Source organism: Aeromonas finlandensis, from assembly GCF_000764645.1.
Taxonomy (GTDB): Bacteria; Pseudomonadota; Gammaproteobacteria; order Enterobacterales; family Aeromonadaceae; genus Aeromonas; species Aeromonas finlandensis.
The window spans coordinates 1-43,723 of record NZ_JRGK01000270.1 but is presented as its reverse complement, the minus strand read 5'-3'; the positions used below and the strand labels follow the sequence as shown (position 1 = coordinate 43,723).

General features: G+C 59.6%; 40 protein-coding genes. 25 read left to right on the top strand and 15 right to left on the bottom strand.

The window, feature by feature from the left end:
• Positions 1–292 precede the first annotated feature (292 nt).
• From gluQRS to thpR, 4 genes are all read right to left on the bottom strand, one after another.
• Positions 293–1,201, bottom strand: a complete 909-nt coding sequence (gene gluQRS, locus LD28_RS0115435; protein ID WP_033137831.1) for a tRNA glutamyl-Q(34) synthetase GluQRS — start codon at positions 1,199–1,201, stop codon at positions 293–295.
• A gap of 111 nt (positions 1,202–1,312) precedes the next feature.
• Positions 1,313–1,762, bottom strand: coding sequence for an RNA polymerase-binding protein DksA (gene dksA / locus LD28_RS0115430; protein ID WP_033137830.1), 450 nt, complete (start codon positions 1,760–1,762; stop codon positions 1,313–1,315).
• 119 nt (positions 1,763–1,881) lie between these two features.
• The gene (gene sfsA / locus LD28_RS0115425; protein WP_033137829.1) at positions 1,882–2,625 is read right to left on the bottom strand and encodes a DNA/RNA nuclease SfsA; all 744 of its coding nucleotides are present in this window, start codon (positions 2,623–2,625) and stop codon (positions 1,882–1,884) included.
• Positions 2,622–3,164, bottom strand: a complete 543-nt coding sequence (gene thpR, locus LD28_RS0115420; RefSeq protein WP_033137828.1) for an RNA 2',3'-cyclic phosphodiesterase — start codon at positions 3,162–3,164, stop codon at positions 2,622–2,624. Before thpR ends, sfsA begins: the two co-directional genes overlap by 4 nt.
• A gap of 178 nt (positions 3,165–3,342) precedes the next feature.
• On the opposite strand from thpR, the gene hrpB reads away from it, so the two are divergent.
• From hrpB to gloA2, 3 genes are all read left to right on the top strand, one after another.
• Positions 3,343–5,790 (top strand): ATP-dependent helicase HrpB, encoded by a 2,448-nt coding sequence (hrpB, locus tag LD28_RS0115415; RefSeq protein ID WP_033137827.1) that lies wholly within the window; start codon positions 3,343–3,345, stop codon positions 5,788–5,790.
• 73 nt (positions 5,791–5,863) lie between these two features.
• Positions 5,864–8,182 carry a penicillin-binding protein 1B gene (mrcB, locus tag LD28_RS0115410; RefSeq protein ID WP_033137826.1) on the top strand — a complete coding sequence of 773 codons (2,319 nt, stop codon included), beginning with the start codon at positions 5,864–5,866 and terminating at the stop codon, positions 8,180–8,182.
• Positions 8,183–8,240: 58 nt separating this feature from the next.
• Entirely contained in the window at positions 8,241–8,642 is a 402-nt protein-coding gene (gene gloA2, locus LD28_RS0115405; protein ID WP_033137825.1) for an SMU1112c/YaeR family gloxylase I-like metalloprotein, read from the top strand.
• Positions 8,643–8,719: 77 nt separating this feature from the next.
• Here gloA2 and LD28_RS0115400 read toward each other — a convergent pair whose 3' ends face one another.
• Positions 8,720–9,040, bottom strand: a complete 321-nt coding sequence (locus LD28_RS0115400; protein WP_005335659.1) for an SMR family transporter — start codon at positions 9,038–9,040, stop codon at positions 8,720–8,722.
• Positions 9,037–9,423 carry an SMR family transporter gene (locus LD28_RS0115395; RefSeq protein WP_033137824.1) on the bottom strand — a complete coding sequence of 129 codons (387 nt, stop codon included), beginning with the start codon at positions 9,421–9,423 and terminating at the stop codon, positions 9,037–9,039. Before LD28_RS0115395 ends, LD28_RS0115400 begins: the two co-directional genes overlap by 4 nt.
• Before the next feature lie 159 nt (positions 9,424–9,582).
• On the opposite strand from LD28_RS0115395, the gene LD28_RS0115390 reads away from it, so the two are divergent.
• The 3 genes from LD28_RS0115390 (at position 9,583) to ppa (ending at position 12,890) form a co-directional block, all read left to right on the top strand.
• A complete protein-coding gene (locus LD28_RS0115390) occupies positions 9,583–10,464 on the top strand; it encodes a LysR family transcriptional regulator (RefSeq protein ID WP_033137823.1) in 882 nt (293 codons plus the stop codon).
• 109 nt (positions 10,465–10,573) lie between these two features.
• Entirely contained in the window at positions 10,574–12,154 is a 1,581-nt protein-coding gene (locus tag LD28_RS0115385) for a DUF3369 domain-containing protein (RefSeq protein ID WP_033137822.1), read from the top strand.
• 205 nt (positions 12,155–12,359) lie between these two features.
• Positions 12,360–12,890 (top strand): inorganic diphosphatase, encoded by a 531-nt coding sequence (gene ppa, locus LD28_RS0115380; protein ID WP_033137821.1) that lies wholly within the window; start codon positions 12,360–12,362, stop codon positions 12,888–12,890.
• Between the two features lie 27 nt (positions 12,891–12,917).
• Here the strand turns inward: ppa and LD28_RS0115375 are convergent, their stop codons facing one another.
• Complete coding sequence (locus tag LD28_RS0115375; RefSeq protein ID WP_033137820.1) at positions 12,918–13,268, bottom strand: hypothetical protein; 351 nt, start codon at positions 13,266–13,268, stop codon at positions 12,918–12,920.
• A gap of 139 nt (positions 13,269–13,407) precedes the next feature.
• Here LD28_RS0115375 and LD28_RS0115370 point away from each other — a divergent pair, with 139 nt between their 5' ends.
• The 8 genes from LD28_RS0115370 to LD28_RS0115335 all read left to right on the top strand — a co-directional run bounded on the left by LD28_RS0115370 (position 13,408) and on the right by LD28_RS0115335 (position 19,418).
• Entirely contained in the window at positions 13,408–14,286 is an 879-nt protein-coding gene (locus LD28_RS0115370; RefSeq protein WP_033137819.1) for a hypothetical protein, read from the top strand.
• A gap of 220 nt (positions 14,287–14,506) precedes the next feature.
• Positions 14,507–15,049, top strand: a complete 543-nt coding sequence (locus LD28_RS0115365) for a YtfJ family protein (RefSeq protein ID WP_033137818.1) — start codon at positions 14,507–14,509, stop codon at positions 15,047–15,049.
• Positions 15,050–15,093: 44 nt separating this feature from the next.
• Positions 15,094–15,393, top strand: coding sequence for a DUF2607 family protein (locus LD28_RS0115360; RefSeq protein WP_033137817.1), 300 nt, complete (start codon positions 15,094–15,096; stop codon positions 15,391–15,393).
• Positions 15,394–15,424: 31 nt separating this feature from the next.
• Complete coding sequence (locus LD28_RS0115355) at positions 15,425–16,009, top strand: DUF2796 domain-containing protein (RefSeq protein ID WP_033137816.1); 585 nt, start codon at positions 15,425–15,427, stop codon at positions 16,007–16,009.
• 4 nt (positions 16,010–16,013) lie between these two features.
• Positions 16,014–16,703, top strand: coding sequence for an ABC transporter ATP-binding protein (locus LD28_RS0115350; RefSeq protein ID WP_033137815.1), 690 nt, complete (start codon positions 16,014–16,016; stop codon positions 16,701–16,703).
• Positions 16,697–17,944 (top strand): ABC transporter permease, encoded by a 1,248-nt coding sequence (locus LD28_RS0115345; protein WP_033137814.1) that lies wholly within the window; start codon positions 16,697–16,699, stop codon positions 17,942–17,944. Before LD28_RS0115350 ends, LD28_RS0115345 begins: the two co-directional genes overlap by 7 nt.
• Before the next feature lie 31 nt (positions 17,945–17,975).
• On the top strand, positions 17,976–18,452 hold the full coding sequence (locus LD28_RS0115340; protein ID WP_033137813.1) for a DUF3299 domain-containing protein: 477 nt from the start codon (positions 17,976–17,978) through the stop codon (positions 18,450–18,452).
• Between the two features lie 105 nt (positions 18,453–18,557).
• Positions 18,558–19,418: a TIGR03899 family protein gene (locus LD28_RS0115335; protein WP_033137812.1), complete on the top strand. Its 861-nt coding sequence runs from the start codon at positions 18,558–18,560 to the stop codon at positions 19,416–19,418.
• Here LD28_RS0115335 and LD28_RS23460 read toward each other — a convergent pair.
• The gene (locus LD28_RS23460; RefSeq protein WP_033137811.1) at positions 19,396–19,602 is read right to left on the bottom strand and encodes a hypothetical protein; all 207 of its coding nucleotides are present in this window, start codon (positions 19,600–19,602) and stop codon (positions 19,396–19,398) included. The genes LD28_RS0115335 and LD28_RS23460 overlap by 23 nt on opposite strands.
• Positions 19,603–19,669: 67 nt before the next feature.
• Here LD28_RS23460 and LD28_RS0115325 point away from each other — a divergent pair, with 67 nt between their 5' ends.
• From LD28_RS0115325 to LD28_RS22550, 4 genes are all read left to right on the top strand, one after another.
• Positions 19,670–21,307: a methyl-accepting chemotaxis protein gene (locus LD28_RS0115325; RefSeq protein ID WP_033137810.1), complete on the top strand. Its 1,638-nt coding sequence runs from the start codon at positions 19,670–19,672 to the stop codon at positions 21,305–21,307.
• A gap of 408 nt (positions 21,308–21,715) precedes the next feature.
• The gene (locus LD28_RS23140; protein ID WP_156120260.1) at positions 21,716–22,075 is read left to right on the top strand and encodes a hypothetical protein; all 360 of its coding nucleotides are present in this window, start codon (positions 21,716–21,718) and stop codon (positions 22,073–22,075) included.
• Between the two features lie 265 nt (positions 22,076–22,340).
• On the top strand, positions 22,341–22,718 hold the full coding sequence (locus LD28_RS0115320; protein WP_033137809.1) for a hypothetical protein: 378 nt from the start codon (positions 22,341–22,343) through the stop codon (positions 22,716–22,718).
• A gap of 111 nt (positions 22,719–22,829) precedes the next feature.
• Entirely contained in the window at positions 22,830–23,570 is a 741-nt protein-coding gene (locus tag LD28_RS22550; RefSeq protein WP_206538767.1) for a DUF4145 domain-containing protein, read from the top strand.
• Positions 23,571–24,211: 641 nt separating this feature from the next.
• Here LD28_RS22550 and cysC read toward each other — a convergent pair.
• The 4 genes from cysC to cysG all read right to left on the bottom strand — a co-directional run bounded on the left by cysC (position 24,212) and on the right by cysG (position 28,906).
• Positions 24,212–24,802: an adenylyl-sulfate kinase gene (gene cysC, locus LD28_RS0115315; RefSeq protein ID WP_033137808.1), complete on the bottom strand. Its 591-nt coding sequence runs from the start codon at positions 24,800–24,802 to the stop codon at positions 24,212–24,214.
• A gap of 163 nt (positions 24,803–24,965) precedes the next feature.
• Positions 24,966–26,393, bottom strand: coding sequence for a sulfate adenylyltransferase subunit CysN (gene cysN / locus LD28_RS0115310; protein WP_033137807.1), 1,428 nt, complete (start codon positions 26,391–26,393; stop codon positions 24,966–24,968).
• Between the two features lie 12 nt (positions 26,394–26,405).
• Positions 26,406–27,374, bottom strand: a complete 969-nt coding sequence (cysD, locus tag LD28_RS0115305) for a sulfate adenylyltransferase subunit CysD (protein WP_050514344.1) — start codon at positions 27,372–27,374, stop codon at positions 26,406–26,408.
• A 95-nt stretch (positions 27,375–27,469) separates the two neighbouring features.
• Positions 27,470–28,906 carry a siroheme synthase CysG gene (gene cysG / locus LD28_RS0115300; RefSeq protein ID WP_033137806.1) on the bottom strand — a complete coding sequence of 479 codons (1,437 nt, stop codon included), beginning with the start codon at positions 28,904–28,906 and terminating at the stop codon, positions 27,470–27,472.
• Between the two features lie 198 nt (positions 28,907–29,104).
• On the opposite strand from cysG, the gene LD28_RS0115295 reads away from it, so the two are divergent.
• On the top strand, positions 29,105–30,028 hold the full coding sequence (locus LD28_RS0115295; protein WP_033137805.1) for an SPFH domain-containing protein: 924 nt from the start codon (positions 29,105–29,107) through the stop codon (positions 30,026–30,028).
• Positions 30,025–30,480, top strand: a complete 456-nt coding sequence (locus LD28_RS0115290) for an NfeD family protein (protein ID WP_033137804.1) — start codon at positions 30,025–30,027, stop codon at positions 30,478–30,480. Before LD28_RS0115295 ends, LD28_RS0115290 begins: the two co-directional genes overlap by 4 nt.
• Before the next feature lie 69 nt (positions 30,481–30,549).
• On the opposite strand, the gene LD28_RS0115285 is transcribed toward LD28_RS0115290, so the two are convergent.
• Positions 30,550–32,655 (bottom strand): methyl-accepting chemotaxis protein, encoded by a 2,106-nt coding sequence (locus LD28_RS0115285; protein WP_033137803.1) that lies wholly within the window; start codon positions 32,653–32,655, stop codon positions 30,550–30,552.
• Positions 32,656–32,796: 141 nt separating this feature from the next.
• Between LD28_RS0115285 and nadA the strand changes: the two genes are divergently transcribed.
• Positions 32,797–33,870, top strand: coding sequence for a quinolinate synthase NadA (gene nadA / locus LD28_RS0115280; protein ID WP_033137802.1), 1,074 nt, complete (start codon positions 32,797–32,799; stop codon positions 33,868–33,870).
• A 190-nt stretch (positions 33,871–34,060) separates the two neighbouring features.
• Here nadA and LD28_RS0115275 read toward each other — a convergent pair whose 3' ends face one another.
• Complete coding sequence (locus LD28_RS0115275) at positions 34,061–34,927, bottom strand: D-hexose-6-phosphate mutarotase (RefSeq protein WP_033137801.1); 867 nt, start codon at positions 34,925–34,927, stop codon at positions 34,061–34,063.
• A gap of 86 nt (positions 34,928–35,013) precedes the next feature.
• The gene (gap, locus tag LD28_RS0115270; protein WP_033137800.1) at positions 35,014–36,009 is read right to left on the bottom strand and encodes a type I glyceraldehyde-3-phosphate dehydrogenase; all 996 of its coding nucleotides are present in this window, start codon (positions 36,007–36,009) and stop codon (positions 35,014–35,016) included.
• A 347-nt stretch (positions 36,010–36,356) separates the two neighbouring features.
• Here gap and malQ point away from each other — a divergent pair, with 347 nt between their 5' ends.
• From malQ to msrB, 4 genes are all read left to right on the top strand, one after another.
• On the top strand, positions 36,357–38,546 hold the full coding sequence (gene malQ / locus LD28_RS0115265; protein WP_033137799.1) for a 4-alpha-glucanotransferase: 2,190 nt from the start codon (positions 36,357–36,359) through the stop codon (positions 38,544–38,546).
• 82 nt (positions 38,547–38,628) lie between these two features.
• Entirely contained in the window at positions 38,629–40,806 is a 2,178-nt protein-coding gene (gene glgB / locus LD28_RS0115260; protein ID WP_033137798.1) for a 1,4-alpha-glucan branching protein GlgB, read from the top strand.
• Positions 40,806–42,962, top strand: coding sequence for a glycogen debranching protein GlgX (glgX, locus tag LD28_RS0115255; protein WP_033137797.1), 2,157 nt, complete (start codon positions 40,806–40,808; stop codon positions 42,960–42,962). Before glgB ends, glgX begins: the two co-directional genes overlap by 1 nt.
• Before the next feature lie 68 nt (positions 42,963–43,030).
• Positions 43,031–43,417, top strand: coding sequence for a peptide-methionine (R)-S-oxide reductase MsrB (msrB, locus tag LD28_RS0115250; protein WP_033137796.1), 387 nt, complete (start codon positions 43,031–43,033; stop codon positions 43,415–43,417).
• The last annotated feature ends 306 nt before the right edge of the window (positions 43,418–43,723 follow it).

The window sequence follows — 43,723 nt, the reverse complement described above, 5'->3', positions numbered from 1 at the left end:
ATCCCGTTTGAATCGGCGCAGCCGTAAAAAATAGCGGCCATTCACTGACATCAAACCGGCCATTGCCCTTTTAGCGGCTGTCGACACAACGCCAAGAGAGCGATGGCGCTAGCGCCGTCACTATAAATTTAATTTATGGCTTTTCGGGAAATGACCCCATTCCACCTTATACCGAACCAAATCCGCTACGCAGCGTCCGTTGTTGTCTCTTCTTGCTCTCGAAGGCCTTTGCCCGATCCGCTCAAGCCGACTCGCGCTGCGCCTTTCTTTGACTGTCAGTGGGCAGCCAGATTTAGCCGCCTGCCAACGGGATCTTCTCGCTGGCGGGCACCCGATCGAGCCGCCAGTTGGCGATGCCCCACCCGATGATCTCGTCAATCCGGCTCGCCATCAGCTCGGGGGGCGGACACTGGCCGAGGAAGTGCAGCGCCTGCCACAGGGCCGGTCGCACCTCATCGAGGGCCAGTGCCGGCGCATGGTTCTGCTTGGAGAGCTTGTTGCCATCGGCCAGCACTGCCAGCGGCAGATGCACCCAGCCTGGCACCGGCGCCCCCAGGGTCTGGTAGAGGGCAATCTGGCGCACCGTGGGTTCCAGCAGATCGGCACCGCGCACTATCTCGCTGATGCCGCTGTCCATGTCATCCACCACCACCGCCAGGTTGTAGGCGTAGAGCCCGTCGCGGCGGCGGATAATGAAATCCTCCTCGGCCAGCGCTGCAGGGACGGCAATATGGCCCTGCAACCGGTCCTCGAAGTGGTAGACCGGATGGTGCTGACGCAGCCGGGCGGCACACCCCTCTGCCGCCAGTCCGAGGGTGCGGCAGTGACCGCTGTAGAGACCGCCCGCAGCCATGATTTCGCGCCGGGTACAGCGACACCAGTAGAGATCGCCAGCCCGATAGAGCTGGTCGATGATCTCGTCATAACGGCCGTGGCGCGCGCTCTGGTACATCACCTCCCCATCCCACTCCAGACCATATGCCTCAAGGGTCGTGAGGATCAGATCGGCAGCGCCTGCCATCTCCCGCGGCGGATCGATATCTTCAATGCGCACCAACCAGCGCCCCTGCTGCGCCCTGGCCTGCAAAAAGCTGCCGAGGGCGGCAATCAGCGAACCGAAGTGAAGCGGGCCTGAAGGTGAGGGAGCAAAGCGGCCGACATAGGGGCGCGATGGGGATGACAATGGGGAATTCACTGGCATGACTGTTCGGGTAAGCGATTCATTGAGGCTGCATTCTGGGGGCCACTTGCCAAAAGCTCAATAAAAAAGGGAGCATGAAAGCTCCCTTTTTTATCTGTCAGAGGGTCGGTATCAACCGGCCATCTGTTTTTCCTTGATCTCGGCCAGCGTCTTGCAATCGACACAGAGGTCGGCAGTCGGACGGGCTTCCAGACGACGGATACCGATCTCGATACCGCAATGCTCGCAGTAACCGAAATCATCGTCTTCAAGCAGCACCAAGGTCTTTTCGATCTTCTTGATCAGCTTGCGTTCACGGTCGCGGGTACGCAATTCGAGAGCGAACTCTTCTTCTTGCGCGGCACGATCTACGGGATCCGGGAAGTTGGCAGCCTCATCTTTCATATGATCGACGGTACGATCAACTTCCTGCATCAGTTGGTTGCGCCAGGCACCCAGGATCTTGCGAAAATGCGCCTTTTGTTGGTCATTCATGTACTCCTCACCCGGCTTTTCCTGGTAAGGCGCGACACCCGCAATGGCCAGGGGACCCAGAGATTTCCTGTTTTCGCCTGTTGGCATGCCCTGTCTCCTAATTCAGCACGCTACCCGTGCCATCCATAAATTGAGGGCGACATCTATAGCAGAAGGGTAACGGGTAAGCAAACAAGCCGTACCAATAATGTTACCCACTCCAATATTTATGAACTCCCCTCGGGTAACAGGTGACCAGATTCAAACGGGATAAACCCTTGGGCCACCATGCCTTGCACCCCAACATGGGGCCGATAGCATAAAATTTCAACCCCCGCCGCAATTGACTGCTCAATTAGCAGACTATAGTGCGGATCTATGTGGGTTGCAGGGCGCATCCGGCTTATTCCGGAGTGCAACACCATAAATAGCAGCACGGCGCGATGGCCCGCCGCTTTCATCGCCATCAACTCGCGCAAGTGCTTGGCGCCACGGGCGGTGACCGCATCGGGAAAGTAGCCCATACCCGGTTGATCACGCTCATCGAGCAGGGTGACCGATTTTACCTCGATGTAACAATTGCCCTTCTCGTCATCTTCCAGCAGCAGATCGATGCGACTGTTCTCTTCGCCATATTTCACCTCGGTACGCAACCGGCTGTAACCCGCCAGCGGGGCGAGGGCCTCCTGCTCGATCAGCTCCCTTGCGATCTGGTTGGCGCGGGCCGTGTTGACGCAAATAAAGTGGCCCGCCGGGCTCTCGGCAATCTCCCAACTGTTGGGCAGCTTGCGCTTGGGGTTGTCGGAGGTGGAGTACCAGACCCGGGTGCCCGGATCGGCGCAGCCGGTCATGGCACCGGTATTGGCGCAGTGGATGGTGATCAGCTCGCCGTTATCGAGTTGCACATCGGTCAGAAAGCGCTTGTAGCAGGCCACCAGCTGGCCCGATTGCAGGGGGGGATCAAAGATCACGGGTTTGCCCTCCGCGCGTCTTCTTTTACCCGGGCACGCAGCGGCCAGCAGGCGAGCGGCTCGTAGCGCACTCCGTCCGGGGTCGAGATGGATTGATAGAGGCAGAACTCATCGGCCTGCAGCAGAAAATCGGGTGCAGGCAGGGTGGCTGGCGCCTCGCCCGCCTTGCGCGACAGGGTGACGTGGGGACGATAGCCCTGCTCGCCATTGCCAAGGCGCAGCTTCTCGCCGTGACGGCGCAGCGCCCGGGCCAGCACGGTCAGCTCGTTGGGCCACTCCTTCGGGCCGATCCAGGCGGCCTTGGCCCGGCTGAACCAACCAATCTCATCCAGTCTGATGGCGAGCGGCGGACAGTGCTGACGCTCCACGGCGGCGATCAGGCGGCGGGTGGTCAACTCGTCCGCCTCGCCCAGAAAAGCCAGGGTCAGATGAAGGTTGGCTTGCGGCACCGGCTGACCGGGCCAGGGCTGCTGATCGCGCCAGGCGATGAGCTCGGGGGCGAGCTCCTTGACGGGCAGGGCAAAGAAGAGTTTGGCCATGTGGTGATAATGCCTTTTTCACGCTCATTGGATGAGCCCATTCTATGGCAGCCATCCGGCCATGTCTCGCCGCCCTCCCGCCCGAGTGGCCATCTCCTCACATCCACTCACGGTGGCGCGGGTGGCTGTGGCAGAATAGGCGCCGTTTTACCGGTTGCTACAGAAGGTGCTCATCGCTTTGTCCCAGCTCCCCATCGTTTCGGTATTGCCCGAACTCTTTGCCGCCCTCGACAGCCACACCAGCGTGATCCTGCAGGCGCCGCCCGGCGCGGGCAAATCGACCCTGCTGCCACTGGAGCTGGTGCGCCAGAACCGGCTGCCCGGCCGCATCATCATGCTGGAACCAAGGCGGCTGGCGGCGCGCAATATCGCCAGCTTTCTGGCCCGTCAGCTGGGGGAGAAGGTGGGCGAGCGCATCGGCCTGCGGGTACGAGGCGAGAGCCGCACCAGCGCAGCGACCCGGCTCGAGATCGTCACCGAAGGGGTGCTGACCCGAATGTTGCAGCAAGACCCGGAGCTGACCGGTGTCTCGCTGGTCATCTTCGATGAGTTCCACGAACGCAGTCTGCACGCCGATACCGCGCTGGCCTTCGCCATCGAGAGCCAGCAAGGGCTGCGCGATGACCTAAAGCTCTTGGTGATGTCCGCCACCCTGGATGGCATGGCGCTCGAGCGCCTGTTGCCGGATGCCCCGGTAGTTCGCTCCGAGGGGCGCGGTTTTCCCATCGACTACCACTACCGCCCCGCCAATCGCCAGCAGTGGCTGGAGCCGCAGGTCGGCGCCGTGGTGCTGGAGGCGCTGGCCGCCCACCGCGGTAGCCTGCTGGTCTTTCTGCCGGGACAGGGTGAGATCGAGCGGCTGGCGCAATGGTTGGCAGACAAACTGCCGGACGATGTGACCCTCGCCCCCCTCTACGGTCGCCTCGACATGGCGGCCCAGCAGGCAGCCATCGAACCGGCGCCTGCGGGCCGCCGTAAGCTGGTGCTCACCACCAATGTGGCGGAGACCTCCCTCACCATCGAGGGGATCTCGGTGGTGATCGACAGCGGGCTGGAGCGACGGGCCTCGTTCGATCTGAAAAGCGGCGTCACCCGACTGGAGACCCGCCAGATAGCCAAATCCTCCGCCACCCAGCGGGCAGGCCGCGCTGGTCGTCTCGGTCCCGGCGTCTGCTACCGGCTCTGGAGCAGCGAGGTGCAGGAGCGGCTCGCCGAGCAGAGCCCGCCAGATATTCTCACTCAGGAGCTGACCGGCCTGCTGCTGGACGCCGCCCAGTGGGGCGCAAAGGTGGAAGATCTGCCGCTGCTGGACATGCCCCCCGCCGCCGCGGTGGCCAGCGCCCAGCGGCTGCTGGTGACCCTTGGCGCCATGAAGCCAGAAGGTGAGCAACAACTCACTCCCGCTGGCCGTGCTATGGCGGCGTTCGGTACCCACCCTCGCCTCGCCCGCATGCTGCTGCGCGCCCGCGAGCTGGAGTCCGAGAGTCTGACAGGGATTGTCGCCGATGCCGCTTATCTGGTGGCGTTACAGGAAGAAGATCTGCGAGGATCGGAGCGCCTCTCTGTGCTGTTCCACCGCCGTCAAAGTGCCCTGCGTCAGGGGGCTGCCCGCTGGTTTGAGCGGCTTGGCGTGCGCCCTGCCAATGCGCAGGGTCAGTGGCTGGGGCTGCTCTGCGCCCTCGCCTGGCCGGATCGCATCGGCAAGCTGCGCAGCGGCAGTCGCTATCAACTCAGTGGTGGGGTGAGCTGCGATCTGGTAGAAGGTCATCCATGTCAGGGACAAGGGGCCCTGATCGCCATCGAGATGGGACAGAACGATCGCGGCAGCCGCATCTTTATCGCCGAACCGGTCGAGCTGGACGAGCTGGTACGCCTGCTGCCTGAACTGGTGAGCGAACGGCAGTGGTTCGACTGGGATGAGCGGGAAGAGCGGGTACGGGCCGAGCGCCAGCAGGTGATCGGTGAACTGGTGCTGAGCCAGCGACCGCTGACCGAACTCTCTGACGAGCAGAAAGGGCGCTGCCTGCTGCAAGGCATTCGCCGCAAGGGGCTGCATGTGCTGCCGTGGGACGAGAGCAGCGAAGGGTTGCTGGCCCGTCTGCGCTGCGCCCGCGACTGGCTGCCCGATGAGGGGTGGCCCGCCATGGATGACGAGAGCCTGCTGGCCACGCTGGAACAGTGGCTGCTACCAGCGGTGAGCGGCATGACCCGGCTTGAGCAGCTAAAGAAACTCAACCTCGGCGACGTGCTGCGTCAATCCCTGCCCTGGCCACTGCCCAAGCGACTGGACGAGGCGCTGCCGAGCCACTTTGCGGCGCCCACCGGCAGCCGGGTGCGGATCCGCTATCAACCGGGGCAGGCACCGGTGATCCCGGTGCGCATTCAGGAGATGTTCGGGCAAGGTTCGACCCCCTGCGTGGCCGATGGCCGGGTACCGCTGGTGGTGGAGCTGCTCTCACCCGCCCAACGGCCGCTACAGATCACCGCCGATCTGGCCGCCTTCTGGGCGGGATCCTACGAGCAGGTGAAGAAAGAGATGAAGGGGCGCTATCCCCGCCACTACTGGCCGGACAATCCGCTGGAGGCGATGCCGACCAAGGTCACCAAGAAGAAGATGGGCATCTAGGTTCGATTGGCCAAGCCCGATCGGACATTCGCGCACGCGACATAACAAGTAGAAAGGAAAGCAAAGAGGATTTATGGCAACCCAACGACGCAAGAGCCCCCCCAAGAAGGCAGCTCCCAAACGCACCATCTGGCGCAAGCTGTTCTGGCTTGGCTTCAAGCTCTCCCTGGTGGTGGCGGCCTTTATGGTGGTGTTTGGCATCTACCTCGATACCAAGGTGCGCGAGCGCTTCGATGGCGAGAAGTGGCAGTTGCCGGTGATGGTCTACAGCCGCCCGCTGGAGCTCTACCCCAGCCAGCGCCTGTCACGGGACCAGATGCTGCGCGAGCTCAACATGCTGAGCTACAAGCAGGTGCGCCAGCCTCACACGCCGGGTGAATACGCCATCGACGGCAACCGCATCGAGCTTATTCGCCGTCCGTTCGAGTTCTATGACGGCGCCGATGGTGCCCGCGGCCTGCGCCTCACCTTCAACGGCCCGCGCCTGGAGGGGATCCAGTCGCTGGAGAACCAGCGCCAGCTCGGTTACGCCCAGATGGACCCGGTGCTGCTCGATCGCCTCAATACCGAGGATCGGGAAGATCGACTGCTGGTGCGCATCGCCGAGGTACCCGACAGCCTGCTGGTGACCCTGCTCACCACCGAAGATCGCGACTTCTACCAGCATGGCGGCGTCTCGCCGGTGGCCATCATGCGCGCCATGTTCGCCAACCTGATCGCGGGTCGCACCGTGCAGGGGGGCAGTACCCTCACCCAGCAGCTGGCCAAGAACTTCTTCCTGACCCGCGAGCGCAGCCTGTGGCGAAAACTGCAGGAAGCCTACATGGCGGTGCTGATCGACTATCGCTACAGCAAGGACGAGATCCTCGAGTCCTACCTCAACGAGGTCTATCTGGGGCAGAACTTCTCGCAGGGAGTCTATGGTTTCGGCCTCGCCTCCTACTTCTACTTCGGCATTCCGGTCAATGAGCTGGATATCGATCAGGTCGCTCTGCTGGTGGGTCTGGTGAAAGGCCCCTCCTATTACGACCCCTGGCGCTTCCCGGAGCGGGCCAAGACCCGCCGTGATCTGGTGCTGAAGCTGCTGATGGATCACGGCAGCCTGACCCAGGCCGAATACGAGCTGGCCAGCAGCCAGCCCCTCGGCATCATCGCCCGCGGCCAGATGAGCTACGGCCGCACCCCGGCCTTTATGGGGCTGCTAAAACGGGAGATCCAGAGCCGCTTCGGCGCCGATCTGCTCAAGCAGTCTGGTCTGAAGATCTTCACCAGCCTCGACCCCATCGCCCAGCATGCGGCCGAGCGTGCGGTTGAATCGGGCCTCGCCGATATCGAAAAACTGCGCGGCAAGAAGAAGCTGGAGGCGGCCATGGTGGTTTCCGACTGGCATAAAGGGGAAGTGGTGGCGCTGGTGGGTGGCCGCGATCCCCGCTACGCCGGGTTCAACCGGGCGCTGGATGCCCGCCGCCAGATCGGCTCACTGGTGAAACCGGCGGTCTACCTCACCGGCCTCTCCAACGGCCTGACCCTGGCGACTCCGCTGAAAGATCAGCCGATCCGCATTCGCGGCCAGGATGGTCAGGTCTGGACCCCGCAAAACTACGATCGCAAGTTCCGCCAGAGCGTGCCGCTGATGGATGCGCTGGCCAGCTCCCTCAACGTGCCGACCGTCAATCTGGGTCTGCAGGTGGGGCTGGAAAAAGTGGTCGATACCCTGCACAAGCTGGGGGTGCAGCAGGAGATCCAGCCCTACCCGTCGCTGGTATTGGGGGCGGTGGCCCTCTCCCCGATGGAGGTGAACCAGATGTATCTGCCCATCGCCAATCAGGGGCTAACCCAGCCGCTGTCGGCCATTCGCGCCGTGGTCAACGGTGATGGCAGCCTGCTCTATCAGCATGATCAGACCGCCAAGCGGGTCACCGACAGCCAGGCAAGCTGGCTGACCCTGTTCGCCATGACCAAGACGGTGAGTCAGGGCACGGCCCGCGCGCTCAGTGCCAAGTTCCCCGGCGCCACCATGGCGGCCAAGACCGGCACCACCAACGAGCTGCGCGACTCCTGGTTTGCCGGGCTGGACAACAACGAGCTGGTCAGTATCTGGGTCGGTCGCGACGACAACACCCCGGCGGGCTTGACCGGCGCCAGCGGGGCGCTGCAACTCTTTAGCGGCTACATGAGCCAGCGCGGCGTCAACAGTCTGGGATTGAAGATGCCGGAAGGAGTCACCTGGGCCAACTTCTCCCGCGCCAGCGGCACCCGCGTCACCAGCGACTGCCCGGGCAGCCTGCAGGTGCCGGCCAAGGCCTCCACCATGGGCTCCCCGACCGGCTGCGCCAGCAGCGCGACGCCACGCAGTGCGCTGGATGACTGGTTCGGCGGTTTCTTCAACTAGATCAACAACACGGGCAGCGCAGGCTGCCCGTTCACTATGCTGCTGACAAGGAAACACCATGACCTTTCCGCTGTTTGACGCCATCCACCATGTGGCCATCATCGCCAGCGATTACCAACGCTCGCGCCACTTCTACCACGAGGTGCTGGGGCTCCCCATCATCGCCGAGACCCTGCGCGAAGCACGCCAGTCGTGGAAACTGGATCTGGCCCTGCCGGACGGCAGCCAGCTGGAGCTGTTCAGCTTCCCTATCACCCCCAGCCGCCCCTCGACGCCCGAGGCGTGCGGCCTGCGCCATCTCGCCTTTCGGGTCAGCGAGCTTGACCGGGTCATCGCCCACCTGCTGGCCCATCAGGTCGCGGTAGAGCCGGTGCGGGTGGACGAGCTGACCGGCAAGCGCTTCACCTTCTTCGCCGACCCCGACGGTCTGCCGCTGGAGCTCTACGAAGCGCCGCGCTGAGCCTGCGTCGGCCAAACAATCAGCCAAACAAAAAGCCGCCCGGCGAACCGGGCGGCTTTGTTATTTATTCAGCGCTATCAGGCGGTGGTCAGCATGACGACGGCCAGCGCCATCACCATCATGCCAGCCCAGCCGATGGGCTTGAGCCGCTCACCGAAGAAGAGCAAACCGCCCAGCGCCGTACCGACGATGCCGATAGCCCCCCAGGTGGCGTAGGCAACGGCCAGGTCAATCTGGCCGCCACTTACCGCTTCCGAGAGCAGGGTAAAGGCGCCGAGTACCAGCATGATCCCGAGGAAGCCCCACCCCTTGTAACGAAAACCCTTGGAGCGGTTGATGGCCATGTTGGCGCCAATATCGATCAGGGCTGCGCCCAGCACTATGACAAATGGACTCATGCTACGGCCTCCACCTCTACTGACTTGTCTGCGGGCTCATCATGGGTCTCCCCCATGGTCACCATAACAATCCCCACTATCGCGAGAGCCAGGCCAATCAGCTCCTGAACGGTCACATCGTAACCAAGGAACATGACCGACACTATGGTGATCAAGGTGATCCCGAGCCCCTCCCAGAGCGCAAACGCAATACCAATGGAGATTGTTTTGGCGGCTTTCGCCAGCAACCAGTACGAGAAGCCGATCAACAGCCACATCGGGATGTAGTTCATCCAGCCAGCTCCCTGCTCGGGGATCATGGCCATGCTGGAGGTACCGGCGACCTCGGTCACGATGGCACCGGTCAAAAACAGCCGGGCCAGAAACATACGACTTAATAACATATAAGATGCCTTTGTTGCTTCGACGGGAGAGATGGTAGCCCGAGCCATCTATCCAGAGGGAGTCGCTGAGCGTCGAGATATCAGACGCTACCCATTTGCCTTGCCAATCAAGGGCAAGGTAAGGTGAAGATGGGATCACTGTGTCATGAGCCGTCAACCATGAAGCTTTATCAGATAGAACTCTTCGTCGAGTCAGCAAATAGCGGCTCCATCGCCAGTACAGCCAGACGTATTGGCAAGAGCCGCAGTGCGGTCAGTACTGCCATCGCGGCCCTTGAGGTCGAGCTTGGCGTCGAACTTTTTGAACGCGGTGCCAACCAGAGTCGGCTGACCGAGATCGGCGAGCTGGTGCTGGATGACTGCACCCGCCTGCTGCAGGCTGCCAACAGCCTGCAGCAGAAGTGCGAGCATTACGCGTCGGGGGCCGAGGTGGCGCTGCGGATCGCCCGCGATGATGCCATCCCCGAACAGGTGTGGCGCGAGATGCTGGCGGGGCTGCACAGCCAGTTCCCCGGCACCAGCATCTCGCTGGTGCTCGCCTCCCCACCCGAATTACCCGCGTTGGTCGAGGAGGGGTTTGTCGATGCCGCCTTCGGCCTTATCACCGAGGATCAGGAGCGCAGCGGCCTCAATATCGACCTGCTCAACCCAATTCGTACCCTGATGGTGGTGGCCCCCAGCCATCCGTTGGCCAGCCTGAAGCGGGTGTTGCAGCAGGATCTGACCGACCACACTCAGGTAACACTCTCTTATGTCGATGAATTTTCTGTAAAAAGTCTGCTGCCGGTTGGCGGCAAACATATCGGTCTCTCCAGCTTCGAGCTGATGCGCAATGCGGTGCTGGACGGACTTGGCTGGGCGGTACTCCCCTCGCCACTGATCCAGAGCCAGCTGCGGCAAGGCACCCTGCTGACCCTGAAACACAAGTTCAGCCTGCAGTGGCGGGATTACGGGGTCTATCTGGCGGAAAATGCCTATCACGGCAAGGTGTTGGCCTGGTTGAAGAAGTCGATCCAGACATACCTGGAACCCTTCGAGTAGCGATAAAGAGGCAGAGCCAGCTCACGATCTCGAGTTATCTTGGTGATCCAGCGAGAGGTGATGGTGCATACTGCTTATATACTCATTGAGCGCCGGAGGCGTAACCGATATGAGCAGTGCCCAAGACAAGGACGATATCTTGCTGGACGACGACATCATCGAACTCGATGATGAAGAGGTCGTGGTCCCCAAGGCACTCAACCCATGGCAAGTGCTGATCGTGGATGATGAGCCGGATATTCATCACGCCACCCGCTTGGCCCTCTCCAACATCCACTACAAATCCCGCCCGCTGGAGCTGCTCAATGCCTTCAGTGGCGCCGAAGCCGCCCGCATGCTGGAGGCCAATCCCAAGATTGCGCTGATCCTGCTCGATGTGGTGATGGAGACCGAAGATGCCGGTCTGCGACTGGTGCACCATATTCGCAACGAGATGCACAACTCGCTGGTGCGGATTGTGCTGCGTACCGGCCAGCCCGGCCAGGCACCGGAGCAGCGGGTGATCCTCGATTACGACATCAATGACTACAAGACCAAGACCGAACTGACGGTACAAAAGCTCTACACCACCGTCATCGCATCATTACGCTCTTACGAAACCCTCAGCGCCATCGACAAGAGCCGTCAGGGGCTCGGCAAAATTCTGGAAGGGGCGGGCGATCTCTATCATCTTCATTCACTGCGGGAGTTTGCCTCCGGCGTACTGAAACAGATCAGCGCCATTCTCGATGTGGGCACCGAGGGAGCCATCTGCGCCGAGCGTCGCCCCGGCGAACAGGGTCTGGAGATCCTGGCCGCCACCGGTGACTACGAGACCTTGCTGATCGATGGCAAGATCACCGACTTCCCTACCCTCAACGACTCGGTAACGAAAGCGCTGGCGGCGCGCAGCAACCGCTTTGAACACCCGCAGGACTCCCTCTATATCGCCGCCCAGAATGGCCGTGAATTCGTGTTGAGTTTTACCCCGACCCAGCCCCTCGATCCTCTCGAGTGCGATCTGCTGGATGTCTTCTGTCAGCGCATCTCGGCGGCCTACGATAACCTCTATCTCTACAACCAGCTGTTGCGCGCCCAGGAGGCAACCGTGGTGGCGCTGGCGGCGCTGGCAGAGTTTCGCGACTCCGACACCGGCGAGCATGTGTTGCGAGTACAGAAACTCTCCGATGCACTGGTGGAAGAGCTGCAACAGATGGCGGTCTACCCCAAGCAACTGACCCCGGAGTTCGTCGAGATGATCGGGATGGCCTCCATCCTGCACGATGTGGGCAAGGTGGGCACGCCCGACCATATCCTGCACAAGCCGGGCCGGTTCGATCCCGACGAGCGGGCCATCATGGAGCAACACGCCGGTATCGGCGCCAATATCCTGCACAAGGCGGGCGAGATGGTGGAGGGAACCAGCTACCTCTCGCTGGGAGCTGAAATCGCCCGCGGCCACCACGAGCACTTCGATGGCAAAGGCTATCCGGAACAGCTGGCTGGTCAGCAGATCCCGCTCTCGGCACGGATCGTGGCAGTCGTCGACGTGTTCGATGCCCTGCTCAGCAAGCGTCCCTACAAGGAGCCCTGGACGTTGGCGCAAACCATGGAGTATATCCAGTCCCGCGCTGGCACCCAGTTTGATCCTCAGGTGGTGGCAGCCCTGTCACGGCTGGTCAACGAGTCGCGACTCCCCTACTCGCTTTGAGCATCATCAACCTGCCATCCCGGCGGCATTGGCGGCCGGGATGGCAGACAAAGCCCCGCTTTGTTGCATTCCGTACACATCAAACTGCCGCAAACCAGAGACATCACCCTTCTTTGTCCGCGATAGCCGCTGAAATATGGTCATTTAACATCACATCGCTATAATATCGGCCTGCAAACCTGATACTAACAACGAAGGAAATATCATGAGCCTGAACCTGGTACCGGCTGGCAAGAGCCTGCCCGACGATATCTATGTCATCATCGAAATCCCGCAGAATGCCGACCCGATCAAATACGAAGTCGACAAGGACAGCGGCGCTATTTTCGTCGATCGCTTCATGTCTACCCCGATGTTCTACCCGTGCAACTACGGCTACGTGAACGCGACCCTCTCTCTGGATGGTGACCCCGTCGACGTACTGGTTCCGACCCCCTACCCGCTGCTGGCGGGCTCTGTCATCCGCTGCCGTCCGGTTGGCGTGCTGAAGATGACCGACGAATCTGGCGAAGATGCCAAGATCGTTGCCGTACCGCACTCCAAGCTGACCAAGCAGTACGACCACATCCAGGATGTGAACGATCTGCCCGAGCTGCTGCGCGCCCAGATCCAGCACTTCTTCGAGCGCTACAAAGAGCTGGAAGCGGGCAAATGGGTCAAGGTTGAAGGTTGGGGCGACAAGGCCGCTGCCGAAGCCGAGATCAAAACCTCTGCCGAGCGTTACGCTGCCAAATAAGCGATCGCGAGTCATGGAAAAGGCGCCTTATGGCGCCTTTTTTTCGGGTTGTGCTGGCAATGATTTGGGGGTTTCTCCTGCAGGATCCCCCTGAATATATATTTCACGTCCATCTTGTTGCTGGTAGGGGCGGTAGTAGTCAGCGCCACAGCGATAACCGCCCCCCTGCTGACTCACCAGCTCGCAATTGACCGGCAGCACCTCCAACCACTTGATGGCCTGCTGGAAGCGCAGCCACTCCTGCCACTCGTACTCCCGTGCCAGTTGATCCCGCAGGGCAAAGGCATCCACGCTCGAGCCGCCTTTGCTGATAATCACTTGTCCCGCGCTGACAGGCAGACTCAGCAGCCCCCATACCAATACGACCCAAAGCCTCATATCCCCTCCCCTGTGACTTAATTCCACAATTAAATTTAAAGTCACATCAATATGTTATCAGGATCACAAAACGAAACTTCACCAGACAGGCACCAGCTCACCTAGTTGTTAATTATCGCCCCCGGCAGGAAGCATCACCATGAAGTTGATAACAGGCCTGTTGCTCAGCCTGAGCATCTGCACCACCACCCAGGCCAGTGAAATCAATATGAGCTGGCAGTGGCAATCGCCCGACGGCCAGCACAAGCACTTTCAATTGGCCACCGACGATCAGGTGATGGCCGCCAGCCGCCACGAAATGACCCTGCTCGATGCCTCGCTCGCCAATCCGCTAGAGACCCTCTACGCCTATATCAGCCCGCGGCTCTACAACAGCATCAACCTTATCAACCAGAACAGCCCGGAGACCGCCACCAAGTTTCGCAATCTCGAACAGGCCTTCACCCTGCACGACAACAGCATGGAGTCCTTGCTGTTCTGGCAAGCCTACCAGCAGTATCAGGATGACGCCTTCTATCAGATGAGAGTAGTGCCCTGCGTCCATCCGGCCAACCGCAAGCTGCCTTGCGTACGTCCCGATTACTCCCAGCTCTTTTATCACGCCAAAGGAGCCCTCAGACCGCTGGCGCGCCAGTTTGCCGCCAAGGATCTCGCCACCAGCGTCAGCCTGCTGCAGGAGTGGATCAATGCCATTCCGACCCAACCGGAGCAGATGGATCACTTCGCTCTGCCGTTGCAGGCGCTGCAGGAGAACAAGGCCGACAGCGACGAGAAGGCGCTGTTGATGGCCAGCCTGCTGGCGGAGCTGGCACCGCAATATGTGCTCAGCATTATCTATCCGAATATCAGCATCGGCAGCGTTTCGCCCGCCTGGCTCGCCATCACCGCCGACAGCGGCCTCAAGGGCGATACTGTGGTGATCAACAATCAACGCCATGTGCTGCTGACCGGTTCTCCCCTGCTGGTGCAGCAGATGACCATGGCCAAAATTCCCCTGATCAGCGAATCGCTCTACTGACGCAGACAGCTCAGACCAGCCGCCAATTCATTGATTTTTATCGATGCCATGCCATTCTAGCCGCCCTTGCCAGCCAACCTCCTGACTGGCGAGGCGCAAAGGCTTCTGAATTGCGATCTTATTTAACACTTCTTAAACAGATCCGATCAGTTTAGGATGAAGCTCGCCCATTCCCTCAATTCGAAACTCGTTATAACATAACAAATGGAGTGTCATCAGGATGAAACATCTCGTACTTACTTTGGCGCTGCTGCCATGTCTGGCCTTTGCTCACAACATCAAGGACGCCAATCCGGTTCCGCTGGTCAATATCAGTGACAAGGGCGAGCTGGTACTGAGCGGCAAGGATATCGGCTATCAGCCGTGGCAGAGCCAGTCTCTCACCGGCAAAGTGTTCATGATCCAGCATATTGCGGGTCGCTCCAGTGCCAAGGAGCTGAACGCCCCGATGATCGAGGCAATCAAGGCGGCCAAGCTGCCCCATGACAAGTACCAGACCGTCACCATCATCAACAGCAATGACGCCATCTGGGGCACCTCCGGCTTTGTGAAGAGCAGTGCCGAAGACAGCAAGAAAGAGTTCCCCTGGTCCGCCATCGTGCTGGATGCCAAGGGCATGGCACGCAACGCCTGGGATCTGGCGCCGGAAAGCTCGGCGATCATCCTGGTGGATAAAGAGGGCAAGGTGCTGTTTGCCAAAGATGGCCAGCTCGATGCCAACAACATCGCAACTGTGATGGGGCTCATCAAGTCCCATCTCTGAATCAGAGAGAAAGGGCGCTGATGGCGCCCTTTCCATAAGGGTCTATGGGTCGTATCAAGCTGAAAATCTGGATTGTGCTGCTGGGCTGGTTGTGGCTGCAACCCCTGCTCGCCCAGCATCAGCTTGAATCCGCCCTGCCCGGCCATGACGACCATCACTGTCTGGTCTGCGCCCTCCATCTGGATGGCAAACAAGCTCTCGCCCCAGCCCCACATTGTTACGCTGATAAAACGACTGACACTCCTGTCGTTGCAACAATGCAACGATCTGCCGATGTTACCCCGCCCCACAACTACGCTATCCGTGCACCACCGCTCTCCGCTTTCCTCTATCCCTTTGTTTAATTTCTCAATTTGTTGTTAAAAAGGATTCAAGATGAAAGCAGTTACTCTGTTGCTGGCCGCGGCGGCCTTTGGCGTACACGCAAATCACGACGAGCACGAAAGCCACAGCCACGGTGCCCATGAACATGGCCACGGCCACCTCAATCTGGTGGTCGATGGCAACCAGCTGATGATCGAGTTGCAGGCCCCTGCTGCCGATCTGGTGGGCTTCGAGCACACAGCCAAGAGCGCTGAAGAGAAGGCGCAATATGCCAAGGCCATAGCTCAACTCAAGCAACCTGACGCCCTGTTCCGCCTCGACCCGGCCGCTGGCTGCAAGCTGACCCAGCAAGAGCTGCAGGCAGCCAAAGAAGAACATGATCACGACCATGACCATGACCATGACAAGGCTGCCAGCAACGAGCATGAGCACCACCATGATCATGACGCAGCGGGTCACGCCGACATGGGAGCCATGTACACCTACACCTGCGCCACCCCGGCCAAACTCACCGGTCTTGAGGCGACCCTGTTCAGTGTCTATCCAAGCCTTGCGAAGCTGAGCGTGCAGGGGATCCTGCCTACCGGCCAGACCGCAGCCGAACTGACCCCGTCCGCCAACAAGCTGAGCTGGTAACGCCATGAAAAAAGCCGTGGTTGAAATCCGAGATCTGGCCTTTGCCTGGCCAGGTGGTGACGCTGTACTCGATCTGCCCGCCCTCACCATCAACGAGGGTGAGCGGGTCTTTATCAAGGGGCCATCGGGCTCCGGCAAATCGACCCTGCTCGGGTTGCTCGCCGGGATCCAGACCGCCAACCACGGCACCCTGGAGGTGCTGGGCCAACCGTTGGCCCGGCTCTCTGGCCGCGCCCGTGACCACTTCCGGGCGGCCAATCTGGGTTATATCTTCCAGCAGTTCAATCTGCTGCCATTTCTCTCGGTGCAGGACAACGTCACCGCTGCCCTCACCTTCTCCCCCGACAAGCGGGCCCGCCTGCAGGGCAGTCCGGAGCAGGAGGCGCGCCGTCTGCTGGCGGAGCTGCAACTGCCGGATGAAGCGCTGCACCGCCCCGTTCATGCCCTCAGCATCGGCCAGCAGCAGCGGGTTGCTGCCGCACGGGCGCTGATCGGCTCGCCGCCACTGGTGATCGCCGACGAGCCCACCTCAGCCCTCGATACCGACAACCGGGCGGCCTTTATCAAGCTGTTGTTCGAAGAGTGCGAGAAGCAGGGCTCGACCCTGATCTTCGTCAGCCATGACCCCTATCTCGAACCCCTGTTCCCACGGGTCGAAAATCTGCAACAGCTCAACCGGAGAGTCTCATGCTAAAACTCGCCCTGCAAAGTCTCTGGGCCCGTCGGCTCACCGCCGGGCTCACCCTGTTGGCTGTCGCCATCAGCGTCACCCTGCTGCTCGGAGTTGAGCGGGTGCGCACCCAGGCCCGCGAAAGCTTCTCCAACACCGTCTCGGGTACCGATCTCATCGTTGGCGCCCGCTCCGGTCAGGTGAACCTGCTGCTCTACTCGGTGTTTCGCATCGGCAACCCCACCAACAACGTGGGGTGGGACTCCTATCAGGCCATCAAACAGCAGCCCGGTGTTGCCTGGACCATCCCCCTCTCCCTCGGTGACTCCCACAAGGGATTTCGGGTGCTCGGCACCAATGGCGACTACTTCACTCACCTGAAGTACGGCCAACAGCAGTCGCTGAAACTGCGCGAGGGTCGGCCATTCGGGACGCCGTTTGAAGCGGTGCTCGGCGCTCAGGTGGCCGAGAAGCTGGGCTATCGGATCGATCAAGCCATCGTTATCGCCCACGGCGCTGGCAACACCTCGTTCAGCCAGCACGACAACATGCCGTTCAAGGTGGTGGGAATACTGGCGCCGACCGGCACCCCCATCGATCGCACCATCCATGTCCCGCTGGCGGGAATCGAGGCGATCCATCTGGGCTGGGACACCGGTCGTCACAGCAAGAACGTGACACCGGAGCAGGCGCTGGCACAGGATCTCACCCCGAAAACCATCACCGCCTTTATGGTGGGGTTGAGCAACCGGATTCTGGCGTTCCAGTTGCAGCGCAGCGTCAACACCTATGCCAAAGAGCCGCTGATGGCGATCCTGCCCGGCGCCGCGCTGCAGGAGTTGTGGAGCCTGATGAGCGTGGCGGAAACCGCCCTCTCGGTCATCGCCGGTTTCGTGGTGGTGGCGGGTCTGATCGGCATGCTGACCACCTTGCTGGCGGGGCTCAACGAACGACGCCGCGAACTCGCCATCCTGCGCTCCCTCGGCGCGGGTCCCTCCCACCTCTTCCTGCTGCTGGCACTGGAGGCAATGGCGCTGACCACGGTCGGCATCGCCCTCGGGGTCGCCGTGCTCTATCTGGGGCAGGGGCTTGCCACACCCTGGTTGCTCAGCCACTATGGCCTGCAACTGAGTCTGGGGCTGCCGAGCACCTACGAGTGGCAGTTGTTGGGGGTGGTATGGCTGGCAGGCATGGTGATCGGCCTGCTCCCGGCTGCCAGAGCCTATCGCTACAGCCTGAGCGATGGCATGAGCATTCGCGTCTAGCAAGACGCCCTATATACCGATAGAAGGACAGATGATGAAGTGGAAAATAGTGGCGCTGCTGGCCAGCCTGCTGGTGCTGCCCGCCATGGCTGCCGATTACAAAACCATCGACTGGGAACTGTTGATCCCGGAGGGGGAAAAGCTGTTACCTCCGCCTCAAATCAACCACGAGGGTAATCTCGCCTCCGTGCCGCAGCCGGTGGGCGGCGTGAACAAGAAGCTGGACAACCAGGATGTGCGCATTCCGGGCTTCGTGGTGCCGCTGGAGGGGGATGCCAAGAAGATCACCGCCTTCCTGCTGGTGCCCTACTTTGGCGCCTGTATCCATGTGCCGCCGCCCCCCACCAATCAGGTGATCTATGTGAGCTTCCCCAAGGGCGCGCCGGTAGATGACCTGTGGGACGCCATCTGGGTGAAAGGCAAGATGCATACCGTCAGCTCCAGCCATGAGATGGCCTCCGCCTCCTACGCCATGGATGCGGCCGAAATCACCGTCTACGAAGAGTAACCCTGACATGCTGAAAAAAAGCGGCCTCCACGGAGGCCGCTTTGTTATCTTGGGATCACAGTTGGAGTAACATTCACCTCCTGAACCTGTGCTAATGGAGCCAGCATGGCCGATCTACCCCCCCCCAAGAAAGAGAGTTCGATCCTGAGCAGCCAGGAGCAGACCCTGCGTCTGGCCCGCAGTCGCGGCATCGACGGCATGCTCACCCGCAACACGGACAGCACCTTCGAACAGCGCGCCACCTTTCGCCATCTGGCGGATCAGGCCGCCCGCCAGCGCAATCTGGAAGCCATCATGGTGATGGCCTCCCGCCACTGCGAAGAGACGGCGGCCGGGGGGGAGATGGACAGCGACTGGCTGACCCGCTTCCTGCACCTGGCGGAAGATATCAGCATGGTGCCGATGCAGCAGCTGTGGGGGCGGATCTTCGCGCTGGAGGTGGCCACGCCGGGCCGCTTCTCCATCCGGGCGCTCTCTACCCTCAAGGAGATGACCCAGCGCGAGGCCCTGCTGTTCCAGCGCATCTGTTCGCTGACCTGCCACTACACCGGTAGTGACGAGCAGCGGCTGCTGCTGGGGCTGCACAAGGGGGCCACTTTGCTGAGCCGCGCCAAGGCGACGCGCCTCGGCCTTGGCAAATACCGGCTGCCCTACAACGCCCTGCTGCAACTGTTCGAACTGGGGCTGCTGCACCGCGCGGAGCTGGAGTCCGGCCCACTGCCCGCCGATGGGGTCGAGCTGGAGTTCGGCAACCAGCACTGGCGGTTGCAGTGCAAGCAGAACAACATCACCCTGCTCTACTACCGGCTCACCCCGGTGGGTAACGAGCTTGCCCAGCTGCTGCAAGAGTCACCGCTGGAGGAGTATCTGCAGGATCTGAAAACCGTGCTGGTGCAGGGGATCCAGATCGAGGTACAGCTGCACGCCACTGAAACAGCCCCCGTCACCACCCCTCCCCTGCCCTGATCCCGTTGCGGGGCGATACCGGCCCCGCGTCCACTTGCTGACGCAAACGCTCGCCCAGAATGAGTTGCAAATTGCGCATGAGGCGGACGATCTTCTCCCGAAATCCGTTGCACATTGCAACTTTGGCAGCGTTATATCGGCCAAAACCGCTGCTAATGACACAAAAATCAGTATTGGCATTCATGGCCTACCCTTTGCAATGAGTCTTGACGTAGATCAAACTTCAACCACCACTGTTCGGGAGCAACGCCATGAGAGTCAATCAACCGGTTACCCAACGCGAGCGCCTCTATCCGGATCACCAGAGCCTCATTTCCACCACGGATCTGGAGAGTCGCATCACTTATGCCAACGACGAATTCTGCGAGATTGCAGGCTTCCAGCTGGATGAGCTGGTCGGCCAACACCACAATATGGTCCGCCATCCAGATATGCCGAAACAGGCCTTTGCCGACCTGTGGAACCACATCCGGGATGGGAAGAGCTGGATGGGGCCGGTGAAAAATCGTTGCAAGAGCGGTGACCACTACTGGGTCAGTGCATTCGTCACCCCCATCAAGGATGCCAATGGTCGGGTGGTGGAGTATCAATCGGTGCGCACCGCACCGAGCGAGGAGATCAAACAGCGGGCCGAGAAGGTCTATGCAGACCTGCGCAAAGACAAGCTGCCGCTGGCACTCAAGCTGCCCACCTTCTCTCATACCCTGACCATCAACCTCTGCCTGCTGCTGAGCCTGCTCGCCATGTTTGCCCTGGGTTACAGCCACGAGATGGACTGGCAACTGGCGCTGGTCGCCCTCCCGCTGGCCGTGGCCGCCGTGACCCTGAATGCCCTCTCCCGCCGCCTGGGCAAGCTCAACAAGATGGCCCGCAGCCGCTTCGATAATCCACTGATGCAACTGCTCTACACCAACAAGGTGGACAACATCGCTGCCATCGAACTCTCGATGATCATGAATCAGGCCGAATTCAACGCCGTGCTGGCCCGCACCCAGCAGACCTGTGGCAAGATCCTGCAAGCCGCCGAAGGGGATCTGCGCAACGCCGAGTCCATCACCGACAACCTGCAGCAACAGCAGGCCGAAACCAATCAGGTGGCGACCGCCATCACCGAGATGTCCGAGTCAATCCGCGAGGTCTCGCAAAGCTCCAGCGACTCCTCCAGCCTGCTGGATGAGACCGCCGTGCTGTTCAAGAGCGGCAATAGCAGCGTGGCCGAGACAGTAACGGCAGTTGTTGGCATGAACAACGAGCTGACTACCTCCAGAACCGTCATCAGCGCACTGGTCGGCCACTGCCGCGATATCGACGGCATCCTCGATGTGATCAACAACATCGCCAACCAGACCAATCTGCTGGCCCTCAACGCCGCGATTGAAGCTGCCCGGGCTGGCGAAGCGGGCCGCGGTTTCTCGGTGGTTGCCGACGAGATCCGCACGCTGGCCATCAAGACCCAATCCTCTACCAGCGAGATCCAGAAGATGATCACCGAACTGCAAAACAGCTCGGGCGAGGCAGAGCAAGCAATGGAGAAAGGGTGCCAGCTCGCCGATAGTTGCCAGCAAAAAGCATCCGCCACCGGCGCCATCCTGCAGCAGATCAACAACATGTTGCAGCAGGTTGCCTCCGGCAGCGGCCAGATTGCCCAAGCGGTGCAGGAGCAATCCCACGTGACCGCCGAGATCAACCGCAACGTGCTCAGCATCAAGACCCTGGCCGATGACTCCAGTGTCGGCAGCCAGCACGCCGTGCACGGCATCACCCAACTGGTGGGCCAGTTAAACGACCTCGACCGGCTGGTACGCCAGTTCCAGAAAAACGCCCCGGCGACTCAAAGCCGCTATGAAGCACCGGCCACCCACGCCGTGCCGGTACGCCAAGCCAGATAACCACTACACACAAACAATCACCGCAGAAAAATCCTATGGGCCTTTGGGCCCATAGGATTTTTTAATGCCCGCCAACAAGCTGGCGACACTCCCGCTTTCCCCTTCCGTTTTCCCCCTGCGATGATGGGCGCTGCTCTGACACGAGCACATCGCCACCCGTTATTGATTAATTTGTTGATCTTGCTCAGGAAATGGCCCGCTTACGCTTTTCACCCCAGCCCCGTTCGGTAACATAGCCGCTTGGCAACCTCTCACAGGAATCAGCCATGAGTCAGACCAGCACCATATCGCAGGTAAGAAGCAGCAGACTGGAGGCTGGAATTCAGGGGCGGTAGCGTGGTTTTTGCAGGTTGATACAGAGTGTATCGAAGCCCAACATACGAGTTCTTCAGCATTAAAGGGAAAAATATGGATGTAATTAAGGCTTTAGAAATCATCTCAGCATTGTCAGAGGGCGTTAACCCTGAAACTGGTGAAGAGTTATCTGAAGAAAGCTGTTTCAACCAGCCGAAAGTCATTCGAGCTTTATTTATTGCAAAACAGAGCCTCGAAGCATCAATTATTTCTGAAAAGCGTAAATCTGATTTACCAGAAAATGCTGGTAAGCCATGGACGTCAGACGAGGATGAAATGTTGGCAAATAGTTTTGATTCAGGCTTAGGCATTGATGAATTATCAAGAATCCATAAAAGAACAAAAGGTTCCATTGCGTCCAGGTTAGTTCGTTTAGGTAAAATAAATGAGCGTTCGGATATTTATACTCGGTAGCCTTGCTTTTGTAAGTTGGCGCAGAGCATAACGAAGCCCAACAGGCAAGCATGATCAGCTCAACCAGAGCGGGATACACATGGGCTGGGGCGATCGGTAAAACAAATTTGCAGATATATTTCACGGTAAACCTTGGGCTTCACTGCGTTCAGCGCCAACCTACGACTTTTAGCCCAATATACGAGATACCCGTCAAGCCAATCAGCATGCTACGCTGTTGTCAAATTGGTGGGTGACCCAGATGTCACAAGATAGAGATAATAAGATGAAGAAAGAAGTTTATGTTCTTACTGGTTACCCACAAATTGTCGAAAATAGTGGGCCTGTTAGCTATGAATGGCGCAGTGTTCAAGTAGATAAATTACAAGGTAAATTACTTGATTACGCTGTCGCATATGTTGCTGATGGAATCTCAAATATTGAAGTGACGTTTGACATTTGTCTTCGGGGAATTGAGAGCGTCATTGTTACTATTGGCGATAAACGCAAAGAATGGAATCCTACCAATAACATGAAGCAAGCAAAAACCGTAATACCAGAACTGGTTGATGACAGCGATGATGTTGTGAACAAGCTAAGGCAGTTTGTAAGGCTTGTTATTGGAACGGAATTTGAGTTTGAAGTTCCTGTCCAAAATAGCTAACAAAACGTTCCAATTTACCTCGAACTGTCACGAATTTTGGTTTCCAAAATTAGCGCCAGCACTCAGCAATTTAACTTTGCGTTATGCCTGAATTTTTGAGACGTATTTAAGATGAATGAAAAAATATTCTTATCTAGATTTATGGATGACAGCATCCCAACATGGCCTTGTCCAGAATGCGGGGCAAACTCGTTAGTTAGTCAAGAAAATGGCTTTCAGAAACAGTACAAGGTACCAATTGATCCCAACCATCCCGCCTTTGATCCTGAATCGATTGAGTATGTATTCAGTCTAAATTTAAAGTGCACAATTCCAGATTGTGGGTGTGCTGTTATGTGCGTCGGTACAGGTGATGTTTCTCAAGAATACTTAGATGATGGCTCGGGCGGATGGGATTGGTTTGATAATTTTGAAGTGACATATTTTCAACCTCCACTTCAAATATTTGTACCACCCAAAGACACTCCATATTGGGTAAAAAAGGCTTTATCAACTTCATTTTCAACATATTTTAGCTCACCTAGTACAAGTTTAAGTACATTGCGTGCAGCGTTGGAAGTCTTGCTAGGGGAAATGGAGGTTGCATCAGTTGATGAAAAAGGAAACTTTTTATCTTTAGCAAAAAGAATTGCGTCTCTACCTGAAGACTATCGGAAAATAGTTGAGCCAGCTAATGCAATTAGGTGGTTGGGTAATGATGGTACTCATGCAGGATATCAGGTTAGAAAATCAGATGTGGTCGATGGTTATAAAATTTTTTCTCATATTCTAGATGAGTTATATCCCGAAAAGAAAGCATCTATAGACACATTAGTGGCCCGCATCAATGCAGCGAGAGGGGTCGCAAGGTAGGAATAAAAAAGAGCTATTGGGAACCCCACCAATTTCAACAAGCCTTGGTATGACTGATTGTGATTGCACCATCAGTGAGGGCTTTGGGTCAGGAAGGAGGAAAACTCGCGATTGTGGCTTATAAAGCAGTTTTTCAGCCATCGTCAGCCAAGGCATAAAAGGCGATGCTGGGGAATATCAAAGTGGTGTACCACAACGCAGAGTTGAGGTTGGTGACATCGTCGCTGGCCACAATGCACTGCGTATTCGGACAATCGCGAATAACCCCGCCGCGATATAAGCAAGGATCGGAAGATCCCTTTGCGGGGTTGCTATCGATCGCCTTGGGGTGGCTCAAGGCTTGCCGGTGCCACTATAAGCTGGATTTATGGGTTTTCCGATAATGACCCAACTTTTGCTTATAGTGGCAGCCACCAGTCCATCAGCGCCTGTAGTGGCCAATTTAACGGCCGCCGGGTGCTTGGTATAGGTTCTTCCGATCCAATGACCGGCAGGCGAGGCGAGCAAAGAGGGCTCTTTGCCCTTGCGACCCGCGCCTGCGCTCTATTTATTGCTTACTGCTTACGGGTTGCTGCCCAGGTGATGACCCGGTTGCCGGGATAACAATCCGGCTCCCAGTGTAAGAGGGGGCAACTCCACAACTACAGGTAGTTCCCCTGCCGCAGGGCGGTCAGCAGCTCATCCACCAGCGCAGCGACCGGCTTGCCGGCGTTGAGCAGATGGATCTCCGGCTGCTCCGGCGCCTCATAGGCGGAGTCGATACCAGTGAAATTGCGAATTTCCCCTGCCCGCGCCTTTTTGTAGAGCCCTTTGGGGTCGCGCTCTTCACAGACGGCGAGCGGCGCATCAACAAAGACCTCGACAAACTCCCCTTCCCCCAAGAGGCTTCGCACCAGCGCCCGCTCGGCACGAAACGGCGAGATAAAGGCGGTGAGTACGATCAGGCCCGCATCCACCATCAGTTTTGCCACCTCGCCGACCCGGCGGATATTCTCCTGACGGGCGGCATCATCGAAACCGAGATCACCACACAGGCCGTGGCGCACATTGTCGCCATCAAGCAGATAGGTGTGTTTGCCCTCAGCCGCCAGCGCCTGCTCCAGCGCCCCCGCCAGGGTCGATTTGCCCGCTCCCGACAACCCGGTAAACCAGATCACCAGCGGTCGCTGCCCCTTGGCCTCGGCCCGGCTGGCCTTGTTCACCGCATGCGAGTGCCACACAACGTTATTCATCCTGACTCCTTCTTTTCGGCGCAATCCCGCCCCTCACCCTGACCCTCTCCCAAAGGGAGAGGGAACACTCCCTGCCCCCTCTTTGCCCTCAACGGCAAGAGAGGGGGAGATAACGGGGGACGCTCATCATCCTGCCCTCTCCCAAGGGAGAGGGCTTTGGGCCTTATTGCTTGTCGCTATCGTTGCCGATAGCCAGCGCCTGCCAGTGGGGGAAGTGCTTGCGCACCAGCGCATTGAGCTCGATTTCGAACTCGCTGTAGTGACCTTTGGCTACTTTGGCGGCCAAGCCTTCCACTATCATCCCAGCGCCGACGGTGACGTTGGTCAGCCGGTCGATCAGGATAAAGCTGCCGGTATCGCGGATCTCCTGATACGGGTCGAACGCCACCGGGTCGGTGAGGCTCAGCTCGCACAGGCCGATCTCGTTGAGCTTGAGCTCGCTTGCGGGCAACTCGTCAAGCTTGTTGATCTCGATACGGTGGCGGATGGCCTCCACCTGACCGCGGCTCTTCTTGGTGGCCAGCTTGACGTCGTAGACCCGACCCGGTTGCAGGGACTCCTCCCCCATCCAGACGATATGGGCCAGCAGATTCTGGGTCACTTGCGGACGGTTGGCCGCATCCACCAGCAGGTCGCCCCGGCTGATGTCGATCTCGTCGGCGAAGGTGACGGTGATGGCCTGACCCGGCAGGGCGTACTCCAGATCCCCGTCAAAGGTGACGATACGAGTGACCGTGCTCTCCTTGCCCGACGGCAGCACCGCCAGCTTGTCGCCCACCCGCAGAATGCCGGAGGCGAGCGTGCCCGCGAAGCCGCGAAAATCGAGGTTGGGGCGGTTCACGTACTGCACCGGCAGACGCACCGGATGACGCTCCAGCTCGCGCTCAACTTCCGCAGACTCCAACAAGGAGAGCAGGGTTTCGCCCTGATACCAGGCCAGCTTGTCGCTTTGGTTGACCACGTTGTCGCCGTCCAGCGCCGAGACCGGCACGATATGGATGGTGTCGACGCTGAGCTTTTTGGCAAACTCGCGGTAATCGGCACTGATGCGCTCGAACACCTCCTGACTGAACTCCACCAGATCCATCTTGTTGACCGCTACCACGAACTGCTTGATACCCAAGAGGCTCGCAATAAAGCTGTGGCGACGGGTCTGATCCAGTACCCCCTTGCGGGCGTCGATCAGGATGATGGCCAGATCGCAGGTGGAGGCGCCGGTGGCCATGTTGCGGGTGTACTGCTCGTGGCCCGGGGTATCCGAGATGATAAATTTGCGCTTGGCGGTAGAGAAGTAGCGGTAGGCCACGTCGATGGTGATGCCCTGCTCGCGCTCCGCTTGCAGACCGTCGACCAGCAGCGCCAAGTCCAGCTTCTCGCCGGTGGTGCCGAGCTTCTGGCTGTCGGACTCCAGCGCTTTGAGCTGATCTTCATAAATCTGCTGTGAGTCGTGCAGCAGGCGACCGATAAGGGTGCTCTTGCCATCATCCACGCTGCCGCAGGTGAGAAAACGCAGCAGACTCTTGTGCTGCTGGGCGTGCAGATAGGCTTCGATGCCCTGTTCGGTGATGGCGCTCTGAATATGGCTGTTCATGCTGACGACTCCTTAGAAATATCCCTGACGCTTCTTCTGCTCCATGGAGCCGGCCTGATCGTGGTCAATCAGCCGCCCTTGCCGCTCGCTCGAGGTGGTGAGCAGCATCTCTTCAATAATTTCCGGCAAGGTGGTGGCATCGGATTCGATGGCCCCGGTCAGCGGGTAGCAACCGAGGGTGCGGAAACGCACCAGCTCCTGCTTTACCTCATCCTCGGCGGTGAGCGGCATGCGCTCGTCATCCACCATGATCTTGATGCCGTTGCGCTCCACCACCGGGCGCATGGCCGCGAAGTAGAGCGGCACTATGTCGATGTTCTCCAGATAGATGTATTGCCAGATATCCAGCTCGGTCCAGTTGGAGAGCGGGAACACCCGGATGCTCTCCCCCTTGTTGACCTGGCTGTTGTAGACCCGCCACAGCTCGGGACGCTGGTTCTTCGGATCCCAGCGGTGAGACTTGTCGCGGAAGGAGTAGACCCGCTCCTTGGCGCGGGACTTCTCCTCGTCGCGGCGGGCACCGCCGAAGGCGGCGTCGAAGCCGTATTTGTTGAGCGCCTGCTTGAGCCCCTCGGTCTTCATGATGTCGGTGTGCTTGCCGCTGCCGTGCACGAAGGGGTTGATACCCATGGCGAGGCCCTCCGGGTTCTTGTGGACGATGAGATCCAGCCCGTACTTCTTGGCGGTCTCGTCGCGGAATTTGATCATCTCCTTGAACTTCCAGTCTGTATCGACGTGGAGCAAGGGGAACGGGATCTTGCCCGGATAGAAGGCCTTGCGGGCCAGATGCAGCATGACGGAGGAGTCCTTGCCGATGGAGTACATCATCACCGGGTTTTCAAATTCGGCAGCCACCTCGCGGATGATATGGATGCTCTCGGCTTCCAGCTGCTGCAGGTGAGTCAATCTTTCACGAGAGACACCTGCATGGCTGCTCTCCCCGTTCGGTTGCTGCAAGTGGGTCAATCTTTCACGGTCCATGTTGGTCCTCGGTCATTACTAATGCGCCTGCTCGGGGCGCTGGGTGGTTCAGTGCGCGGCCGCACCGGCAGCCGCATCAAATATGTCTTGCTGGGTCAGGCCAGCTGCACCAGCTTGAGGTCGCAGCCATCGAGATCCGGGTCAGCGCGCTGCTGCTCCCCGCTTTTTTCCCCAAACCAGGCGAGCCGCTCACGCAGGGCAACCACTTCGCCGATGACGATAAGCGACGGGCTCACCGCCTGTTTGGCCAGCTCCGCCAGATCTGCCAGAGTGCCGGTCAGCACCCGCTGGCGGGCTGTGGTGCCGCGCTCGATGATGGCGATGGGGGTGGCTTGGCTTCGGCCGTGATCCACCAGCTGCTGCTGGATATGCTCGGAGCGCATCAGCCCCATGTAGATCACCAGGGTCTGACTGGTGGCGGCGAGCTGCTGCCAGTCGGGCTCCTTGCCCTCTTTTTGGCAGTGGCCGGTGATAAAGACGGCGCTCTGGGCATAATCACGGTGGGTCAGCGGAATACCGGCATAGGCAGTGGCACCGGCAGCAGCCGTGATGCCGGGCACCACCGAGAAGGGGATGCCTTCATCGGCCAGCACTTCCAGCTCCTCGCCACCACGGCCAAACATAAAGGGATCGCCCCCTTTCAGTCGCACCACCCGGTTGCCCGCTTTGGCGTATTCCACCAGCAGGCGATTGGTCTCCTCCTGCGGCACGCTGTGGGCACCCGCCTTCTTGCCGACCGACACCAGAGTGGCATCGCGGCGCACCAGATCGAGGATCTCGGCGGAGACCAGCTGGTCGTAGAGCACCACTTCAGCCTGTTGAATTTGTTGCAGCGCCTTGAGGGTCAGCAGGCCCGGATCGCCGGGGCCCGCCCCGACCAGCACCACTTCGCCCACTTCGCTCTGCGCGTGGTCGAGGCCATCGCTCAGCCACTGCTCGGCCCCTTGCCAATCCTCTTTCTCTATCAGGCTGGCGAGGGTGTTGGAGGCAAAGGCGCGCTCCCAGAAGCGGCGGCGATCGGAAATGGATGAGAGCACCCGCTTGGCCTTGTCACGGACCCGGCCGGAGAGCTCGGTCAGCCCGCCGAGATGGCGCGGCAGCAGGCTCTCCAGCCGCTCGCGCAGCAGGCGCACCAGTACCGGCGCCTTGCCGCCGCTGGAGACTGCCACCATCAGCGGCGAGCGATCGATGATCGAGGGGAAGATAAAGCTGGAACGCTTGGGGTCATCCACCACATTGACGAACAGACCCAGCTGGTTGGCGCTCTGATAAACCAGTGCGTTGACTTCAAGGTTGTCGGTCGCCGCCACCACCAGGATCTGACCAGCCAGATGGGCCGGAGTGAAACGCTCCGCCAGATGGGTGAAACGGCCGGTGAATTCTGCAAACTCGGGTTCAAGCTCCGGGGAGACCAGGGTCAGCCGGGCACCGGCCGCCAGCAGCAGGCGCGCCTTGCGCAGGGCAACCTCGCCCCCGCCCACCAGCAGTACCGGGCGGCCTTCCAACTTGGCAAACATAGGTAAATAATCCATTTCGGCCCATCCCTCGGAACACGACTAATATGGGGCGACTATAGGCAGGGCAGCTTATCCCTCAAAATAATAAAAAATGCTTTTTAAGACACTTTAGTAATTAGCAAAGTCATTTCCTGACTAAAGAGAGAGAAAGTCGCTTGTAGTGCCAAGGGCCAGACCCTAGGCTAGGGACTGTGTTTCACAAGGAGCTAAATGATGAACGAATCATTGATTGTGCTAGGGATTTTCGTGTTCCTGGTGATCGTCACCCTGAGTGCGGGCATCAAGATCGTGCCCCAGGGCTACAACTGGACCGTAGAGCGCTTCGGCCGCTACACCCGTACCCTGACCCCGGGCCTCAACCTGCTGATCCCTTATGTGGATCGGGTCGGCCACAAGATCATCATGATGGAGCAGGTGCTGGACATCCCGGCACAAGAGGTGATCTCCCGCGACAACGCCAACGTCACCATCGACGCCATCAGCTTCGTGCAGGTGGTAGATGCCCGCAAAGCGGGTTACGAGGTCAACGATCTCACCAGCGCCATCCGCAATCTCACCATGACCAACATGCGGACCGTGCTCGGCGCCATGGAGCTGGATGAGATGCTCTCCCAGCGCGACACCATCAACGAGAAGCTGCTGCGCACCATGGATGCCGCCACCGCCCCCTGGGGCATCAAGGTGACCCGTATCGAGATTAAAGATGTGCGCCCGCCGCTGGCACTGGTTGAAGCGATGAACGCCCAGATGAAGGCCGAACGCCAGAAACGGGCCGAGGTACTGGAGGCCGAAGGGGTGCGCCAGTCCAAGATCCTGAAAGCCGAGGGGGAGAAACAGTCCCAGATCCTCAAAGCCGAAGGTGAGCGTCAGGCCGCCTTCCTCGCCGCCGAAGCGCGCGAGCGGGCAGCCGAGGCGGAAGCCAAGGCGACCCACATGGTCTCCAAAGCCATCGCCGAGGGGGATATGCAGGCCATCAACTACTTCGTGGCCCAGAAGTACACCGAGGCGCTTGCCCGCATCGGTGAAGGGCCCAACAGCAAGATCATCATGATGCCGCTGGAAGCGGGCAGCCTGATTGGCTCGGTGGCAGGCATGGCCGAGCTGTTCAACAAAGATGGCAAGGGCAGCAAGTCATGACAGCCCTGTTCGAGGGGCTGACCCACTGGCACTGGCTGGGGCTCGGCTTCGCTCTGCTGGCTATCGAGGTGCTGGGGTCGGTGGGTTTCCTGCTCTGGACCGGCATCGCCGCGCTGGAAGTGGGACTACTGCTGCTGGTCTGGCCCTTTGGCTGGCAGGCGCAGTTGCTGCTGTTTGCGGTGCAATCCCTGCTCACCACCTGGGCCTGGTGGCGCTGGCAGCACCAGCGTGACAACTCGGGTCAGGATGCCGCCAGCACCATCAACGAGCGGATGCAGAGCTATATGGGCCGCGAGCTGACCCTGCTGGATGATGTCGTGCAAGGCACCAGCCGGGTACATCTGGACGATACAGTCTGGACGGTACGCTGCGACGAGTCGCTGCTGGCGGGCAGCAAGGTCAGAGTGGTGGGAGCAGACTCCCACATCCTGCTGGTTGAACCCCGCCACTGACGGCGCTCGGCCATCGAGCCATAAAAAAGCCCGCGATCGCTCGCGGGCTTTTGTTTCTCTGGCTGCCACTCAGGTACGCAGCCGATCGAGCTGGCTGGCCAGCGCCGTGGCCGCTTGCTCCAGCGCCTCGCTCAGTTGATGGCTGGAGCTGGCCTCCTGTCCGATCACGTTGGCGGTATCGCCGATCCGCATCAGGTTCTGGTTGATGGTATCGCTCACCGCACTCTGCTGCTCGGCGGCGGTAGCCACCTGACTGATGTGGTCATGGATCTGCTGGATCTGGGCCACCACCTGATTAAGCGCCTCAAACGCCTGCTCGGTACCCTGTACCGTCGACGTGGAACGCTCGATACCCGTGCTCATCAAACGCTGACTGCTGCTCACCTCGGTTTGCAAGTTGCCAATCAGCTGGCCAATTTCGTCGGTCGATTCACGGGTCTTGGTCGCCAGCGCCCGCACCTCGTCCGCCACCACCGCAAAACCGCGCCCCATGTCCCCCGCCCGTGCGGCTTCGATAGCGGCGTTGAGGGCCAGCAGATTGGTCTGCTCGGCGATGGCGCGGATCACATCGAGGATCCGGCTGATATTGGTGCTGCGCTGGGCCACCAGCGCCACCGCCTTGTCCGCCTCATGCATATCGCTGACCAGGGTATGGATCTCGTTACGAGCATTGCTGAGGGTCTGCTGGGCGGTATTGATGTGGTGGGTCGCCGCTTCCGACTCCTGCGCCGCCTGCTCGGCATATCCCGCTACGCTGACTGCCGTGGTACTCATCTGGTGCATGGCGCTCACCACGCTCTCCAGCTCCAGGTTCTGCTCATCCAGGCTGCTGCGCATGGTGTCTGCCGTATGTTTCATCTCCCGCGCCTGCTGGTAGACCTGCTGGCCGATCCCCTTGCTCATTTGCACCATGCCCCGCAACTTGCCGAGGAAGGCATTGAGCTGGGAGCCAAGATCGATCAGCTCCTGATGGGTATCAATCTGCATCTGCTGGGTCAGGTCCCCCTCGTTGCTGGAGAGATGGCCCACATGGCGGCTGATCAGAGAAAGTGGCGCTGTGATGGTCTGGATAAACCAGACCAGCAAGCCCAGCACCAACAGGGTGATACCGCCCATGGCGATGATCTGCTGCCGCTGGGCATCCACCAGCAGGGCGCCCAGTTCGCTGCTGATGGTGTGCGCCTTGCTGAGTGCCAGCGCCTTGGGCACCTTGATCATCAGCCACCACTGGGCATTGGCTGCCTCGATACGAATAGGTTGTTGCAGAATAAAATCGCTGTCGCTACTGACCGGCTGGCCAGTGGGCAGAGTCAGCCCCACCTCCTTGAGCGGACGGCCCAGCTTGTCGGCATAGCGGTTGCTGCCCACAATCAGCCCCATTTTGCTGACCAGAGTCACATCGGCCTTGTTGTCGTAGAGGCTCTTGCCAAGATTTTCAGCCAGCTGCTGGAAGATGGGCAGGTTCATATCCACCCCGGCCAACCCGACAAACTTGCCATCATGGAGAATGGGAACCGTTAAGCTGGTCATCAACATCTTGTTGCCGGGACTGATTTCGTAGAGATAGGGCTCCATCAGACAGGGCTGGCGGGTCTCACGGCCGCAGAGATACCACTCGCTGTTGCGAATGCCAAACTCGTTGAGGGAGGTATCAAACTTGGCCTCGCTGGCGGCGGCATCCACCGCTTGCTGGGCGACGGCCCCGCCCTGCTCCTTGGTGAAGTAGATCTCCAGACTCCCCTTGCCAACCACCGAGTGGCTGGCCCCACCCAGCCAGTTGGCATCCTCACCGTCATAACCATTGGGTTCAAATTGGGCATAGATGGAGCTGATCCCGCTGGCCTGCTGCAAGCTGCTACCCAACAGAGACTCTATTTGAGGCCGCGACAACCGAAGTTCCGGCTTGGCCATCCCGGCCTCAATCTGGGCAGTCACGGTCAGGGGGATTTGGTAGGAGTTCTGCATCAGCGAAGCAATCTGGATGGCATAGCGCTCCGCCTGATACTGCAGGCTGTGGGAGACCTCTTGCTCCAGCGCATCGCTGGTCTGGGTCATCACCATGCTACGAAGGGTGCTGAAAGAAGCCGACTGCAACAGGGTCATGGCCAGCCCGGTCAGCATGAACAACCCCATGGTAAGACACAGCAGCTTGAACTTGAGAGAACGTTGCTTCATGCAGCAGCTCCTTATAGCAAGAGTAACAACGAATAAATTGAGTATATTCGCCCACTTGCGCTTCACCCGATTTGTTGATGGGTTTGTGGCAGGCTTCTGGTTATAATTTTTACCTTCCCGAGCGTTGATGGAACAGTCGCAATGAGCAATGCACTGAGCAGTGTCCCGCCGGTAGTCGCGATGGACTACCCCTTCCCGGCCAAACCTCTTCCCCTGAGTGCCGAGCAGAAAACGACCTTGACCACAGAGATCAAGGCGCTGCTCAAGGAGCGCAAGGCGGTACTGGTAGCCCACTACTACACGGACCCCGAGATCCAGGCTCTGGCCGAAGCCACTGGCGGCTTCGTCGGTGACTCGCTGGAGATGGCCCGCTTTGGCCGCGATCACCAGGCACAGACCCTGATCGTCGCCGGGGTGCGCTTCATGGGGGAGACCTCCAAGATCCTGAGTCCCCACAAGCGGGTGCTAATGCCGACCCTGGAAGCCGAGTGCTCCCTCGATCTGGGTTGCCCCATCGAGCAGTTCTCCGCATTCTGCGATGCCAATCCCGACCATACCGTGGTGGTTTATGCCAATACCTCGGCAGCCGTCAAAGCGCGAGCTGACTGGGTGGTCACCTCCAGCATCGCGCTGGAGATCGTCGAGCACCTCGACAGTCTGGGTCACAAGATAATCTGGGGCCCGGATCGTCATCTGGGTGCCTACATCGAGAAGAAGACCGGTGCCCAGATGCTGCGCTGGCAGGGCCACTGCATCGTCCACGACGAGTTCAAGGCCCGTGCCCTGCGCGAGCTGAAAGAGCAGAATCCGGACGCCGCCGTGCTGGTTCATCCGGAATCCCCTGCCTCGGTGATCGAACTGGCCGATGCGGTGGGCTCCACCAGCCAGCTGATCAAGGCAGCCAAAGAGCTGCCCCAGCAGAAGCTGATCGTGGCGACCGATCGGGGTATCTTCTACAAGATGCAGCAGGCTTGTCCGGAGAAAGAGATGGTGGAAGCGCCAACCGGCGGCGATGGCGCCACCTGCCGCAGCTGCGCCCACTGCCCCTGGATGGCGATGAACGGTCTGGTGGCGATCAAGGAGGCTCTCACCGACGGTGCAGAGCGCCACGAGATCCATGTCGACGAAGCACTGCGGGTCAAAGCCTTGATCCCCCTCGATCGGATGCTCAACTTCGCCGCCGAACTCAAGCTCAAGACTCAGGGCAATGCCTGATTGCCGGGATAACGAGATGCAAAGAGGGCTCCCGCGGGAGCCCTCTTTATTTATCTGAACCTCATCCTGCTCAGATGATCACGGTGGAGAGGCTGTGCTCTTCATCCGGCGCGACGGTCACCCCCGCCTCGCCAACGATGGCGGCCTCGACACACAAGCTGGAGCGATAGCCCTCATCACCTATTCGCGTTCAGATGATCACGGTAGAAAGACTGTGCTCTTCATCCGGCGCGACGGTCACACCCACCTCGCCAGCGATGGCGGCCTCGACACACAACATGGTGCGATAACCATCGTTGCTCATGTCGGCCATGGCGGTGGCCCCTTCCAGCCAAGGCGTCCAGACCACCACGCTGTCGTGGTTGCCGCTCACTACCCGAGTCTCGCGCTCACCATCCTGCACGCTCACCAGCGCCTCTGGTTGCCAGTAGACCCGATCCAGCGGCCCGCTCAGGGTCAATGCCCCCTGCTGCTTGGCATCCTGTCCAGTCAGCTTGTCGGCATAGGGCTCACCCAAACCGGTCACGCTCACCGCCTCCGGTGCACTGATCTGCAAATAGGTGTGCAGCGCACCGCTATAAGTCAGCGACTGACTACCGGTATTGCGAGTGGTCAGCACCAGCGAGAGCTCCTTGCCAACCAGCACGTCCAGCTCCAGCTCAAAGGGGTGATCCCACAGAGCGCGAGTGGCATCGCTATCGCGCAAAGAGAGATGGACCAGCGTGCCGTCGGCGTGATCAGAGACTCCGTCCAGCATCCAGAGGGTGGTGCGGGCAAAGCCGTGGGAGGGCTTGCCGCTACCGACACGGGCTGGCGCCGGGCCAAACCAGGGCCAGCAGATCGGGATACCACCACGAACAGGCTTGCTGCCATCCAGCACCGCCTTGTCACTCAGCCAGATGGAGGCTGGCTCGCCATGACGCTGATAGCTCAGCACATGGGCGCCAAACAGACTGATCTCGGCCTTGGCATAGTCGTTATTGATGGTGAGAACCGGCAGACCGGCCGCATTGTTGGCAAGCTTGCAATTGGCTGTCAGGGGACGAATGGATTGCATGTGGACTCCTGTCATCAGGGGAAACCGAAAAACAAAAAGGCGGCCAATGGCCGCCTTTTTCAAGCTACGCGATTGCGCATCCCAAATTACTTGGAGATGTGAGCGATCAGGTCCAGAACTTTGCTGGAGTAGCCCATTTCGTTGTCGTACCAGGATACAACTTTAACGAATTTGTCGTTCAGCTGGATACCAGCCTTGGCGTCGAATACGGAGGTCTGACGCTCACCCAGGAAGTCGGTAGATACAACTTCGTCTTCGGTGTAGCCCAGAACGCCTTTCATAGCGCCTTGGGAAGCAGCTTTCATCGCTTCGCAGATTTCTGCGTAGGTGGCAGCTTTCTTCAGGTTAACGGTCAGGTCAACAACAGACACGTCCGGAGTCGGAACACGGAAAGCCATACCGGTCAGCAGGCCTTTCAGTTCCGGGATAACTACGCCAACAGCTTTGGCTGCACCGGTAGAGGACGGGATGATGTTCTGAGCCGCACCGCGGCCACCGCGCCAATCTTTGGCAGACGGACCATCAACGGTCTTCTGGGTAGCAGTGGTAGCATGAACGGTGGTCATCAGGCCAGACTCGATACCGAAGGTATCGTTCAGAACCTTGGCGATCGGAGCCAGGCAGTTGGTGGTGCAGGAAGCGTTGGAAACGATGTCCTGGCCAGCGTAGGTAGAGTCGTTAACACCCATTACGAACATCGGGGTAGCGTCTTTGGACGGGCCAGTCAGAACAACTTTCTTGGCACCAGCAGCGATGTGCTTACGAGCAGTCTCGTCGGTCAGGAACAGACCGGTAGCTTCAGCAACAACGTCAACACCGATTTCGCCCCACTTCAGGTTAGCCGGGTCACGCTCAGCGGTAACACGTACGGTTTTGCCGTTTACAACCAGGTTGCCGTCTTTAACTTCAACGGTACCGTTGAAACGACCGTGAGTTGAATCGTACTTCAGCATGTAAGCCATGTAGTCAACATCGATCAGGTCGTTGATACCAACAACTTCGATGTCAGCGCGCTCAGCAGCCAGACGGAATACGAAACGACCGATACGGCCAAAACCGTTAATACCTACTTTGATAGTCATATTTAGTTACCTAACTGTTCAGTAGTCAAAGAAAATTCCGCTTGTAAATTTACTAGAACTCTCGGGTGAGTCAACCAACATTCTGTCTGAAATTGCGCTATATCATGAAAAACTGTGAAATTAATTTTCTGTTTATGTAACTGATTACCACGTTTTGACGAAAAAAGTGCCAGATCGCAGCATGTGACAGATATCAACAATAGTGCCTGCTCGGTCACACAACCATTCACAGAGATATGTAAAAATGTGCGCGGTTTAGCATGGCCAAAGAGCCACTGTTCAAGTACCACTCCATAAAAATCAAACAAAATAGTATAGATAGAATCCACAGCGGGAATTCTCAAACTATGACCACCCTGATTGAACAGCTGGCTGCCGCAAAAGGTATCGCCAGCGAGTATGTCGATGCCTGGGGCCACCCGGCCCAGGTATCCGAAGAGAGCAAGGCCGCCATGCTGGGCGCCATGGGCTACCACGTCGATGACGAGGCCGCACTGGTACAACAGCTGGAAGAGGAGCATCGCCAGCACTGGCTGCGGGCGCTGGATCCTGTGATGGTGGTTCGCACCGGCGACGCCGTTACCCTTGAGGTTCGTCTCCCCATCGAATTCGTCAACGACGCCCTCACCTGGCAGCTCCAGCAGGAGCAGGGTGCGGTGCTGTCCGGTCAATTCACCCCCATCGAGGGCGAGCTGGTCGGTGTAGCCGAATTTGAAGAGATGGAGTGCCAGGCCTATCGCGTCACCCTGGAGATGGCCCCGGAGCTGGGTTATCACCAGCTGGTGCTGCTGGAAGAGGGCAATGACGAGCCGCTGGCCACCATGCGCCTCATCGTTGCTCCCAAGGCGTGCTACAAGCAGGCGCCGATTGCCGATGGCCGCAAGGTATGGGGCCCGAGCGTGCAGCTTTACTGCCTGCGCAGCCGCCACAACTGGGGCATCGGTGATTTCAGCGATCTGGGTCAGCTGGTCGAGAAAGCGGCCACCTGGGGTGCCCACTTCGTCGGTCTCAACCCTATCCACGCCCTCTATCCGGCCAATCCGGAGAGCGCCAGTCCCTACAGCCCCTCTTCCCGTCGCTGGCTCAACGTGGCCTATATCAATGTGGAAGCGGTGCCCGAATTCCAGCAGAGCGATCGCCTGAAAGCGGAAGTGGCGAGCACTGCCTTCCAGCAACATCTGGCCGATCTGCGCGCCAAGGAGAACGTCGATTACACCGGCGTGATCCAGACCAAACTCGGCATGCTGCGTCAGGTGTTCGACGAAGCCAGCCTTGGCGCCGAGCGTCAGGCCGCTTTTGATGCCTTCGTGGCCGCCGGTGGCGACAGCCTGCAACAACAAGCCGCATTTGATGCCCTGCAAGCCCACTTCTATGCCAAGGGCGAAAACGCCTGGGGCTGGCCGGTATGGCCGCAGGAGCTGCGCGATTACCACAACCCTGCCGTTGCCGCCTGGATGGCCGCGCACCCGCAGGATGTAAACTTCTACCTCTACCTGCAGTTCCTGGCTGACGAACAACTGGCGCAAGCCGATGCCCGCGCCAAAGCCTCCGGCATGGTAATGGGGATCTACCGCGATCTGGCGGTGGGCGTCTCTGAAGGCTCCACCGAGATCTGGGCCAACCAGGATCTCTACTGCCCGAAAGCCTCGGTCGGTGCGCCGCCCGATATTCTCGGCCCGCTCGGTCAGAACTGGGGCCTGCCCCCGATGAACCCGAACAAGCTGTTTGAAGCGGCCTACCAGCCGATGGTAGACCTGTTCCGTGCCAACATGCGCTCCTGCGGCGCACTGCGCATCGACCACGTGATGGCGTTGCTGCGCCTGTGGTGGGTACCGCCGGGAGAGTCAGCCGCCAAGGGCGCCTACATCTACTATCCGGTCAATGATCTGCTGGGCATTCTGGCCCTCGAATCCCACCGCAACCAGTGCCTGCTGATCGGCGAGGATCTGGGAACCGTGCCGGAGGGGATCGACGTGACCCTGAAAGAGAACGGCGTTCACTCCTACAAGGTGTTCTTCTTCGAACGCTCCAAGGCGGATGGCGGCTTTATCTCCCCGGCTCACTACACCGAACAGGCGATGTCAGCCCTGACCACCCACGACATGCCGACCCTCAAGGGCTTCTGGCACTGCGACGATCTGGCGCTGGGCCGTCAACTGGGTTTGTATCCAGATGAAGATGTCTTGAAGACTCTGTATGCTGATCGCCACCAGGCCAAACAGCGGATCCTCGACAGCTTGCATGCCCACAAGGTCATCTCTGACAACATCAGTCATGACGTGAACTGGGTCGGCATGAACACCGAACTCAACCACGGTCTGCAGATCCACATGTCCCGCGGCAGCTGCGCCCTGTTCAGTACCCAGCTGGAAGACTGGCTGGAGATGGACAAGCCGGTCAACGTACCGGGCACCAGTTACGAATACCCCAACTGGCGCCGCAAGCTCTCCACTGACCTGGAAGATATTTTTGCCAATGAGGCACTCAAGGCACTGGCTGGCAAGATGAGCCAAGCCCGTGATGAGGCCAGTCGTTGAGACGCTGTCTCCCACAGCGCACTCACCTCAATCCACTCCGGCCCCGGCCGGAGTGGATGCTCTGTCATGAAAGGAAATCTCGATGCTCGTTGAACGTTTGGTTGCTGCCCGCTGTTCCGATCCCTTCTCTCATTTAGGCCTGCAGGCCAATCCGGATGGGCCCGGCCTCAAACTGACCGCCTGGTTGCCTGATGCCCTCGAAGTTCGCGTCAAGGATCTCAAGTCGGGCAAAGTTGTTGCCACCCTGGCGCCCACCGATGAATCGGGTCTTTTTGAAACTGTTTTCACCCGCCGCAAAAACACCTTCCCCTACCAGCTGCTCGCCAGCTACCAAGATGCCACCACCGAGGTTATCGACCCCTATCAGTTTCAGGATGCCGCCTGGGCAGGCCTGGCCAAACTGACCGCCCAGCCGGAAAACCTCTACCACACCCTTGGCGCCCAACTGCGCACCGTGGAGCATCTCGGTCAACAGGTAGAAGGGGTGCGTTTTGCGGTCTATGCACCGAGCGCCACCGCCGTGAGCCTCATCGGTGATTTCAACTTCTGGGATGGCCGTCGCCACCCGATGCAGCGCAGTCTGTGTGGTCACTGGGTACTGTTTGTGCCAGGCCTCAAAGCGGGGGATCGCTACAAGTTCGAGCTCAAGGACCCCATGGGCAACCGACTGCCCCACAAGAGCGACCCGGTCGGTTTCTACTGCGAACAGTATCCGTCGTTCGCTTCCGTGGTCTATGACCACGCCCAATACCAGTGGCAGGATGCCGAGTGGATCGCCAGTCAGCACAACGACAAGCGCGAGCAGCCGCTCTCCATCTATGAGCTGCATGTCGGCTCCTGGAAACGTCACCCCAACGGCGACAGCCTGAGCTGGCGCGAGCTGGCAGTGGAGCTGGTCGCCTACGTCAAGGAGATGGAGTACACCCACATCGAGCTGCTGCCGGTCTCCGAGCACCCCTTCAGCGGCTCCTGGGGCTACCAGCCGGTGGGCATGTTCTCCCCCACCAGCCGCTACGGCACCGCTGATGATTTCAAATACTTCGTCGACCAGTGCCACCAGGCCGGGATCGGTATCATTCTGGACTGGGTACCCGCCCACTTCCCGTCCGATGCCCACGGTCTGGCCCGCTTCGACGGCACCCCGCTCTACGAATATGAAGATCCGCGCCGTGGCTGGCACCCGGACTGGAACTCCTACATCTACGACTTCGGCCGCGACACCGTGCGCCAGTTCCTGGTGGCGAGCGCCCTGTTCTGGCTCGACAAGTTCCACATCGACGGCCTGCGGGTGGATGCGGTCGCCTCCATGCTCTATCTGGACTATTCGCGCAACGCCGGTGAGTGGGTACCGAACGTCGATGGCGGCAACCACAACTACGAGGCGATAAGCCTCTTGAAGTGGACCAACGAAGAGGTCTACGGCAAGTATCCCCACGCCATGACCATCGCCGAAGAGTCCACCGCTTTTGCCGGTGTCTCCCGTCCTACCTTCCTCGGTGGCCTCGGCTTTGGCTTCAAGTGGAATATGGGCTGGATGCACGACACCCTCACCTACATGCAGAAAGAGCCGATCCACCGTCGCTACCACCACAACGACATGACCTTCTCGATGGTTTACCACTATGACGAGAACTTCATCCTGTCGCTCTCCCACGACGAGGTGGTGCACGGCAAGCACTCCATGCTCTACAAGATGCCCGGTGACGAGTGGCAGCAAGCGGCCAACCTGCGCGCCTACATGGGCTTCATGTATGCCCACCCGGGCAAGAAGCTCAACTTCATGGGCACCGAGATCGCCCAGAGCAACGAGTGGAACCACGATGCCCAACTGCCATGGCACCTGCTGCAATATCCCAAGCATGCCGGTCAGCAGCGGTTGATCCACGATCTCAACCACCTCTATCGTCATGAGTCTGCCTTGTATCAGGCCGATTATGAGCAGACCGGCTTCCGCTGGCTGGATCACAACGATGCCGACAACAGCATCTTTGCCTGGCTGCGGGCCGACAAAGAGGGCAAGCAGGCCATAGTAGTAGCGGCCAACTTCACCCCGGTGCCCCGTCTCGAATATCGGGTCGGCGTCCCTGCGGCGGGCCACTATCGGGTCGTGCTCAACACCGACAGCGAGTATTACTGGGGCAGTAACTATGATGTAGGTCTGGTGTTCGCTGCCGAGCCGACCCCCTGGCAGGGGATGGCGCACAGCATAGTGCTGGATCTGCCGCCGCTGGCGACCTTGTTCATCAAACAGGAGTCTTGATGCTTGTAATGGAAAAAGGGGTGGGCCACCCGCTGGGGGCCCGCCTTGACGAGAACGGTTGCCACTTCTGCGTCTGGGCCCCCCAGTCGGACAAAGTGGAGCTCTGCCTGTACGACGAGCAGGAGCAGGAGTTGATGCGGCTGGAACTGCCCGGCTGCCGTGGCCAGTATCGCTTTGGCTACGTGCGCGGCGTACAGGCCGGTCAGCGCTATGGCTATCGGGTCTATGGCCCCCCGCAGGAGGGGATGCTGTTCGATCCGCAGAAACTGCTGATCGACCCCTACGCCAGGGCGCTCAGTCGTCCCACCTACTGGGATGAGGCCCTCTATCAGGGGGACAGTGCCGACATGATTGCCAAGTCGGTGGTGGTGGATGACCGCTTTGACTGGCAAGGGGTTGGCAAACCCGGGATCAGCCCGGCCCGCACCATCCTCTACGAGACCCACGTCAAGGGCTTTACCAAGCAGCACCCGGGGATCCCCAAAGCGTTGCAGGGCACCTACCTTGGCATCTGTCACCCGCTGGTTATCGAGCACATGAAGAGCCTCGGCATCACCTCGGTGCAGCTGATGCCGGTGGCCGCCTTCATGTCGGAACCCCGGCTGGAGCAGCTGGGACTGACCAACTACTGGGGCTACAACCCCATCGCCTTCTTCGCCCCGGAGCCGCGCTACAGCACCAAGGCTGACGAGGCGGTGACCGAGTTCAAGACCATGGTGCGCGAGCTGCACCGGGCCGGGCTCGAGGTGATCCTGGATGTGGTCTACAACCACACCGCCGCCTCTGGCTTCGATGGCCCCACCCTCTCGTTCAAGGGCTTTGACAACGCCGGTTACTACGCCTTTGAAGCGGGCCCCCACGGCCCGGACTACACCCGTCACGCCAACGTGACCGGCTGTGGCAACAGCGTCAATCTGGATCACCCCAACACCCTGCGGTTGGTGCTCGATGCCCTGCGCTACTGGGTCACCGAGATGCAGGTGGACGGCTTCCGTTTCGATCTGGCGGTGACGCTGGCACGGGAAGCAGGGGAGTTCGACCCCATGGGCGCCTTCTTCAAGGCGGTGATGGCCGACCCCGTGCTGTCACAGGTCAAACTCATCGCCGAACCCTGGGATATCGGCCCCTTCGGCTATCGGCTGGGTCAGTTCCCGAGCCAGTGGCAGGAGATCAACGACCGCTACCGCGACACGGTGCGCTCCTTCTGGCGGGGCGATGCGGGCAAGATGGGGGACTTTGCCACCCGCCTGGTGGGCTCGCGGGATATCTTCCCGAAAAACTGGCGATCCCCCCACACCAGCGTCAACTACCTCTGCTATCACGACGGTTTCACCCTGGAGGATCTGGTCTCCTACAACCAGCGCCACAATCAGGCCAACGGTGAAGACAATCGGGATGGTCACGGCAACAACCTCTCCTATAACCACGGGGTAGAGGGGCCGACCCTGGATCCGCGGGTCAACAGCCTGCGCCAGCAGCAGAAGCGCAATCTGATTGCCACCCTGCTGCTCTCCCAGGGCACCCCCCACTTCCTCGCTGGCGACGAGATGGGCCGCAGTCAGCTTGGCAACAACAACGCCTACTGTCAGGACAACCAGATCAGCTGGGTCAACTGGCAGTGGCGGCCGGAGGACGAGCGGCTGTTCGCCTTCACCCAGCAGATGATGGCGCTGCGGGCGGAGTCCTGCGTCTTCTCCAACCTGCAACTGAGCGACGACAGCTGGAACGGCGCCGCCACCAGCTGCCATCAGGTCAACTGGTATCACCCGGATGGCCACCAGCTCACCGATCAGGATTGGCACGCCCCCATGGGGCAGGCGTTTGCCATGGATATCGGCATGATCGACTGTGTCGGCGAGCGCTGGTACGTGCTGTTCAACGCCAGCGACTACGACATCCAGTTCCGCCTGCCGCCGCCGGGGGAAGGGCTGGAGTGGATCCAGACCATCGACACCGCCACCAACGATGGCCTCCCCTTCCTGCCCGATGACATCAAGCGGCAAGTGGCGGTCGGCCGCGCCCACTCCCTCAAGCTGCTGGAGCGGGTGGCACTGGCCAGCACGGCGGAAGATGCCCAGCCACCGCTGCAGGAAATTATCCCTGCATCCGGTGAGGAGCTGGCTGCCACCTCGATCACAGATGCGGGCAAAGCATAAGACGCATGCTGGAGTCAGCTTTACGGAGCCGCTATGCTGGGCGCCGGTATGGATGGCAAGGAGTCGGTATGAGCAGTAACAATCCGGAACAGTGGCGCAGCAAACTGAGCGCCGAGCAGTTTCACGTCTGCTGGGAGAAGGGCACAGAGCGCCCCTACAGCGGCGCCCTGCTCCACAATCGCAAGAGTGGTGACTACCTCTGCGTCTGCTGCAAGAGCGTGCTGTTCCACTCGGATGCAAAGTTTGATTCCGGCTGCGGCTGGCCCTCGTTCGACAAGGCCATCGAGGGGACGGTGAACTACACCGAAGACAGCAGCCACGGCATGAAGCGGGTGGAGATCACCTGCCGCCAGTGCGGCTCCCACCTCGGTCACGTCTTCCCCGACGGCCCGACCGAGACCGGCCAGCGCTACTGCGTCAACAGCCTGAGTCTGGATTTCGATCCCGAGGCCTGAACGGCTGACCCATCGCAATAAAAACGGCGTCTCCATCATGGAGGCGCCGTTTTTTATCTTTCCGCCGCGCCATCACCGCCTTGCCCCTCGATGCAACCGACAAGGCAGAGCCATCAGCAGATCCGACCGCGCGGGGTTTTGCTTCCCCAAGATCGGCCACCCCCATTCCCGGGGCTGCGACCCCGTCACGGGTCAGCGCAAACCGCAAAACAGTCACTATAAATTTGATTTATGCATTTTGGCTAAATGACCCGGTTTTTACTTATACCTCGTCATTGACTGCCATCCTCTCCCCACATCCCCCCC

Bases quoted from the DNA above. Each gene is read 5' to 3' on its own strand.
- gluQRS (WP_033137831.1), bottom strand. From the start codon at position 1,201: ATGCCAGTGAATTCCCCATTGTCATCCCCATCGCGCCCCTATGTCGGC.
- dksA (WP_033137830.1), bottom strand. From the start codon at position 1,762: ATGCCAACAGGCGAAAACAGGAAATCTCTGGGTCCCCTGGCCATTGCG.
- thpR (WP_033137828.1), bottom strand. From the start codon at position 3,164: ATGGCCAAACTCTTCTTTGCCCTGCCCGTCAAGGAGCTCGCCCCCGAG.
- mrcB (WP_033137826.1), top strand. From the start codon at position 5,864: ATGGCAACCCAACGACGCAAGAGCCCCCCCAAGAAGGCAGCTCCCAAA.
- gloA2 (WP_033137825.1), top strand. From the start codon at position 8,241: ATGACCTTTCCGCTGTTTGACGCCATCCACCATGTGGCCATCATCGCC.
- LD28_RS0115400 (WP_005335659.1), bottom strand. From the start codon at position 9,040: ATGAGTCCATTTGTCATAGTGCTGGGCGCAGCCCTGATCGATATTGGC.
- LD28_RS0115395 (WP_033137824.1), bottom strand. From the start codon at position 9,423: ATGTTATTAAGTCGTATGTTTCTGGCCCGGCTGTTTTTGACCGGTGCC.
- LD28_RS0115390 (WP_033137823.1), top strand. From the start codon at position 9,583: ATGAAGCTTTATCAGATAGAACTCTTCGTCGAGTCAGCAAATAGCGGC.
- LD28_RS0115385 (WP_033137822.1), top strand. From the start codon at position 10,574: ATGAGCAGTGCCCAAGACAAGGACGATATCTTGCTGGACGACGACATC.
- ppa (WP_033137821.1), top strand. From the start codon at position 12,360: ATGAGCCTGAACCTGGTACCGGCTGGCAAGAGCCTGCCCGACGATATC.
- LD28_RS0115375 (WP_033137820.1), bottom strand. From the start codon at position 13,268: ATGAGGCTTTGGGTCGTATTGGTATGGGGGCTGCTGAGTCTGCCTGTC.
- LD28_RS0115370 (WP_033137819.1), top strand. From the start codon at position 13,408: ATGAAGTTGATAACAGGCCTGTTGCTCAGCCTGAGCATCTGCACCACC.
- LD28_RS0115365 (WP_033137818.1), top strand. From the start codon at position 14,507: ATGAAACATCTCGTACTTACTTTGGCGCTGCTGCCATGTCTGGCCTTT.
- LD28_RS0115360 (WP_033137817.1), top strand. From the start codon at position 15,094: ATGGGTCGTATCAAGCTGAAAATCTGGATTGTGCTGCTGGGCTGGTTG.
- LD28_RS0115355 (WP_033137816.1), top strand. From the start codon at position 15,425: ATGAAAGCAGTTACTCTGTTGCTGGCCGCGGCGGCCTTTGGCGTACAC.
- LD28_RS0115350 (WP_033137815.1), top strand. From the start codon at position 16,014: ATGAAAAAAGCCGTGGTTGAAATCCGAGATCTGGCCTTTGCCTGGCCA.
- LD28_RS0115345 (WP_033137814.1), top strand. From the start codon at position 16,697: ATGCTAAAACTCGCCCTGCAAAGTCTCTGGGCCCGTCGGCTCACCGCC.
- LD28_RS0115340 (WP_033137813.1), top strand. From the start codon at position 17,976: ATGATGAAGTGGAAAATAGTGGCGCTGCTGGCCAGCCTGCTGGTGCTG.
- LD28_RS0115335 (WP_033137812.1), top strand. From the start codon at position 18,558: ATGGCCGATCTACCCCCCCCCAAGAAAGAGAGTTCGATCCTGAGCAGC.
- LD28_RS23460 (WP_033137811.1), bottom strand. From the start codon at position 19,602: ATGAATGCCAATACTGATTTTTGTGTCATTAGCAGCGGTTTTGGCCGA.
- LD28_RS0115325 (WP_033137810.1), top strand. From the start codon at position 19,670: ATGAGAGTCAATCAACCGGTTACCCAACGCGAGCGCCTCTATCCGGAT.
- LD28_RS23140 (WP_156120260.1), top strand. From the start codon at position 21,716: ATGGATGTAATTAAGGCTTTAGAAATCATCTCAGCATTGTCAGAGGGC.
- LD28_RS0115320 (WP_033137809.1), top strand. From the start codon at position 22,341: ATGAAGAAAGAAGTTTATGTTCTTACTGGTTACCCACAAATTGTCGAA.
- LD28_RS22550 (WP_206538767.1), top strand. From the start codon at position 22,830: ATGAATGAAAAAATATTCTTATCTAGATTTATGGATGACAGCATCCCA.
- cysC (WP_033137808.1), bottom strand. From the start codon at position 24,802: ATGAATAACGTTGTGTGGCACTCGCATGCGGTGAACAAGGCCAGCCGG.
- cysN (WP_033137807.1), bottom strand. From the start codon at position 26,393: ATGAACAGCCATATTCAGAGCGCCATCACCGAACAGGGCATCGAAGCC.
- cysD (WP_050514344.1), bottom strand. From the start codon at position 27,374: ATGGACCGTGAAAGATTGACCCACTTGCAGCAACCGAACGGGGAGAGC.
- cysG (WP_033137806.1), bottom strand. From the start codon at position 28,906: ATGGATTATTTACCTATGTTTGCCAAGTTGGAAGGCCGCCCGGTACTG.
- LD28_RS0115295 (WP_033137805.1), top strand. From the start codon at position 29,105: ATGAACGAATCATTGATTGTGCTAGGGATTTTCGTGTTCCTGGTGATC.
- LD28_RS0115290 (WP_033137804.1), top strand. From the start codon at position 30,025: ATGACAGCCCTGTTCGAGGGGCTGACCCACTGGCACTGGCTGGGGCTC.
- LD28_RS0115285 (WP_033137803.1), bottom strand. From the start codon at position 32,655: ATGAAGCAACGTTCTCTCAAGTTCAAGCTGCTGTGTCTTACCATGGGG.
- nadA (WP_033137802.1), top strand. From the start codon at position 32,797: ATGAGCAATGCACTGAGCAGTGTCCCGCCGGTAGTCGCGATGGACTAC.
- LD28_RS0115275 (WP_033137801.1), bottom strand. From the start codon at position 34,927: ATGCAATCCATTCGTCCCCTGACAGCCAATTGCAAGCTTGCCAACAAT.
- gap (WP_033137800.1), bottom strand. From the start codon at position 36,009: ATGACTATCAAAGTAGGTATTAACGGTTTTGGCCGTATCGGTCGTTTC.
- malQ (WP_033137799.1), top strand. From the start codon at position 36,357: ATGACCACCCTGATTGAACAGCTGGCTGCCGCAAAAGGTATCGCCAGC.
- glgB (WP_033137798.1), top strand. From the start codon at position 38,629: ATGCTCGTTGAACGTTTGGTTGCTGCCCGCTGTTCCGATCCCTTCTCT.
- glgX (WP_033137797.1), top strand. From the start codon at position 40,806: ATGCTTGTAATGGAAAAAGGGGTGGGCCACCCGCTGGGGGCCCGCCTT.
- msrB (WP_033137796.1), top strand. From the start codon at position 43,031: ATGAGCAGTAACAATCCGGAACAGTGGCGCAGCAAACTGAGCGCCGAG.